Annotated in this window: 58 protein-coding genes and 1 tRNA gene (2 of these 59 only partly in view); 53 read left to right on the top strand and 6 right to left on the bottom strand. The window is 63.5% G+C overall.

Annotation, left to right across the window (positions count from 1 at the left end; genetic code table 11):
• The 8 genes from OWC48_RS17545 to OWC48_RS17510 all read left to right on the top strand — a co-directional run.
• Positions 1–1,300, top strand: partial view of a sorbosone dehydrogenase family protein gene (locus OWC48_RS17545; RefSeq protein ID WP_282521088.1) — the 3' portion only. The gene continues 35 nt to the left of window position 1, outside the view; only the last 1,300 of its 1,335 coding nucleotides appear in the window; the start codon falls outside the window, past its left edge; its stop codon occupies positions 1,298–1,300.
• Between the two features lie 18 nt (positions 1,301–1,318).
• On the top strand, positions 1,319–1,522 hold the full coding sequence (locus OWC48_RS17540) for a hypothetical protein (protein ID WP_282521087.1): 204 nt from the start codon (positions 1,319–1,321) through the stop codon (positions 1,520–1,522).
• Positions 1,523–1,878: 356 nt separating this feature from the next.
• Entirely contained in the window at positions 1,879–3,267 is a 1,389-nt protein-coding gene (locus OWC48_RS17535) for an MFS transporter (RefSeq protein WP_282521086.1), read from the top strand.
• A 120-nt stretch (positions 3,268–3,387) separates the two neighbouring features.
• Positions 3,388–4,215, top strand: a complete 828-nt coding sequence (locus OWC48_RS17530) for a 3-keto-5-aminohexanoate cleavage protein (protein ID WP_282521085.1) — start codon at positions 3,388–3,390, stop codon at positions 4,213–4,215.
• A gap of 134 nt (positions 4,216–4,349) precedes the next feature.
• Positions 4,350–5,555: an MFS transporter gene (locus OWC48_RS17525; RefSeq protein WP_282521084.1), complete on the top strand. Its 1,206-nt coding sequence runs from the start codon at positions 4,350–4,352 to the stop codon at positions 5,553–5,555.
• Positions 5,556–5,724: 169 nt separating this feature from the next.
• Positions 5,725–6,954: a CaiB/BaiF CoA-transferase family protein gene (locus OWC48_RS17520; RefSeq protein ID WP_282521083.1), complete on the top strand. Its 1,230-nt coding sequence runs from the start codon at positions 5,725–5,727 to the stop codon at positions 6,952–6,954.
• A gap of 243 nt (positions 6,955–7,197) precedes the next feature.
• A complete protein-coding gene (locus OWC48_RS17515) occupies positions 7,198–7,413 on the top strand; it encodes a hypothetical protein (protein ID WP_282521082.1) in 216 nt (71 codons plus the stop codon).
• 206 nt (positions 7,414–7,619) lie between these two features.
• Positions 7,620–8,012, top strand: a complete 393-nt coding sequence (locus OWC48_RS17510; RefSeq protein ID WP_028154863.1) for a RidA family protein — start codon at positions 7,620–7,622, stop codon at positions 8,010–8,012.
• Positions 8,013–8,015: 3 nt separating this feature from the next.
• Here the strand turns inward: OWC48_RS17510 and OWC48_RS17505 are convergent, their stop codons facing one another.
• The gene (locus OWC48_RS17505) at positions 8,016–8,678 is read right to left on the bottom strand and encodes a TetR/AcrR family transcriptional regulator (RefSeq protein WP_282521081.1); all 663 of its coding nucleotides are present in this window, start codon (positions 8,676–8,678) and stop codon (positions 8,016–8,018) included.
• A gap of 210 nt (positions 8,679–8,888) precedes the next feature.
• Between OWC48_RS17505 and OWC48_RS17500 the strand changes: the two genes are divergently transcribed.
• From OWC48_RS17500 to OWC48_RS17490, 3 genes are all read left to right on the top strand, one after another.
• Positions 8,889–10,124 carry an acyl-CoA dehydrogenase family protein gene (locus OWC48_RS17500; protein ID WP_282521080.1) on the top strand — a complete coding sequence of 412 codons (1,236 nt, stop codon included), beginning with the start codon at positions 8,889–8,891 and terminating at the stop codon, positions 10,122–10,124.
• Between the two features lie 131 nt (positions 10,125–10,255).
• Complete coding sequence (locus OWC48_RS17495; protein WP_282521079.1) at positions 10,256–11,314, top strand: phosphotransferase family protein; 1,059 nt, start codon at positions 10,256–10,258, stop codon at positions 11,312–11,314.
• A 211-nt stretch (positions 11,315–11,525) separates the two neighbouring features.
• Entirely contained in the window at positions 11,526–12,152 is a 627-nt protein-coding gene (locus tag OWC48_RS17490; protein WP_282521078.1) for a LysE family translocator, read from the top strand.
• A gap of 202 nt (positions 12,153–12,354) precedes the next feature.
• Here OWC48_RS17490 and argE read toward each other — a convergent pair whose 3' ends face one another.
• Entirely contained in the window at positions 12,355–13,542 is a 1,188-nt protein-coding gene (gene argE / locus OWC48_RS17485) for an acetylornithine deacetylase (RefSeq protein ID WP_282521077.1), read from the bottom strand.
• Positions 13,543–13,647: 105 nt separating this feature from the next.
• On the bottom strand, positions 13,648–14,298 hold the full coding sequence (locus OWC48_RS17480) for a TetR/AcrR family transcriptional regulator (RefSeq protein ID WP_282521076.1): 651 nt from the start codon (positions 14,296–14,298) through the stop codon (positions 13,648–13,650).
• A gap of 94 nt (positions 14,299–14,392) precedes the next feature.
• Between OWC48_RS17480 and OWC48_RS17475 the strand changes: the two genes are divergently transcribed.
• Positions 14,393–14,875: a DUF1772 domain-containing protein gene (locus OWC48_RS17475; RefSeq protein ID WP_282521075.1), complete on the top strand. Its 483-nt coding sequence runs from the start codon at positions 14,393–14,395 to the stop codon at positions 14,873–14,875.
• 884 nt (positions 14,876–15,759) lie between these two features.
• Here OWC48_RS17475 and OWC48_RS17470 read toward each other — a convergent pair.
• The gene (locus OWC48_RS17470) at positions 15,760–16,545 is read right to left on the bottom strand and encodes an SDR family NAD(P)-dependent oxidoreductase (protein WP_282521074.1); all 786 of its coding nucleotides are present in this window, start codon (positions 16,543–16,545) and stop codon (positions 15,760–15,762) included.
• 134 nt (positions 16,546–16,679) lie between these two features.
• Here OWC48_RS17470 and OWC48_RS17465 point away from each other — a divergent pair, with 134 nt between their 5' ends.
• On the top strand, positions 16,680–17,378 hold the full coding sequence (locus OWC48_RS17465; RefSeq protein WP_282521073.1) for a histidine phosphatase family protein: 699 nt from the start codon (positions 16,680–16,682) through the stop codon (positions 17,376–17,378).
• A gap of 69 nt (positions 17,379–17,447) precedes the next feature.
• Entirely contained in the window at positions 17,448–18,215 is a 768-nt protein-coding gene (locus OWC48_RS17460; protein WP_282521072.1) for an SDR family NAD(P)-dependent oxidoreductase, read from the top strand.
• A gap of 206 nt (positions 18,216–18,421) precedes the next feature.
• On the opposite strand, the gene OWC48_RS17455 is transcribed toward OWC48_RS17460, so the two are convergent.
• Positions 18,422–19,645 carry a serine hydrolase gene (locus tag OWC48_RS17455; protein WP_282521071.1) on the bottom strand — a complete coding sequence of 408 codons (1,224 nt, stop codon included), beginning with the start codon at positions 19,643–19,645 and terminating at the stop codon, positions 18,422–18,424.
• A gap of 162 nt (positions 19,646–19,807) precedes the next feature.
• Here OWC48_RS17455 and OWC48_RS17450 point away from each other — a divergent pair.
• From OWC48_RS17450 to OWC48_RS17395, 12 genes are all read left to right on the top strand, one after another.
• Positions 19,808–19,883: transfer RNA gene (locus OWC48_RS17450), tRNA-Trp, on the top strand.
• Positions 19,884–20,227: 344 nt separating this feature from the next.
• Complete coding sequence (gene secE / locus OWC48_RS17445) at positions 20,228–20,419, top strand: preprotein translocase subunit SecE (protein ID WP_007611620.1); 192 nt, start codon at positions 20,228–20,230, stop codon at positions 20,417–20,419.
• Entirely contained in the window at positions 20,419–20,976 is a 558-nt protein-coding gene (gene nusG, locus OWC48_RS17440; RefSeq protein ID WP_063982569.1) for a transcription termination/antitermination protein NusG, read from the top strand. The genes secE and nusG overlap by 1 nt, the downstream gene beginning before the upstream one ends.
• A gap of 131 nt (positions 20,977–21,107) precedes the next feature.
• Positions 21,108–21,536, top strand: a complete 429-nt coding sequence (gene rplK, locus OWC48_RS17435; protein WP_006611824.1) for a 50S ribosomal protein L11 — start codon at positions 21,108–21,110, stop codon at positions 21,534–21,536.
• A gap of 6 nt (positions 21,537–21,542) precedes the next feature.
• Complete coding sequence (rplA, locus tag OWC48_RS17430; RefSeq protein WP_014494487.1) at positions 21,543–22,235, top strand: 50S ribosomal protein L1; 693 nt, start codon at positions 21,543–21,545, stop codon at positions 22,233–22,235.
• A gap of 118 nt (positions 22,236–22,353) precedes the next feature.
• Complete coding sequence (locus OWC48_RS17425; RefSeq protein WP_282521070.1) at positions 22,354–23,307, top strand: 2-hydroxyacid dehydrogenase; 954 nt, start codon at positions 22,354–22,356, stop codon at positions 23,305–23,307.
• A gap of 584 nt (positions 23,308–23,891) precedes the next feature.
• Positions 23,892–24,410, top strand: coding sequence for a 50S ribosomal protein L10 (gene rplJ / locus OWC48_RS17420; protein WP_247967835.1), 519 nt, complete (start codon positions 23,892–23,894; stop codon positions 24,408–24,410).
• A 54-nt stretch (positions 24,411–24,464) separates the two neighbouring features.
• Complete coding sequence (gene rplL / locus OWC48_RS17415; protein WP_063982571.1) at positions 24,465–24,842, top strand: 50S ribosomal protein L7/L12; 378 nt, start codon at positions 24,465–24,467, stop codon at positions 24,840–24,842.
• 482 nt (positions 24,843–25,324) lie between these two features.
• On the top strand, positions 25,325–29,443 hold the full coding sequence (gene rpoB, locus OWC48_RS17410; RefSeq protein WP_028152884.1) for a DNA-directed RNA polymerase subunit beta: 4,119 nt from the start codon (positions 25,325–25,327) through the stop codon (positions 29,441–29,443).
• 129 nt (positions 29,444–29,572) lie between these two features.
• Positions 29,573–33,769 carry a DNA-directed RNA polymerase subunit beta' gene (gene rpoC / locus OWC48_RS17405; protein ID WP_282521069.1) on the top strand — a complete coding sequence of 1,399 codons (4,197 nt, stop codon included), beginning with the start codon at positions 29,573–29,575 and terminating at the stop codon, positions 33,767–33,769.
• Positions 33,770–33,961: 192 nt separating this feature from the next.
• On the top strand, positions 33,962–36,025 hold the full coding sequence (locus tag OWC48_RS17400; RefSeq protein WP_282521068.1) for an FAD-dependent oxidoreductase: 2,064 nt from the start codon (positions 33,962–33,964) through the stop codon (positions 36,023–36,025).
• A 132-nt stretch (positions 36,026–36,157) separates the two neighbouring features.
• Positions 36,158–38,191, top strand: a complete 2,034-nt coding sequence (locus OWC48_RS17395) for an ABC transporter ATP-binding protein (protein ID WP_282521067.1) — start codon at positions 36,158–36,160, stop codon at positions 38,189–38,191.
• Here OWC48_RS17395 and OWC48_RS17390 read toward each other — a convergent pair.
• Positions 38,104–39,357 (bottom strand): NAD(P)/FAD-dependent oxidoreductase, encoded by a 1,254-nt coding sequence (locus OWC48_RS17390; protein WP_282521066.1) that lies wholly within the window; start codon positions 39,355–39,357, stop codon positions 38,104–38,106. The two genes, OWC48_RS17395 and OWC48_RS17390, sit on opposite strands and share 88 nt — an antisense overlap.
• Positions 39,358–40,055: 698 nt before the next feature.
• Between OWC48_RS17390 and rpsL the strand changes: the two genes are divergently transcribed.
• The 27 genes from rpsL to OWC48_RS17255 all read left to right on the top strand — a co-directional run.
• The gene (gene rpsL / locus OWC48_RS17385; RefSeq protein ID WP_007603006.1) at positions 40,056–40,427 is read left to right on the top strand and encodes a 30S ribosomal protein S12; all 372 of its coding nucleotides are present in this window, start codon (positions 40,056–40,058) and stop codon (positions 40,425–40,427) included.
• Positions 40,428–40,442: 15 nt separating this feature from the next.
• Positions 40,443–40,913 carry a 30S ribosomal protein S7 gene (rpsG, locus tag OWC48_RS17380; protein WP_028152987.1) on the top strand — a complete coding sequence of 157 codons (471 nt, stop codon included), beginning with the start codon at positions 40,443–40,445 and terminating at the stop codon, positions 40,911–40,913.
• Positions 40,914–40,943: 30 nt separating this feature from the next.
• Entirely contained in the window at positions 40,944–43,016 is a 2,073-nt protein-coding gene (gene fusA, locus OWC48_RS17375; protein ID WP_282521065.1) for an elongation factor G, read from the top strand.
• A gap of 40 nt (positions 43,017–43,056) precedes the next feature.
• Complete coding sequence (tuf, locus tag OWC48_RS17370) at positions 43,057–44,247, top strand: elongation factor Tu (RefSeq protein WP_014494497.1); 1,191 nt, start codon at positions 43,057–43,059, stop codon at positions 44,245–44,247.
• A gap of 83 nt (positions 44,248–44,330) precedes the next feature.
• A complete protein-coding gene (rpsJ, locus tag OWC48_RS17365) occupies positions 44,331–44,639 on the top strand; it encodes a 30S ribosomal protein S10 (protein ID WP_002712302.1) in 309 nt (102 codons plus the stop codon).
• Positions 44,640–44,692: 53 nt separating this feature from the next.
• Positions 44,693–45,406 (top strand): 50S ribosomal protein L3, encoded by a 714-nt coding sequence (gene rplC, locus OWC48_RS17360; RefSeq protein WP_282521064.1) that lies wholly within the window; start codon positions 44,693–44,695, stop codon positions 45,404–45,406.
• A gap of 1 nt (position 45,407) precedes the next feature.
• Entirely contained in the window at positions 45,408–46,028 is a 621-nt protein-coding gene (rplD, locus tag OWC48_RS17355) for a 50S ribosomal protein L4 (RefSeq protein ID WP_011088150.1), read from the top strand.
• Positions 46,025–46,327, top strand: coding sequence for a 50S ribosomal protein L23 (locus OWC48_RS17350; RefSeq protein WP_007603019.1), 303 nt, complete (start codon positions 46,025–46,027; stop codon positions 46,325–46,327). Before rplD ends, OWC48_RS17350 begins: the two co-directional genes overlap by 4 nt.
• A gap of 12 nt (positions 46,328–46,339) precedes the next feature.
• On the top strand, positions 46,340–47,173 hold the full coding sequence (rplB, locus tag OWC48_RS17345; RefSeq protein ID WP_028152985.1) for a 50S ribosomal protein L2: 834 nt from the start codon (positions 46,340–46,342) through the stop codon (positions 47,171–47,173).
• Between the two features lie 12 nt (positions 47,174–47,185).
• Complete coding sequence (rpsS, locus tag OWC48_RS17340) at positions 47,186–47,464, top strand: 30S ribosomal protein S19 (protein ID WP_008136357.1); 279 nt, start codon at positions 47,186–47,188, stop codon at positions 47,462–47,464.
• A 10-nt stretch (positions 47,465–47,474) separates the two neighbouring features.
• Entirely contained in the window at positions 47,475–47,864 is a 390-nt protein-coding gene (rplV, locus tag OWC48_RS17335; RefSeq protein WP_011088147.1) for a 50S ribosomal protein L22, read from the top strand.
• An 18-nt stretch (positions 47,865–47,882) separates the two neighbouring features.
• Positions 47,883–48,608: a 30S ribosomal protein S3 gene (rpsC, locus tag OWC48_RS17330; RefSeq protein WP_129268065.1), complete on the top strand. Its 726-nt coding sequence runs from the start codon at positions 47,883–47,885 to the stop codon at positions 48,606–48,608.
• A 32-nt stretch (positions 48,609–48,640) separates the two neighbouring features.
• Entirely contained in the window at positions 48,641–49,054 is a 414-nt protein-coding gene (gene rplP / locus OWC48_RS17325; RefSeq protein ID WP_063982581.1) for a 50S ribosomal protein L16, read from the top strand.
• 5 nt (positions 49,055–49,059) lie between these two features.
• Entirely contained in the window at positions 49,060–49,266 is a 207-nt protein-coding gene (rpmC, locus tag OWC48_RS17320) for a 50S ribosomal protein L29 (protein ID WP_140982250.1), read from the top strand.
• Positions 49,267–49,279: 13 nt separating this feature from the next.
• Complete coding sequence (gene rpsQ / locus OWC48_RS17315; protein ID WP_007603028.1) at positions 49,280–49,528, top strand: 30S ribosomal protein S17; 249 nt, start codon at positions 49,280–49,282, stop codon at positions 49,526–49,528.
• Positions 49,529–49,611: 83 nt separating this feature from the next.
• Positions 49,612–49,980, top strand: a complete 369-nt coding sequence (gene rplN, locus OWC48_RS17310) for a 50S ribosomal protein L14 (RefSeq protein WP_007603030.1) — start codon at positions 49,612–49,614, stop codon at positions 49,978–49,980.
• Positions 49,980–50,294 carry a 50S ribosomal protein L24 gene (gene rplX, locus OWC48_RS17305; protein WP_014494502.1) on the top strand — a complete coding sequence of 105 codons (315 nt, stop codon included), beginning with the start codon at positions 49,980–49,982 and terminating at the stop codon, positions 50,292–50,294. Before rplN ends, rplX begins: the two co-directional genes overlap by 1 nt.
• Positions 50,287–50,844 (top strand): 50S ribosomal protein L5, encoded by a 558-nt coding sequence (gene rplE, locus OWC48_RS17300; protein WP_008136341.1) that lies wholly within the window; start codon positions 50,287–50,289, stop codon positions 50,842–50,844. The genes rplX and rplE overlap by 8 nt, the downstream gene beginning before the upstream one ends.
• Before the next feature lie 46 nt (positions 50,845–50,890).
• The gene (rpsN, locus tag OWC48_RS17295; RefSeq protein WP_057745473.1) at positions 50,891–51,196 is read left to right on the top strand and encodes a 30S ribosomal protein S14; all 306 of its coding nucleotides are present in this window, start codon (positions 50,891–50,893) and stop codon (positions 51,194–51,196) included.
• 14 nt (positions 51,197–51,210) lie between these two features.
• Complete coding sequence (rpsH, locus tag OWC48_RS17290; RefSeq protein WP_008136338.1) at positions 51,211–51,609, top strand: 30S ribosomal protein S8; 399 nt, start codon at positions 51,211–51,213, stop codon at positions 51,607–51,609.
• A 16-nt stretch (positions 51,610–51,625) separates the two neighbouring features.
• Positions 51,626–52,159 carry a 50S ribosomal protein L6 gene (rplF, locus tag OWC48_RS17285; RefSeq protein WP_063982587.1) on the top strand — a complete coding sequence of 178 codons (534 nt, stop codon included), beginning with the start codon at positions 51,626–51,628 and terminating at the stop codon, positions 52,157–52,159.
• A gap of 11 nt (positions 52,160–52,170) precedes the next feature.
• The gene (rplR, locus tag OWC48_RS17280) at positions 52,171–52,533 is read left to right on the top strand and encodes a 50S ribosomal protein L18 (protein WP_007603036.1); all 363 of its coding nucleotides are present in this window, start codon (positions 52,171–52,173) and stop codon (positions 52,531–52,533) included.
• A 44-nt stretch (positions 52,534–52,577) separates the two neighbouring features.
• Positions 52,578–53,168, top strand: coding sequence for a 30S ribosomal protein S5 (gene rpsE / locus OWC48_RS17275; RefSeq protein ID WP_028152981.1), 591 nt, complete (start codon positions 52,578–52,580; stop codon positions 53,166–53,168).
• A 25-nt stretch (positions 53,169–53,193) separates the two neighbouring features.
• A complete protein-coding gene (gene rpmD, locus OWC48_RS17270) occupies positions 53,194–53,388 on the top strand; it encodes a 50S ribosomal protein L30 (RefSeq protein ID WP_011088137.1) in 195 nt (64 codons plus the stop codon).
• A 75-nt stretch (positions 53,389–53,463) separates the two neighbouring features.
• Positions 53,464–53,949: a 50S ribosomal protein L15 gene (gene rplO / locus OWC48_RS17265; protein ID WP_014494508.1), complete on the top strand. Its 486-nt coding sequence runs from the start codon at positions 53,464–53,466 to the stop codon at positions 53,947–53,949.
• A gap of 148 nt (positions 53,950–54,097) precedes the next feature.
• A complete protein-coding gene (gene secY, locus OWC48_RS17260) occupies positions 54,098–55,429 on the top strand; it encodes a preprotein translocase subunit SecY (RefSeq protein ID WP_282521063.1) in 1,332 nt (443 codons plus the stop codon).
• Between the two features lie 276 nt (positions 55,430–55,705).
• Positions 55,706–55,715: the beginning of an adenylate kinase gene (locus tag OWC48_RS17255; protein ID WP_282521062.1), read on the top strand. It continues 872 nt past the right edge of the window; only the first 10 of its 882 coding nucleotides appear in the window; its start codon is at positions 55,706–55,708; its stop codon lies off the right edge, out of view.

Genomic DNA, 55,715 nt, shown 5'->3' with positions numbered 1-55,715 from the left:
CTCGCTTCTGTGTCTCGCCGGTTGCGATGACGGCAGCGGTGATCCCAAAGCGCAGATCGGCGCCAATCCAAAGCTACCTGAAATTCAGCAATATCTGCTGCCGCCGATGCACATCGCGCGCATCGTCGGCTGGAAGAAGGACGAGACGCCGACGGTTGCGCAGGGGTTGCAGGCCAAGGCCTTTGCGACGGGCCTGCAGCATCCGCGCTTCCTCTACGTCCTCCCCAACGGCGATGTGCTGGTCGTGGAATCCAAGGCGCCGAAGGGCGCCGCGATCAAGCGACCCAAGGAGATCGTGATGGGCTATGTCGAGTCCTGGGCGACCTCCGGCGGCGATACGGGCCCGAGCAACCGCATCACGTTGCTGCGCGACACCAACGGCGATGGCGTGCCGGACACGCAAAGCGTCTTCCTCGACCATCTCAACTCGCCGTTCGGCGTCGCGCTGGTCGGCAACGACCTCTATGTCGCCAACACCGACGCGATCGTCAAATATCCCTACACGGAGGGCGATACGAAAATCACCGCGCCGGGCACCGTGCTGACGCCGCTACCAGGCGGCCCGATCGACCATCACTGGACCAAGAGCCTGGTCGCGAGCCCCGATGGCTCGAAACTCTTTGTCGGCGTCGGCTCCAACAGCAACATCACCGAGAACGGCATGGAGGCCGAGCACAATCGCGCCAACATTCTCGAAGTCGATCGCGCCAGCGGCCGCTGGCGCATCTTTGCGAGCGGCCTGCGCAATCCGAACGGCCTGAGCTTCGAGCCGCAGACCGGCGCGTTGTGGACGGTGGTGAACGAGCGTGACGAACTCGGTCCCGATCTCGTCCCCGATTACATGACGTCGGTGAAGGACGGCGGCTTCTACGGCTGGCCCTACAGCTATTACGGCCAGCACCTCGATCCCCGCGTCAAGCCGCAGCGGCCCGACCTCGTCGCCAAGGCCATCGTGCCGGACTACGCGCTGAGTTCGCATGTCGCGCCGCTCGGGATGGCTTTCAACACCAGCACGAATCTGCCGGCCACTTACCGCGGCGGCGCCTTCCTCGGCGAGCACGGCAGCTGGAACCGGCAGGTGTTGAACGGCTACAAGGTCGTGTTCGTGCCGTTTGCGGACGGCAAGCCGAGTGGCCCTGCGCAGGACGTCGTCACCGGCTTCCTCAACAATGACAATCAGGCACGCGGCCGTCCCGTCGGTGTCGCCATCGACAAGACCGGCGCACTGCTGGTCGCCGACGACAGCGGCAACACCGTGTGGCGGGTGACGGCAGCCCATCCGCAGCTCACGCAACGCTAGATATCGAGGAGTTGCACCATGGGCCTTGCTCAATACGCGATCGTGCCGGTCGAGGACGAATGGGGCGTGCTGCACGACGGCGACGTCAAAAGCAAATACGCGACCAAGGAAGCCGCGTTCGAATCTGCGGTGGCCGCGGCCTCGCTGGCGCTTCGCCAGGGACATGAGGTTCACGTCAGCGTCCCCGGGCGCGAGCCAGGAGAGACCGCGCTGGGAAGCTAACTTCGGCCAACTTCGTCACTCAGCCGCCTGCGCCCGCGGGCGATCGACGACACGCGCTATTTGCGCGACCCTTCAATCCGCGTGGTTGATTTCCCGTGACGGCATGTCGACCAGGTCCGCGCGCGTGACTGCCGGGCGGAGGCGAGCGCCCGGCGCGAAAATAACATCATGTTAGGTTTATCGCATAACTGGGTAATTGTGTTAGCCCGGCGAAAGCCTATTGTCGCGACCAATCGGATACCCATCGGCAGTGACAAGCGCTCGCGGAAGTCGGCAGAGCGCCCGGAGAATGCTGCCCAATTTCCAGCGAAGCCCGACAACGGGACGTCAAAAAAACCCAGTGGAGGAATTTTGAAATGACCGCGATCCATCACATGAGTCAGTCCAGGAAGGCTGCTGCGAGCGGCTGGATCGGTTCGGCTCTCGAATATTATGACTTCTTCATCTACGCGACCGCCGCGTCGCTGATCTTCCCGCAAATCTTCTTCCCGTCGGAAAATCCCACCGTCGCCATCGTCGCATCGCTGGCGACCTATGGCGTGGGATATGTGGCCCGGCCGATCGGTGCCTTCGTCCTCGGACATTGGGGCGACACCCATGGCCGCAAGACCGTTCTCATCGTCTGCATGTTCCTGATGGGCATCTCGACGATGGCGGTGGGTATCCTGCCGACCTATCAGCAGGTCGGCATCCTGGCGCCGATCCTGCTCGTCATCCTGCGCCTCGTGCAGGGATTTGCCGTCGCCGGTGAAATCTCCGGCGCGAGCTCGATGATCCTGGAGCATGCGCCGTTCGGCCGGCGCGGCTTCTATGCGAGCTTCGCCCTTCAGGGCGTGCAGGCCGGACAGATCCTCGCGGCAGCCGTCTTCCTGCCGCTGGCGGCCTATATGCCGACCGACGCATTCAACAGCTGGGGATGGCGGATTCCATTCCTGCTCAGCTTCTTCGTCATCGTAGCAGGCTACATCATTCGTCGCGAAGTCGACGAGACCCCTGCGTTCGCCCGCGAGGGCGAGCGGGGAGAGACGCCGCGGGCGCCAATCGTCCAGGCCATCAAGCTGAGCTGGCGCGACATGCTCAGGGTCATCTGCATGGCCCTGATGAACGTCATTCCGGTTGTTGCGACCATCTTCGGTGCGGCCTACGCGGTCCAGCCGGCCTATGGCATCGGTTTTGCCAAGGACGTCTATCTGTGGATCCCGGTGCTTGGAAACATGCTGGCCGTGTTCGTCATTCCCTTCGTCGGCAATCTCTCCGACAAGGTCGGCCGCAGGCCTCCGATCATCGTGGGCGCGCTTCTCTCCGGCTTGCTCGCCTTCGGCTATCTCTATGCCATCAGCATCAGGAATGTGCCGCTCGCGATCCTGCTGTCGCTCCTGATGTGGGGTGTGGTCTACCAGGGCTACAACGCCATCTTCCCGAGCTTCTACCCGGAGCTGTTTCCGACCCGCACCCGGGTGTCGGCGATGGCGATCTCGCAGAACATCGGAACGACCATCACCGCGTTGCTTCCGGCCCTGTTTGCGACCGTGGCGCCTCCCGGCTCGGACAATATCCCCTTGACGGTGGGGGCGATCGCCTTCGGTATCACTGTCATCGCGGCGCTGGCAGCCGTCACGGCCCGGGAGACCTATCGGGTCAGTATCGACGATCTCGGCAATCCCAAGGCCGTTCCGATGCCGCGGGCCGACTATGAGCGGCAGCGTGCGGAGGCGGCGAGCGGTGCGGCCGCAATTCCGACCTGAAGGGCACGCAAGGAGCCTGCCGCTGCGATCGATGATGTTTGCAGCGGCAGGGCTTGATGCGTTACGAGATTGCCGATTCGAATTTTGTGCGCGCGAGCGCGATCATCATGAGGTTGCAGGATGAACCCCGTTGTTGTTGCTGTCGCCATCACCGGCTCCGTTCCGCGCAAGAAGGACAATCCCGCGGTGCCGATCTTGCCGTCCGAGCAGATCGAGTCGACGCAGGAGGCCTTCGAGGCCGGCGCCACGCTTGCCCATATCCATGTTCGAAACGATGACGAGACGCCGTCTTCCGACCCCGCGCGTTTCGCGCAGGTGCAGGAGGGGATCAAAAAGCATTGTCCGGGGATGATCGTTCAGTTCTCGACCGGCGGGCGGGGCCGCGATCCGTCGGCGCGGGGATCATCGCTTTATCTGAAGCCGGACATGGCCTCGCTGTCGACAGGGTCGGTGAACTTTCCGACCATCGTCTACGAGAACAGCGCCGCCCTGGTCGACACCCTCGCCACCGGCATGAAGGCGGGTGGCATCCGGCCGGAAATCGAGATCTTCGATCTGTCGCATCTGCATGGCGCCCGTCGCCTGATCGAGGCGGGGCTGATCGACGCGCGCCCGCACGTGCAATTCGTCATGGGCGTCAAGAATGCGATGCCGGCCGACGAGCATGTCCTCGACATCCTCCTCGGAGAGCTGAAGCGGCTGATCCCGACAGCGACGTGGACGGCGGCCGGGATCGGACGGCATCAGGCCGAGGTCATGGGCTGGGCGCTTGCGCGCGGCGCCGACGCGGTTCGTACCGGGCTCGAGGACAATATCAGGATCGACAAGGCGCGCCTCGCCGCCAGCAATGCAGAGCTCGTGACCGTCGCCTGCGAGGCCGTCGCACGCCACGGCCGGCGCGTCGCGACCGCGGCGGAGGCGCGATCCTTGCTCGGGCTCGCGGGGTAGGGGCTACTGCCTCCTGCTGACATGCTCCCGGCCGCCTTCTGCCATTCGGCGGCCGGCGTTCCGCTGCGCTGAGTCTCCGGGTAAGACGGGTGTCACAGGCGTGATCGGCGCCTGCCGGGCAGGCGACGAGTGGAATGCGGTTCTTGAAATCTGACAGCAGGCTCGTTGGGGTCCTGCTGGTGCTTGCAATCACCCAGCTCGTTGGATGGGGCACGATCGGTCTTCCGGCCGTCATCGGCCGCGACCTTGCGGCCGATCTCGGCATGAGCCTGTCGGCGGTGTTCGCGGGCAGCTCGGTCCTTTACGTCACCATGGGGCTGTGCGCGCCCTGGCTCGCCAGGGCGTTTGCACGGCACGGTGCGCGCAAGGTGATGATGGTGGGCACGGTCGTGACCCTGCCGGGCTTCGTCGTCATGTCCTTTGCCCACGAGCCGATGCTCTATTTTATCGGTTGGGTCATTCTCGGCATGGGCGGCAGCGCCACGCTCTCGACCGGCGCCTATATCATGCTCAACGAAGTGGCCGGGCGGGGCGCCAAGAATGCCATCGGCGGGCTCATGCTGGTGACGGGCCTCTCCAGCAGCATCTTCTGGCCGACCACGTCGTTCCTGAGCGGGCATTTCGGCTGGCGCGGGACCTGTCTCGTCTACGCGGCGATGATGCTCCTCATCAACCTTCCGCTCTACGCGTTCCTGGCTCCGCGCCGGAAAATTGCGACTGACGACGGCGGTGGCCCGATCAAGGCCGCGACGCCGCCTGCGATTCCGAGAAGCACCTTCGGTCTCGTCGTCTGCGTGATCACGATGAACGCCTTCGTCAATTTCGGCATCGGCGCCATCATGATCGAATTGCTGCGGGCGGAAGGGCTGGCGCCCGCGCAGGCGCTCGCATTCGGTTCGATGCTGGGCGTGATCCAGGTCAGCGCCCGCGGGCTGGATTTCCTCGGCGGCGGGCGATGGGACGGGATCACGACCGGGCTCGTTGCGGGCACGGCGTTGCCGGTGGCAATGCTGCTGCTGATGACGAGCGAGGGCGCGACCTGGGCGGTTGCGGTCTTCATCCTGCTCTATGGCGCCGGCAGCGGTGCGATGGCGGTGGCGCGGGCGACGATCCCGCTGGTGTTCTACGACCAGGCCGAGTTCGCCAAGGCGATGTCGATGATCGCGCTGCCGCTCAATCTGGCATCCGCGATCTCGCCGCCGCTCCTTGTCGGCCTGCTCACCCAGTTCGGCAGCCGCGGTGCGCTCGGTCTCACCTTTGTCTTCTCCTGCGCCACAGTGCTGATCCTGGTCCTGCTTGGCCGTCGGCGGCCGCAGGCGGCCGCGGTTGCCACGACCTGACAAATATTCGCAGAACGGAAATTCGCCGCCGCGGGCTGCCTCAGCTGCGGGGCAGGGGATGGCCGTATGCCCAGCGTGCAGTGCTCAGCGCCCGAAAATAGTGTATCCGCAGGAAGCGCAGGCCCGCTTCGAGCGCCGCGCCAAGATCCAGTTCCCGGAGGAAATCGACATGTCGGCTCTGCCGCTCTCAGGCATCAAGATCCTTGACCTCACCCGCGTGCTGGCCGGGCCCCTGTCGGCCCAGATGCTGGGCGATCTCGGCGCGGAGGTGATCAAGATCGAGCGGCCGGGCACGGGCGACGACGCGCGCGCCTTCGGCCCGCCTTACCTGACCGATCCCGAGGGCAAGGCCAACAACAACAACTCGTTCTACCTCTGCGCCAACCGCAACAAGAAGTCGGTCACGGTCAACATCGCCAAACCCGAGGGGCAGGCGATCATCCGCGCGCTCGCCAAGGATGTCGACGTCTTCATGGAGAACTACAAGGTCGGCGATCTCAAGCGCTACGGCCTCGACTACGAGACGATCAAGGCGATCAACCCCGGCATCATCTATTGCTCGGTGACCGGCTTCGGCCAGACCGGCCCGTACGCGCCGCGCGCCGGCTATGACGCGATCCTGCAGGCGATGGGCGGCCTGATGAGCGTGACCGGCCATATCGACGGCGAGCCCGGCGAGGGTCCGATGAAGGTCGGCCCGTCGATCGTCGACTACATGACCGGCATGAACACCTCGATCGGGATTCTCTCGGCGCTCTACCATCGCGACGCCAATGACGGGCAGGGACAGCATATCGACGTCTGCCTGTTCGACACCGTCATCGCATCGCTGTCGCACTGGCTCCAGATCTACCTCGTCAACGGCAAGATGCCGCCGCGCCGCGGCACCTGGGGCAATGGCGGCATGCCGGCCGGCGTGTTCCGCTGCACCGACGGCGAGCTGATGCTGGTGGTCGGCAATGACGGCCAGTTCCAGCGCACCTGCGCCGTGCTCGGCGAGCCCGAGCTTGCGAACGACAAGCGCTTCATCAAGAACAACGACCGCGTCGTGCACGGCAAGGAGATCATGGCGATCTTCGCCGGCTTGTTCCTGAAGCAGCCGGTGGCCTATTGGCTCGAAAAGCTGGAGGAGGCCGGCGTGCCGTCGGGGCCGATCAACAATTTCGAGCAGGTGTTTTCCGATCCGCACGTCCAGTCGCGCGGCATGCGGGTGAAGGTCGATCATCCCTTCCAGCCCGATCTCGCGCTGATCCGCAACGCGCTGACCCTCTCGGAGACGCCGATCGAGAATTACCGCGCCCCGCCGCTGCTGGGCGAGCACACCCAGGAGGTGCTCGGCGGCACGCTCGGCTATGATGCCGGCAAGATCGAACAGCTGAAGCAGCAGGGGATCATCTAGCTTCGCTTCCTGATCCTCCCGGCGTGGGCAAGATAGGCTTGCGCACCACTGGTCGCGCATGCGGCAGGGAGCCTGACGGATCTCGGCGCGACCGTTGCGAGCGCCGCCGATGCGCGCGCCATGCTCGGCCTTGCCCGAGGCTTGCGCGCAATCCCCAGATAAACCCGGTCCGTACTCGCACAGGCTTCCGCTTTGCGCCCGACTCTGGTGCGATGCTCCCGACGCAAATCCGGGAGGGAACGAATGTCCTACACGATCGGGTTTCAGGCTAAGGACCAGAAGGCAATTCTGGCGACCGAGGCAGCAACGGCCAATCAGGCCGTCGCCATCATTGCCGCGCTGCGGCAAAGCGCCGACGAGATCAAGTTCATCCGCTCGCCCCAGGAAGGCGAGATGGGTATCGAGATGCTGCTGCTGCTCGCCAAGGAAGAGGCCGAGGAGATCCCGCAGCGGGTGTAGAGCACGATCCGGAAAACTGCGCAGCGGTTTTCCCTCGCGACAAACGCGGAACGCGTTTGCGCGGAGATCATGCTCAAACAAAAAACTAAAGCGCGATCGCATCGCGCTTTAGGCCCCACGGCCACACTTCGAGCTTTAGCGAAGCATGCCGGCTGCAGAATGATGTAGCAAGGCGCCAGTCTCGCTCGAACCGAAGGTGGCCGCCGATGAAACGCGAAGCGCTCCGCGTCGAACCGATTTCGACATTCCTCGACCGCTGGAAGGCGCCGACCTCGCCGGTGACGCGCGCCGGCAACATGATCTTCGTTGCCGGCCTGCCGCCATTCGACCCCGAGACGGGCGAGATCGCGGAAGTACCGATCGAGCGCCAGAGCGAACTCATCATGGAGCAGATGAAGCTCTGCCTTCAGACGGCCGGCGCCTCCCTCGACAACGTCATGAAGTGCAACGTCTACTGCACCTCGACAAAACACTTCGCCGCCTTCAACGCGGTCTATGCGCGCTATTTCCCGATTGATCCGCCGGCGCGCATCTTCGTCTGCACCCCGGAATGGTTCGGCCCCTTCGACGTCGAGATCGACTGCATCGCGATGATGTGAGCGCTAACGCGCTACAACCCGTGACGGCGCCTTCGTCTCGGTCCGCCCCGCCGTCAGCGCCGTCGTCGCGACGCTGACGACGCGCGCGACGACGTCCTCGACGTCGTCGAGATCGCATTTGCCTTCCGACAGCTTCGTCAACCGCTCGCTCTCGCGGATGGTGTGGTGCGCCATGGCCAGCGCGAAGTTCAGGCCCCAATAGATATCGACGTCGCTGCGGTCGGGCAGGGACCGTCGCATGGCGCCGGCGAATTTCCGCAAATGGTCGATCTCGCGGTTCTTGATGCGGCGGATCGGCGGCACGGATTCGATCGAGGCGCGGATCATGAAGCGCGCGGCGGTGGAGCGCTGGTTTTCCGGACCCAGGCAGCCGCGCAAGGTCGGGCCGACGAGGGCGCGCAAGATCACCTCGATTGGCGCGCGACCACCGCCTTGCTCTTCCGCGGCCTTCAATTCGCGCAGGCGTTCGCGGTTGGTGGCGATCGAGCGCGAGACGAACAGCTCTGCGATCAATTCGTCCTTCGAGCCGAAATGATAATTCACCGCCGCGAGGTTGACGTTGGCCTCCGCGACGATGTCGCGCAGCGTCACGTCGCCAAAGCCGCGATCGGCATAGAGCCGTTCGGCGGCGGCGAGAATGGCAGACCTCGTATGATCGCTGGCCATGGATGCCCCTCAGGGAGGGAGTTGCAATTCAAACACTTGTATGAAACTATCGTTTGAAGGCCGGAGAAAGTCAATCCGCAAATCGAGACTCGTTCGCAGCACGCGAACCGGTTCCGAGGCGTCCGCAGGCATTCGTGCTTGCGGGCAGCGTGCGGCGGGAGGACAGTCCGGCGCAAAACAGCTTTGCAAAGAGAGACCTAGGAGCGTCCCATGGATTTCGATCTGTCCCCCAAGCAGAAGGAATGGCTCGACCGCGTGCAGTCGTTCATGACCAAGCACGTGCGTCCGGCGGTGCCGATCTATAACGAGCAGGATCACAGCGGCGAGCGCTGGAAGGTCATCCCGGTTCTGGAGGACCTCAAGAAGAAGGCGAAGGCCGAAGGCCTCTGGAACATGTTCATGCCGCCGAACGAGCATGAGGACGACGAATTCCGTGGCGCGGGATTGACCAATCTCGAATACGCGCTGCTGTCGGAGCAGATGGGCCACATCTCCTGGGCTTCGGAAGTGTTCAATTGCTCGGCGCCCGACACCGGCAACATGGAAGTGTTCATGCGCTACGGCTCCAAGGAGCAGAAGCGTAAATGGCTGCGTCCGCTGATGGACGGCGAGATCCGCTCGGCGTTCCTGATGACGGAACCGGCGGTCGCTTCGTCCGACGCCACCAACATCGAGACCCGCATCGAGAAGGATGGCGATCACTACGTCATCAACGGCCGCAAATGGTGGTCGTCCGGCGTCGGCGATCCCCGCTGCAAGATCGCGATCCTGATGGGCAAGACCGATTTCAAGGCGGCCAAGCACCAGCAGCAGTCGCAGATCCTGGTTCCGCTCGACACATCAGGCATCAAGGTCGAGAAGATGCTGCCGGTGTTCGGCTTCGACGATGCGCCGCACGGCCACGCCCAGGTGCTGCTCGAGAACGTGCGCGTGCCCAAGGAGAACATCCTGCTGGGCGAAGGCCGCGGCTTCGAGATCGCGCAGGGCCGCCTCGGTCCCGGCCGTATCCACCACTGCATGCGCACCATCGGCAAGGCCGAGGAGGCGCTGGAGAAGATGGTGAAGCGTCTGATGTCGCGCACCGCCTTCGGCAAGAAGATCGTCGAGCACAGCGTGTGGGAGCAGCGCATTGGCGAAGCCCGCACCAACATCGAGATGACGCGTCTGCTCTGCCTCAAGGCCGCCGACATGATGGACAAGGTCGGCAACAAGACCGCGCAGGCCGAGATCGCCATGATCAAGGTTGCAGCACCCAACATGGCGCTGAAGATCATCGACGAGGCGATCCAGGCCTTTGGTGGCGCAGGCGTTTCGGACGAAGCGGGTCTTGCCAAGGACTACGCCGGCATCCGCACGCTGCGGCTCGCCGACGGTCCGGACGAGGTGCACAATCGCGCCATTGCCAGGCTCGAAGTTCGGAAGTATGCCAACTCTCCCAAGCATTAAGAGGGAGAGCCCTGCGGCGCTCCCGACTTGAAAAAGACGACAGGGCTGATCCGCATTCGGTGACCGCTTGACGCAAGTGCGTCAGCGGTTACCGATTAGGATCATGTTCGGACTGAAGAGGGAGCGTCATCGTGGCTGACGGCGTCAGGAAAGACGAAGAGTTCTCGGGCACCAAGCCGGTCGAGGAGCGTCATCGCTTCGACGAGATGCGGCTCGAGGCCTGGATGCGCGACAACGTCGAAGGCTATGAAGGCCCGCTGGTCGTCCTCCAGTTCAAGGGCGGCCAGTCCAATCCGACCTACCGGCTCAACACGCCGAACCGCTCTTACGTGATGCGTCGCAAGCCGTTCGGCAAATTGCTGCCGTCGGCGCACGCGGTCGATCGCGAATATCGCGTCATCGCAGCCCTCGGAAAGCAGGGTTTTCCGGTCGCGCGGGCTTATGCGCTGTGCCAGGACGACAGCATCATCGGCGCCGCCTTCTACATCATGTCGATGGAGGACGGCCGGGTGTTCTGGGATCCGACGCTGCCGAGCCAGACGCCGGAAGATCGCCGAAAAATCTTCACCAGCAAAATCGAAACGCTGGCAAAACTCCACATGTTCGATCCCGTCGCGATCGGCCTCGGCGAGTTCGGCAAGCCCGGCAATTATTTCGCGCGTCAGATCGACCGCTGGACCAAGCAGTATCGGGCGTCCGAGACCCAGCACATTCCGGAGTTCGAGAAGGTCGCCGAATGGCTGCCCAAAACCGTGCCGGAGCAGGCGCGCGTCTCGATCGTCCACGGCGACTATCGCCTCGACAACATGATTTTCCACGCGACGGAACCACGCGTGCAGGCCGTGCTCGATTGGGAGCTGTCGACGCTCGGCGATCCCATGGCCGACTTCACCTATCTCCTGATGCAGTGGATCATGCCGGGCCTGGAGGGCGCCGACCTCGAGGCGCTCAACATCCCGAGCGTCGACGAGGCCGCGCAGATCTATTGCAACGTCACCAAGATGACGGTGCCCGATCTCAACTGGTATTTTGCCTACAACCTGTTCCGCCTCGCCGGCATCACCCAAGGCATCGCCGGCCGCGTCCGCGACGGCACCGCCGCCAATGCCAAGGCGCTGGAGTCAGCCAAGCGCACCGTGCCGCTGTCGAAGGCGTCATGGGAATACGCGCAGAAGGCGGGCGCGGTTTAGGGACGACGAAGGCGCGGCCGATGGCCGCGCCCTTTTTCGTTGTGGTCCTCGCTGCTCGCACACACTCCGCGTCATTGCCCGCGAAAGCGGGCAATCCAGTATTCCAGAGGCAGTGCGATGATACGGAGAAGCCGCGGCGTACTGGATGCCCCGCCTTCGCGGGGCATGACAGCGATGTTGGACTGACCCTAGCGCGAAAAGAGCCCGCCACATGATCGATCACGCCACCCTCATCGCCTATATCCTCATCGTGCTCGGTTTTGTCTTCATTCCGGGCCCCGCGACGCTGCTCACCATGGCACGGGCCGTCAGCTCGGGAACGAAGGTCGGCATCGCGACCGGCGCTGGGATTGCGGCCGGTGACTTGATCCACACTTCGATGGCGATCGTTGGCCTCTCGGCGATCATCGCGACCTCTGCGCTGCTGTTCAGCATCGTCAAATATGCGGGTGCAGCGTTCCTGATCTATCTCGGCATTCGCGCGATGCTCGACAAGGCGCCGATCGAGCTGAACGGCGGCGCGCCCGCGATCGGCGCGGGTCGCGCTTTCCGGCAGGCCGTATTGACCGAAGTGCTCAATCCCAAGACCGCGCTGTTCTTTCTCGCCTTCCTGCCGCAATTCGTGAGGCCGGAGCACGGTTCGATCGCACTTCAGCTTGCGATCCTCGGCATCGTCTTCGTGCTGCTTGGCCTGCTCAGCACCGTGGTATTCGCCGTCGGGGCCGGTCGCCTCGGCACCCTGCTGCGCCGCCATCCAGCCGTCGTGAAGTGGCAGGGCAAAGTGGTCGGGACCATCTATTGCGCCGTTGGTGTGCGGCTGGCCTTGCAGGAGCGATGAGGCGCGGTGAGCTCCCGTAGCCCGGATGAGCGAAGCGATATCCGGGGCAGGTGGTCCCGCCAGTCGCTTCGCTCATGCGGGTTACGCACTGCTCCCACGCACTCCCGTCATTGCGAGGAGCTCTTGCGACGAAGCAATCCAGACCGCCCCGGCGGAACGATTCTGGATTGCTTCGCTTCGCTCGCAACGACGAGGAGAAGCCTTACCCCTTCGCGCAATGCGCGATCAGCCTTTCGACAAACCCCGCGCACTTCTCCAGCTCCGCCATCTCCACGAACTCATCCGGCGTGTGTGCCTGCGCGATCGCGCCGGGCCCGATCACGACCGAGGGGATGTCGGCCATGCTGGCGAAAAGGCTCGCCTCGGTGCCGAAAGCGACCTTGGCGTGGTCGTTGCGACCCGCAAGGCTCTTGGCGAGCGTGACGATCGCGGCATCGGCGTCGGTGTCGAGCGCGGGATAATCGAGGATCTCCTCGAAATCGATGCCGCACTCCGGGTGCCTCGCCTTCATCGCGGGCTCGATCTCGGCCTTGGCCCAGGCGACGATCGCATCGGTCACCTCCCTGGACTCGGTGATGCCGATGCCGCGACATTCGAAATCCACCGTGCAGGTGTCAGGCACGATGTTCAGCGCGGCGCCGCCATGCACGATGCTGGTGAGCAGCGTCGAATGCGGAACGTCGTAGAGGCTGTCGCTTGATCGCGCGGCCGCAAGCTTCACGGCACGGCGGCGGATTTCGGTGATCAGCTCGGCCGCGTATTCGATCGCGTTGACGCCGTCGGGCGCGATCGAGGAGTGGCGGGCGAGCCCCCTGAACGTCGCGCGCACGCCGTGCTTGCCCTTATGGCCGATGATGACCTTCATCTCGGTCGGCTCGCCGATGAAGGCGCCGAGCGGTTTTATCCGTTTCTTCGCGACCTCGCGCAACATCGGCCGCACGCCGACGCAGCCGATCTCCTCGTCATAGGAGATGGCGAGATGGATCGGCGTCGTCAGCTTCGCCTCCAGCATCTCCGGCACCATGGCGAGGCACACCGCGACAAAACCCTTCATATCGGTGGTGCCGCGGCCGTAGAGCTTGCCGTCGCGCTCGACCAGCTTGAACGGGTCGTGGCTCCAGTCCTGGCCCACGACTGGCACGACGTCGGTGTGTCCCGATAGCACGAGGCCTGGCCGGTCCTCCGGTCCGATCGTGACCCAGAGCGAGGCCTTCTGCCCGGTCTCGTCGGTGATGCGCTCACCCTTGACGCCGAGGAAAGCGAGATAGCTCTCGATATGGGCGATCAAGGGCAGATTGGTGCGGTCGCTGACGGTATCGAAGCCGACGAGGTCGGCGAGGAGGTTGCGAATGCGATCGGGTCGTGAACTCGGGAAAATCGGGTTGGGCATTGTCTCGTTCATGAGATGGAGGATGGCTTCGTCGCTTGCACGAAACATACCAACGGAGTGGCGGTTCGGGCAAATCGCGATCGCCAAGGGTGCTTTCGCCGAACCTCAGCCGAGCGCGGAGAGATCTTTCGGCAGCATTCGCTTGAACAGGTCGAGCGTACGCCGCGCCTCCGCCGGCGGCAAGGCGATGACGTGACGAACCGCGGCTGCGATCTGGATCATCGCCAGTTGCGAAAAGGAGGTGAGGGCGGCCGCGGGCTGTTTCGGCGCGACACGCTTGAGTGCCTCGCGCAGGAGGCCGGCGAGAAAGGCCACATCCTCCTCGTCGATCTTCTGCAGGCTTCGGTCGGCCTGCGTGGCTTGCCAGATGTGATGCATCACGGGATGCTCGCGGAACATCTGGTCATAGCCGTCGGTGATGCGGCACAGCGCAGCATGCAGGTCGGATAGCTTCTTCATCTCGGCGAGGTCGCGCTGGACGCATTCGCGGCCGATGACATTGCAGCGCTCGGCGAGCGTCCCGATCACCGTGCTCTTGTCCGGAAAATATTGATAGAGCGAGCCGAAGGCGATGCCGGTGCGCTCGACGATGTCGCTCATCCGGAACGCGTCGCTGCCTTTCTCGGTGAGGATCTCGGCCGCGGCCGTCAGGATGCGGTCGAAGCGTTCCCGGCTTCGCTCCTGCGTCGGCACCAGCGGCGTGCGTCGCGCGGCCGCGTGCGTCGTCTTGTCCGTCCTGTTTTTCCGTTCCGGCATCCCGATTCCCGCCATCCGCGCTTGACGTTATAAATAAGAGAGTTTATCGCATTTATCAAATGCGAGAGGTTATCGTATTTGAGGGAGCTGCGGCATGCGGCAGGGTTTCACGACCGGACTGCTCTGGTTTTCGGCGATCGGCTGCGGCCTCATGGCCGGAATCTATTTCACCTTCTCGACCTTCATCATGGCCGCGCTCGGCCGGCTCGACCAGGCGGCCGGCATCGCCGTGATGAACGCGATCAATGTCGACATCGTGCGCTCGCTGTTCATGCCGCTGTTTCTCGGCACGACGGTAGCAGGTGCGGCGCTGGTGGTGATGGGGACGTTGCGCGTCAGCGAGCCGGGGGCAGTGAGCATGATCGCCGGCGGCGGCCTCTACGTCATCGGCATGTTCGTGGTGACGATGGTGTTCAACGTCCCGATGAACAACGCGCTCGCCGCGTTGCAGCCGTCTGCGCCGGAGGCAGGCGCGGTGTGGGCGGCGTATCTGAAGGACTGGACGTTCTGGAACCACGTGCGGACGGTTGCGTCGGTGGTGGGGTGTGCGCTCTTTGTTGCTGCGCTTGCTTCGTAGGCCAAATCGGCTTCGTAGCCCGGATGGAGCGAAGCGAAATCCGGGGCCGCTGTGTCCGGGGGCGCAAACCCCGGATTACGCTTCGCTCCATCCGGGCTACAAGATCTCTGGGCTACAACACCTTGCGTTGCCCGTCGGGCAAAACACCCAAAACTATCGGTCAATCGGCACCCGCAAAAATATTCTACTTTACCGAAATTCGGAGTTGGCGGATATTGCGCGCAACCCGGCCCAAGGAAGAGGGGCGTATCGCGATCGTCACGAACGCGGGCCGGGCGGCGGTGGACGTGGGCCACATCGGTGCGAAGGTGATTGCAGGGCGGAGAGCCGTGAGCGATGACGTCGCACGCACGACCGGTGTAGCTCGCGTACGGCCAAATCGTGTCGTCCTGACGTCCGGGGTCTGTGCGTCAAGTCTTGCGGTGATGTGGGCTGCCCGACCGGGCGCGCACATCAGTCATCCGCGAGGCGACGGGGGCAATAGTGCATCGCTCCCCGGGGAGAGCGCGACATAAGCCGTTCCAACCACTGCGCAGGGAAGGCCGGGATGCTCCGGTTGCCCTGTTACCCGCTGTGCATTGTAGCGCAATCTGCTCTTGGCATGGCGGTCCATGGGAGCCAACCGTCTCCCGGTCTTCCCTGCGCCCTCTTTCATGAGGGGGTGAGGCGACGAAGCAAAGCTCGGGCGAAACGCGCCGCGAGGATGCAAGCCCATGTCAGCCATTCAACAACGGTCTCGTGCCCCGGACGCATCGCAGCACGAAGTGATGCGCTGCAGAGCCGGGGCCCATGTATCAGCGAGTGCGCGGTCTGCTGGGTCCCGGCGCTGCGCAGCAACGCCAAGAGGCATTGCAGCGCGTCCGGGACGCGAGAGAGCGCGGATGTCAGACCGGCTTGCCCGTATACGGCATCGACGCCGTCAAACCACCGTCCACCGGGAACGCCTGGCCGTTCACATACGACGCCTCGTCGCTGGCCAGGAACAGCCCCATCGCCGCGAGCTCGTGCGGCTGGCCGGGGCGCTTCAGCGGATTGAGCTGGCCGATCTTGTCCTGGGTGCCGCGCTCCTTGGCGCGGTCGAAGATCGGTTTGGTCATGCCGGTCTCGATCAGGCCCGGACACACCGCGTTGATGCGCACGCCGGTGCCGGTCAGCGAATACGCCGTGGTCTGGACCAGGCTGATCACGCCGGCCTTGCTCGCCGCATAAGGATGTCCGCTGGCGCCGGCCTTGAGGCCCGCGACGGACGCCGTGAGCACGATCGCGCCGGACTGCTGCTTCACCATGTGCGGCATCGCATGTTTCACCGCGAGGAACGGGCCGATCAGGTTGATGCGCAAGACCTCCTGCCACTGTTCCACGGTCTGCTCGCCGAGCGGCACGAGCCCGCCGGAGACACCGGCGTTGGCCCAGATCACGTCGAGCCGGCCGTGCGTCTTCACCGCCTTGTCGATGACGGCCATGACGTCCTTTTCGGAGCCCGCGTCCGCGATCATAGCTTCCGCGACACCGCCGGCCTTCTTCACCTCCTCGACGGTCTCCTTCACCGCCTCGGTGCGGTCGACCGCTATCAGCTTGGCGCCTTCCCTGGTGAAGAGGAGTGCGGCGGCGCGGCCGATGCCGCTGCCGGCGCCGGTGATGATGACGGATTTGCCTTGCAGACGGCCCATGCGTTTCTCCCTTTGGTATGCTGCGCGACGCTTGCCGCGCGACGGAATTTCAAACAGAATTTGAAACAGTAAAGTGTCTTGAGACACGTTCACACCTGACGTACAGCGACATCAAACGGGATGGAAGGGTTTCGATGGCAGCCGCAGAAAAGCCCAATGTGGTCACGACACGGTGGTGGTGGGTCCGTCACGCGCCGGTGCGCAACGATGGCGGCAACATTTACGGCCAGAGCGATCTCGCCTGCGACACCAGCGACACCTACGTCTTCAATGCTGTTGCCAAGGTGCTGCCACGCAAGGCGGTCTGGTATTCGAGCAATCTGATGCGCACCCACCAGACCGCGGAAGCGATCTGGGCGGCCGGTTACCCGAAGCCTGCGTCGATGAAATGGGAAGCGGATCTCGCCGAACAGAATCTCGGTCGCTGGCAGGGCATGAACCGCGCCCAGTTCGTCGCGAGCCGCCCCGTCGGATCGAGCTGGTTCGCCGACATCAACGAGCCCGCGCCCGGCGGCGAAAGTTTTATGGATCTCTACAACCGCACGCGCCGTACCGTTGAGCGGATCAACAACGAGGCGGCCGGGCAGGACGTGATCGCGGTCGCGCATGGCGGCACCATCAAGGCGGCGATCGGCCTCGCGCTCGACGGCCAGGTGGAGCGGGCGCTGTCGTTCGACATCGACAATGTGTCGATCACGCGGCTCGATTATTTCTCGAGCCCGGAGCGCTCGGTCTGGCGTTTGCCGATGGTCAACCAGCAGCCGTGGATCGCGGATGACGCGCACGCCGAGATGCATCAGTTGGCGGGGCCGGAAGTCAAGAAGCTCGCCTGACGCCATTGTCCGCTCGTGCGGTCGCGGCGTAAGCTTCAAGCCAATCAAAACGCACTCTGGGAGAGAAACATGACCTTGTTCGACATGAAGGGGAAAGTCGCCGTCATCACGGGATCGACGCGCGGCATCGGGCTTGCGATCGCCGAGCGCATGGCCGAGCACGGCGCCAAGGTCGTGATCTCCTCGCGCAAGGCCGACGTCTGCGATGAGGTTGCGAAGGGCATCAACGACAAGTTCGGCAAGGGCACGGCGGTTGCGATCGCCGCCAACATCTCGTCGAAGGAAAATCTGCAAAACCTCATCGACGAGAGCAACCGCGCCTTCGGCAAGATCGACGTGCTGGTCTGCAACGCCGCGTCGAACCCGTATTACGGTCCGCTCGCCGGCATCTCCGACGATCAGTTCAGGAAGATTCTCGACAACAACATCGTCGCCAACAACTGGCTGATCTCGATGGTGGTGCCGCAGATGATCGAGCGCAAGGACGGCTCGATCATCATCGTCTCCTCGATCGGCGGCCTCAAAGGCTCGACCATCCTCGGCGCCTACGCGATTTCCAAGGCCGCCGACATGCAGCTCGCGCGCAACCTCGCCTGCGAGTACGGCAAGCACAACATCCGCGTGAACTGCATCGCGCCCGGCCTGATCAAGACCGATTTTGCCAAGGCACTGTGGGACAATCCAGAGAATTTGAAGGCCTCGACCTCGCGCTCGCCGCTGCTCCGCATCGGCATCCCCGACGAGATCGCCGGCGCCGCCGTGTTCCTGGGATCGAAGGCCGGCGACTTCATGACCGGCCAGACCATGGTGATCGACGGCGGCGCGACGATCAGTTGATGCGCTTGCAGGAAGGGGCAAGCAGCCCACCCCAACATTGGTGTCATCGCCCGCGAAGGCGGGCGATCCAGTATTCCAGAGACCGGCAATAGAGTGCTCGCTCTCGCAACATCCGCCGCGGCGTACTGGATGCCCCGGTCAAGCCGGGGCATGACAGCGATTGTGGAGTTGCGGCGTCGCGACTAACTAGCTTAACCGCCGCTACCTCAATCCACCGCCGCGTAAACCAGATCCCGCACCAGCGTCCGCGTGTGGTCGCGCTGCCCCGGGCCCTGCGACATAAACACGACGAACAAATCCTCCTTCGGGTCGATCCAGAAGAACGTCCCGGCAATGCCGCTCCAGAAATACTGGCCGACGCTGCCGGGGAACGGCGCGATGCCGGCCTCGCGGCGCACGGCGAAGCCGAGGCCGAAGCCGTGGCCCGGCGACAGCAATGTGCCGTTGGTCACGACGTGCGGCCCGAGGTGATCGGATGCCATCAGCTCCAGCGTCTTGCGACCGATGATCCTGTTGCCGTCGAGCGTGCCGCCGTTGCGCAGCATCAGCGCGAAGCGGGCATAGTCTGTCGTGGTCGAGACCAGGCCGCCGCCGCCGGACTCCATCACCGGCTGCTCGAGCATGTTGAACAGCGCGACCTTGTCGCCGGTCCAGGGATCGGCTTCGAACGGCTGAGCGAGCCTGTTGGCATTGGCTTCGCTGGTGGAGAAGGCGGTTTCAGTCATCTGCAACGGCGCGAGGATGCGCCCGGTGAGGAACGCGCCGAGCGATTTGCCGCTGACGACCTCAATGATACGGCCGAGGATGTCAGTGGAGCGGCTGTAGTTGAACTCGTCGCCGGGGTGGCAGAGAAGCGGGAAGCTCGCCACCAGCGCGGCATGCTCGGCATTGGTGATCTTGCGGCTGCGGACGCGGGACTCCTGGTAGAGCTTGTGCACGGGGCTGTCGCCCTGGTGCTCATAAGTTAGACCAGAGGTGTGGCGGAGCAGGTCCTGCACCGTCATCGGCCGCTTCGGCGGAACCAGTTCCAGCTTGTCGCCGCTGACGACGCCGACCTTCTGGTCCGCGAACTCCGGAATGAACTTGGCGACGGGGTCGGCGAGCAGCAAATGGCCATCCTCGACCAGCGCCATGATGCCGACCGACACGATCGGCTTGGTCATCGAGAAGATCCGGAAGATCGAATCAAGCGCCATCGGCGCAGGTCCGGCCGGGCTCTGCTTGCCGAGCGCCTCGAACCAGCCGACCTGGCCGCGCCGGGCCACCAGCACGGTCACCCCGGGAATGGTTCCCTTGTCGATCTCGCGCTTGAAGGCATCCGACATCGCCTGGAGGCGAGGGCGCGACAGACCCAGCGTTTCCGGCCTTGCCTCGGGCAAAGGCGGGGTTTTCGGCGCGGTGGCGGCTTGGGCGGCGGCTGTGGCAGTCATGGGCACTCCCGGTTGCTCTTTATTATCGGGAGTGAACTGTTGCCCAGATGGCGCGGCTTAAACAAGCGAGGCCAGCGCGCTTCACCCTTGCAATCCGTCCTTGCAATCCGGCCGTCCCCTGTGCTTGAAAGCGGCCCTGATCCGCGGCGACGCAGGGTCCGTAGGAGTGTAGCTCAATTGGTAGAGCACCGGTCTCCAAAACCGGGGGTCGCAGGTTCGAGCCCTGCCACTCCTGCCAGCTAATCCCAGACAATCAGGATCGACAGGCAGGACGGCGTCGGGCCGACAAGCTCGGACCGTGGATCATGCGGGCCGGGTAAGCCCTTGATCCGGATCGGGTCCGCTGGCCTCGGCCGCGCGTGTCCCGGGCAGCCCACACCTTGACCTTTGGCCCCATCCGCAGTATCTACCCCGCACTCGCAGCCGGCCCGTTAAACGCGGATTTCCGGCGCGGCTTTAAATCCCCGAACAATCGAGCCCGGTTTCCCGGCTCATCCTTCGAGACAGAGGGCTGGGCCAACGGCGGCTGTTCGGATCCCTGAAATTCATTCGCGTCTGTCGACGGACGTTGGACATCAAACGATGGCAGTCAGCCCGTTCAAGTTCTTGCAGGAAGTGCGCTCGGAGACCGCCAAGGTCACCTGGCCGACCCGTCGTGAGACCACGATCACCACCATCATGGTGTTCGTGATGGTCGCCGTGGCCTCGATCTTCTTCTTCGCCGCCGACCAGATCATCCGTTACCTCATCACCTTCCTTTTGGGCATTCACTGATGGCAACAGCCGCTGCAACCCAATCGACCGACAAGCGCTGGTACATCGTCCACGCCTACTCGAACTTCGAGAAGAAGGTCGCCGAATCGATCCGCGAGCAGGCCAAGCAGCGCGGGCTCGAGGAGCTGTTCGAGCTGGTGCTGGTTCCGACCGAGAAGGTCACGGAAGTGCGCCGCGGCCGCAAGATCGACGCCGAGCGCAAGTTCTTCCCGGGCTACGTGCTGGTGAAGATGAAGCTGACCGACGAGGCGTTTCATCTGATCAAGAACACCCCGAAGGTCACGGGCTTCCTCGGCGCCGAGAACAAGCCGATGCCGATCTCGGAAGCCGAGGCCATGCGCATCCTGCACCAGGTGCAGGAGGGCGTGGAACGGCCGAAGGCGTCGGTGTCGTTCGAGATCGGCGAGAACGTGCGCGTGGCCGATGGTCCGTTCGCCTCGTTCTCGGGTGTGGTCGAGGAAATCGACGAGGCGCGCTCGCGCGTGAAGGTCGCGGTGTCGATCTTCGGCCGCGCCACGCCGGTCGAACTGGAATTCGGTCAGGTCGAGAAGGTCTGATCGGACGAGGCGTGAGGCTTCGGTTTCACGCTAGCAAGAGGCCGTGGGAGGGAGAGGGCGGTTGCCAGCCGCATCCGACCCAGACCACGAACCTGAAACCGCCGGCCCTGCCGGCACAACAGGAGTGATACATGGCAAAGAAAGTGACCGGATACCTGAAGCTTCAGGTCCCGGCCGGTGCGGCGAATCCTTCGCCCCCGATCGGTCCCGCGCTTGGTCAGCGCGGTCTCAACATCATGGAGTTCTGCAAGGCGTTCAACGCCCAGACCCAGAAGGAAGAGAAGAACACCCCGATTCCCGTCGTGATCACGATCTACGCCGATCGTTCGTTCACGTTCGAGATGAAGACGCCCCCGATGTCCTTCTTCCTGAAGCAGGCCGCCAAGATCCAGTCCGGCTCGAAGGCGCCGGGACGTGACAAGGCCGGCAAGGTGACCAAAGCGCAGGTGCGCGAGATCGCCGAGAAGAAGATGAAGGATCTCAATTGCGATTCCATCGAGTCGGCCATGAAGATGGTCGAGGGCTCTGCCCGTTCGATGGGTCTGGAAGTGGCGGGGTAAGCGGTCATGGCAATCGGAAAGCGTTTGAACAAAGCCCGCGAAGGTGTTGACCGCGAAAAGCTTTACCCGCTCGCGGACGCCATCAAGATGGTCAAGGAACGCGCCAAGGCGAAGTTCGACGAGACCATTGAGGTCGCGATCAATCTCGGCGTCGATCCGCGTCACGCCGACCAGATGGTCCGCGGCGTCGTGACCCTGCCGAACGGCACTGGCCGTACGCTCCGCGTCGGCGTGTTCGCCCGCGGCGCCAAGGCCGATGAGGCCAAGGCTGCGGGCGCCGACGTCGTCGGTGCCGAAGACCTGGTCGAGAAGGTGCAGAACGGCTCGATCGATTTCGACCGCTGCATCGCCACCCCCGACATGATGCCGCTGGTCGGCCGTCTCGGTAAGGTGCTCGGCCCGCGCGGCCTGATGCCGAACCCGAAGATCGGCACCGTGACCATGGACGTCACCGGTGCGGTGAAGGGTGCCAAGGGCGGCTCGGTCGAGTTCCGCGTCGAGAAGGCCGGCATTTTGCAGGCCGGCGTCGGCAAGGCCTCGTTCTCCGAGGAGAAGCTGGTCGAGAACATCAAGGCTCTGGCCGATGCTGTCTCGAAGGCGAAGCCGGCTGGCTCCAAGGGCACCTACATCCAGCGCGTTGCGGTGTCCTCGACGATGGGCCCGGGCGTGAAGGTCGAGCCGGGCACGATTCTCGGCTAAGGCTTGCCTCGGCTGAGGTTTGGAAATTGCATGAGGCGAGGGGCGGAATTGGGCAACCGATTCCGCCCCTCGTCGTTTGTGGCGTTCATCGGAAACAAGAACCGGGAAACAAGAAAAAATGGCTGACAAGGTCCTGATCTACTCGCGCTTCCCGAAGACGATGATGGCGCGTTTCGCGGAGCGGTTCGAACTGCTCGACACCGGCGGCAAGCCGGCGCTTGAGGTGTTTTCGGCCGATGAGCTCGGCGGCATCCGCGCGATGCTCACCGCCGGCGGCTCGCCGCTTGGGGCGGACACGATGGACCTGTTCCCAAAACTGGGCGCCATCGTCTGCTACGGCACCGGTTATGACGGCGTCGACCTGACGGCGGCCGCCGCGCGCAACATCGCGGTCGGCCACAGCCCCGGCGCCAATGCGGCCTCGGTTGCCGATATCGCGATGACCCTGATGCTGGCGACGACGCGGCGGATCCTGGTCGCCGACCAATATGTCCGCAGCGGCGATTGGGCGGGCTCGAAGCAGTCGCCGATGATGCGCCCGCAAGCGGGCATGCCCGGCCGCCGCATCGGCGTCTACGGCATGGGCGAGATCGGCCGCAAGATCGCGGCGCGCTGCGCCGCCTTCGAGAGCGAGGTCGGCTATTTCAGCCGCAGCAAATACGATCTGCCCTATCAATATTTCCCGACGCTGGAGGCGCTCGCCGACTGGTGCAGCGTGCTGATGATCGCGGTCCGGGCAGGGGCCGAGACCCAGCACGTCGTCAACGCCGATATCCTCGGGCGACTCGGGGAGCACGGCTACGTCGTCAATATCTCCCGCGGCTCTGTCATCGACGAGAGGGCGCTGGTCGCGGCGCTCTCCGACAAGACCATCGCCGGCGCCGGCCTCGACGTCTACGAGAGGGAACCGCACGCCCCCGACGCGCTGACGGAGCTCCCAAATGTCGTGTTCGCCCCGCATATCGGCGGCCACACCCTCGAATCGCACGTCGCCATGCAGAACTGCGTGCTGGCGAACCTGACGGCATTCTTCGCGGGCGAGCCGCTGCCATACCGGGTCAAATCGGCCTGAATCGGCCCTTGTCGGGGCGTCTCAAGCCCCGCCGCCAGTGGATTGGAACTGGTGTGAATTTTGCTCTTGGCAAGCGGGCTCCGAGCGGTTAAAGAACCGCTTCCGGACGTGCCGGCCTCGGCTGGCGCGTTCGTGCACGCATTCCGAAAACCCGACAAGACAGGAGATCATTCCTTTTCAGGACGTCCGTGAGGATTTGCCCGAAAAGGAAGGAAAACCCGTCGGTTGGTGGAGTGCGGGCAGGGGTCGGGCGGTTCGCCGGCTGACCTTGTCCTGTCCAAGACTGCAGGCGCCCGCGGGAAATTTCGATTTCTCAACGGCTTAATCGCATGGCCTGCATAGACGGGTGAAGACCGGATTTCACTTCGCACCCAGCTTTAACGGCTGGTTCGCGAAACGGGTCTGGTTCGGACCTCGACACGCCGTGGGCCTTAAGGGCTCCCGGAGGGCAGGCTTTGAATTGTCGTCTCGCCCGGCGCGTGTCCCAGGGGTTTTGGCCCCGAGGTTCAGGTTTTGGGTGGGACGATGGGTGCAACCCGGCGGTCCCGCTTCTCGCGATGACCGCCAACCGGAAAGAGCTTGCTGTGGAACGAGCGGCAAAAAAGGAAGCGGTCGAACAGCTCAATGGGGTCTTCAAGACCACGAGCGTCGCGGTCGTTGCTCAATATTCCGGCCTGACCGTTGCCCAGATGCAGAAGCTGCGTATGCAGATGAAGCAGGCTGGCGCCTCGGTGAAGGTCTCGAAGAACCGTCTCGCCAAAATTGCTCTTGAAGGCACTGACGTCGTTGCCATCGGCCCCATGCTGAAGGGACCGACCGTGATCGCCACTTCGAACGATCCGGTAGCGGCGCCAAAGGTCGCCGTCGAATTCGCCAAGGCGAACGAAAAGTTCGTCATCATTGGCGGCTCGATGGGGAAGACCGTCCTGAATGTCGACAGCGTGAAGGCGCTTGCCTCGCTGCCGTCGCTTGATGAACTGCGCGCCAAGATCGTCGGCCTGCTTGTGGCCCCGGCGACCAAGATCGCTCAGCTCGCCAATGCGCCCGCGGGCAAGCTCGCGCGCGTCATCCAGGCTCATGCCTCAAAGGGCGAAGCGGCCTGACGCCCTTCGCAAAACTCAAACCCGAACCAGACATACACTCAAGGAAACTGAACAATGGCTGACTTGCAGAAGATCGTTGACGACCTCTCGAGCCTCACCGTGCTCGAAGCTGCCGAACTCGCGAAGCTCCTCGAAGAGAAGTGGGGCGTTTCGGCTGCCGCGGCTGTCGCCGTGGCCGGCCCGGCTGGTGGTGGCGCTGCCGCCGCTCCGGCCGAAGAGAAGACCGAGTTCACGGTCGTTCTCGCCGCCGCCGGCGAGAAGAAGATCGAGGTCATCAAGGAAGTCCGCGCCATCACCGGCCTGGGCCTGAAGGAAGCAAAGGACCTCGTCGAGGGCGCGCCGAAGCCTGTCAAGGAAGGCGTGAACAAGGACGAGGCCGAGAAGCTCAAGGTCCAGCTCGAGAAGGCTGGCGCGAAGGTCGAGCTCAAGTAAGCAACGCTTACTGGCGCAAGACCCCGGGCGAACATCAGCGAGACCGGGGTCTCGGTCCACCCATCACGGGGTGGGCAACATGCAAAAGGCGTGCGATGGAACATCCCGACGCAGGCCGAACACGAAAAAGTGTGGGGATTTGAGGGTCAACCCCTCGAATCTCCACTACTGTCGCCCCATATCGGTTCGGCAGCACGAAAGCGCGGTGGGCAGGGATGCCGGATTTCCCTGTAAGCCGTTGGGAGAGCAGGCTATTTCGGGCTTTTGCAGTCCGTGAAGACAATCGTTGTGACGGGCGGGCGTGCCTATGCGCCCCGCGCGTCGTTTTGCGTTTTGAAGGTCTGAAGAACAGATTCAGGACATGACGGCCTGAAACTGGATTTTTAGTCCCCGAAACGGGTTCGAAAAATTCAACCCGGGGAGCGGCGGCAGCCGCGTCCTGGACGGCGCGCCCAGAGCGGGCGACGAAATGAGAGGCCACGATGGCGCAGCAGACATTCACCGGTCGCAAACGCGTTCGCAAGTTCTTCGGACACATCAAGGAAGTCGCCGAGATGCCGAACCTCATCGAGGTTCAGAAGGCGTCCTATGACCAGTTCCTGATGGTCGACGAACCCGCGGGCGGGCGTCTCGACGAGGGCCTGCAGGCGGTGTTCCGCTCGGTGTTCCCGATCTCCGACTTCTCGGGCACCTCGATGCTGGAATTCGTCCGCTACGAGTTCGAGCAGCCGAAATACGACGTTGACGAGTGCCGCCAGCGCGGCATGACCTTCGCGGCCCCCCTCAAGGTGACGCTGCGCCTCATCGTGTTCGACATCGACGAGGAAACCGGCGCGAAGTCGGTGAAGGACATCAAGGAGCAGGACGTCTACATGGGCGACATTCCGCTCATGACGATGAACGGCACCTTCATCGTCAACGGCACCGAGCGCGTCATCGTCTCGCAGATGCACCGTTCGCCCGGCGTGTTCTTCGACCACGACAAGGGCAAGACCCATTCCTCGGGCAAGCTGCTGTTTGCCGCCCGCGTCATTCCGTATCGCGGCTCCTGGCTCGACATCGAGTTCGACGCCAAGGACATCGTCTATGCGCGTATCGACCGTCGCCGCAAGATTCCGGTGACGTCGCTGATGTTCGCGCTCGGCCTCGACGGCGAGGCGATCCTGTCCACGTTCTACAAGAAGATTCTCTACAAGCGGACCAAGGAAGGCTGGCGCGTTCCGTTCGACGCCAACCGTTTCCGCGGCTACTCGACCATCAACGACCTGATCGACGCCGACACCGGCAAGGTCGTGCTCGAGGCCGGCAAGAAGCTCACCGTGCGCGGTGCGCGTCAGATGCAGGAGAAGGGCCTGAAGGCGCTGCGGCTGTCCGATGAGGAGCTCGTCGGCAACTATCTCGCCGAGGACCTCGTCAACCCGAAGACCGGCGAGATCCACGCGGAAGCCGGTGAAGAGATCACCGACAAGTCGATGAAGGCCCTCAACGAGCAGGGCTACAAGGAACTGCCGCTGCTCGACATCGACCACGTCAATGTCGGCGCCTACATCCGCAACACGCTCTCGGCCGACAAGAACATGACGCGCGAGGACGCGCTGTTCGACATCTACCGCGTGATGCGTCCGGGCGAGCCGCCGACGCTGGATTCGGCGCAGGCGATGTTCCAGTCGCTGTTCTTCGACGCCGAGCGCTACGACCTGTCCGCGGTCGGCCGCGTCAAGATGAACATGCGCCTCGACCTCGATGCGCCCGACACGCAACGTACGCTGCGCAAGGAAGACATCCTCTCCGTCATCAAGACGCTGGTGGATTTGCGCGACGGCAAGGGCGAGATCGACGACATCGACCATCTCGGCAACCGCCGTGTGCGCTCGGTCGGCGAGCTCATGGAGAACCAGTACCGCATCGGTCTGCTTCGCATGGAGCGCGCGATCAAGGAGCGCATGTCCTCGGTCGACATCGACACGGTCATGCCGCAGGACCTGATCAACGCGAAGCCGGCGGCTGCCGCCGTGCGCGAGTTCTTCGGCTCCTCGCAGCTCTCGCAGTTCATGGACCAGACCAACCCGCTGTCGGAGATCACACACAAGCGCCGCCTCTCGGCGCTTGGACCGGGCGGTCTGACCCGCGAGCGCGCCGGCTTCGAGGTGCGCGACGTGCATCCGACGCATTACGGCCGCATCTGCCCGATCGAGACGCCGGAAGGTCCGAACATCGGCCTGATCAACTCGCTCGCGACCTTCGCGCGCGTGAACAAGTACGGCTTCGTCGAGACGCCGTACCGCAAGGTCAAGGACGGCCGCGTCACCGACGAGGTCGTGTACCTCTCGGCGATGGAAGAGGGCCGCTACACGGTCGCGCAGGCCAACGTGCCGCTCGACCCGAAGGGCCGCTTCACCGAAGATCTCGTGGTCTGCCGTCACGCCGGCGAAGTCTTGCCGGTGACGCCGGACAAGGTCGACTACATGGACGTGTCGCCGAAGCAGCTCGTTTCGGTCGCCGCGGCGCTGATCCCGTTCCTCGAGAACGACGACGCCAACCGCGCGCTGATGGGCTCGAACATGCAGCGCCAGGCGGTGCCGCTGGTTCGCGCCGAGGCGCCGTTCGTCGGCACCGGCATGGAAGGCGTGGTTGCGCGTGACTCGGGTGCCGCGATCGCGGCACGCCGTTCGGGCGTGATCGACCAGATCGACGCGACCCGCGTCGTCATCCGCGCCACGGAAGATCTCGATCCGACCAAGTCGGGCGTCGATATCTACCGTCTGATGAAGTACCAGCGCTCCAACCAGTCGACCTGCATCAACCAGCGTCCGCTGGTGAAGGTCGGCGACATCGTCAAGAAGGGCGACATCATCGCCGACGGTCCGTCGACCGATCTCGGTGAGCTCGCGCTCGGCCGCAACGTGCTGGTCGCGTTCATGCCGTGGAACGGCTACAACTTCGAAGACTCGATCCTGCTCTCCGAGCGGATCGTGAAGGAAGACGTCTTCACCTCGATCCACATCGAGGAGTTCGAGGTGATGGCCCGCGACACCAAGCTCGGCCCCGAGGAAATCACCCGCGACATTCCGAACGTCTCGGAAGAAGCGCTGAAGAACCTCGACGAAGCCGGCATCGTCTACATCGGCGCGGAAGTGCGCGCCGGCGACATCCTGGTCGGCAAGATCACGCCGAAGGGCGAAAGCCCGATGACGCCGGAAGAAAAGCTTCTGCGCGCCATCTTCGGCGAAAAGGCCTCCGACGTTCGTGACACCTCGCTGCGCGTGCCTCCGGGCGTGCAGGGCACGATCGTGGAAGTGCGCGTGTTCAACCGTCACGGCGTCGACAAGGACGAGCGTGCGCTGGCGATCGAGCGGGAAGAGATCGAGCGTCTGGCCAAGGACCGCGACGACGAGCAGGCGATCCTGGACCGCAACGTCTACAACCGTCTTGCCGAGCTCCTCGAGGGACGGCAGGGCATTGCGGGCCCGAAGGGCTTCAAGAAGGACACCAAGATCACCCGTGCGGTGCTCGAGGAGTACCCGAAGTCGCAGTGGTGGCTGTTCGCTTCGCCGAACGACAAGCTGATGGCCGAGATCGAGGCCATGCGGAAGCAGTACGACGAGTCGAAGAAGGGGCTGGAACAGCGCTTCCTCGACAAGGTCGAGAAGCTTCAGCGCGGTGACGAATTGCCGCCCGGCGTGATGAAGATGGTCAAGGTCTTCGTCGCGGTGAAGCGCAAGATCCAGCCCGGCGACAAGATGGCCGGCCGCCACGGCAACAAGGGCGTGGTGTCGAAGATCGTGCCGATCGAGGACATGCCGTTCCTCGAAGACGGTACGCATGCCGACATCGTGCTCAATCCGCTCGGCGTGCCCTCGCGCATGAACGTCGGACAGATCCTCGAGACCCATCTCGGCTGGGCTTGCGCCGGCCTCGGCAAGCGTATCGGCCAGACGGTCGATGCCTATCTGTCGAAGCAGGACATCAAGCCGCTGAAGGAAACCTTGAAGAAGGTCTACGGCGAGGACGAGACGATCAAGTCGCTCAACGACAACGAGTTGATCGAGCTTGGTCACAATCTGAGCCGCGGCGTGCCGATCGCGACGCCGGTGTTCGACGGCGCCAAGGAAGCCGACATCGAGGAGATGCTGAAGCTTGCCGGTCTCGACGCTTCGGGTCAGTCGACCGTCTATGACGGCCGTACCGGCGATGCCTTCGATCGCAAGGTGACGGTGGGCTACATCTACATGCTCAAGCTGCACCATCTCGTGGACGACAAGATCCACGCGCGTTCGATCGGTCCGTACTCGCTCGTCACCCAGCAGCCGCTGGGCGGCAAGGCGCAGTTCGGCGGTCAGCGCTTCGGCGAAATGGAGGTGTGGGCGCTCGAGGCTTACGGCGCGGCGTACACGCTCCAGGAGATGCTGACGGTGAAATCGGACGACGTCGCCGGCCGTACCAAGGTGTACGAGGCGATCGTCCGCGGCGACGACACGTTCGAGGCCGGTATTCCGGAATCGTTCAACGTGCTGGTCAAGGAAATGCGCTCGCTCGGCCTCAACGTCGACCTGCACAACTCCAAGGTGGGACCGGCGCCGACGTCGGAAGCAGCCGAGTAATACGACCTTTCATGCCCGGCCTTCACGGCCGGGCATCGGCGCCCCTCCCGAGGCCTTGAGGGCAGGGCGCCCCGATTGAGTGATTTTCGAATTTGCGGCCGTAGGCGACCGGCACGCGAGGAGAAGACGATGAACCAAGAAATTATGAATCTCTTCAACCCGACGACTCCGGCTCAGGTCTTCGACCAGATCCGGATTTCGATCGCGTCTCCTGAGAAGATTCTGTCCTGGTCCTACGGCGAGATCAAGAAGCCGGAGACCATCAACTACCGTACCTTCAAGCCCGAGCGCGACGGCCTGTTCTGCGCCCGCATCTTCGGGCCGATCAAGGACTACGAGTGCTTGTGCGGCAAGTACAAGCGCATGAAGTACAAGGGCATCATCTGCGAGAAGTGCTCGGTCGAGGTCACGCTGTCGCGCGTCCGGCGCGAGCGCATGGGCCATATCGAGCTCGCGGCCCCCGTCGCCCACATCTGGTTCCTGAAGTCGCTGCCCTCGCGCATCGGCCTTCTGCTGGACATGACGCTGAAGGATCTCGAGCGGATCCTCTACTTTGAATATTACGTCGTGCTCGAGCCGGGCCTCACCGCGCTCAAGGACCGTCAACTGCTGTCGGAAGACGAGTATCTGAAGGCGCAGGACGAGTACGGCCAGGATTCCTTCACCGCCATGATCGGCGCGGAAGCGATCCGCGAGCTGCTCAAGGGCATGGACCTCGAGAAGCTCGAAGCCACCTTGCGCCTCGAGATGCAGGAGACCGACTCCGACATCAAGCACAAGAAGCTCGCCAAGCGCCTGAAGATCGTGGAAGCGTTCCGCCACTCCGGCAACAAGCCGGAATGGATGATCATGACCGTGGTTCCGGTGATCCCGCCGGACCTGCGTCCGCTGGTGCCGCTGGACGGCGGCCGCTTCGCGACCTCGGACCTCAACGACCTCTACCGCCGCGTCATCAACCGCAACAACCGCTTGAAGCGGCTGATGGAGCTGCGCGCGCCGGACATCATCATCCGCAACGAGAAGCGCATGCTTCAGGAAGCGGTCGATGCGCTGTTCGACAACGGCCGCCGCGGCCGCGTCATCACGGGTGCCAACAAGCGCCCGCTGAAGTCGCTCGCCGACATGCTCAAGGGCAAGCAGGGCCGCTTCCGTCAGAACCTGCTCGGCAAGCGCGTCGACTATTCGGGCCGTTCGGTGATCGTGGTCGGTCCCGAGCTGCGCCTGCATCAGTGCGGCCTGCCGAAGAAGATGGCGCTCGAGCTGTTCAAGCCGTTCATCTACTCGCGGCTTGACGCCAAGGGCCTGTCCACCACCGTGAAGCAGGCGAAGAAGCTGGTCGAGAAGGAGCGGCCCGAGGTCTGGGACATCCTGGACGAGGTCATCCGCGAGCATCCGGTGCTGCTCAACCGCGCACCGACGCTGCATCGTCTCGGCATCCAGGCGTTCGAGCCCGTGCTGATCGAGGGCAAGGCGATCCAGCTGCATCCGCTGGTTTGCGCCGCGTTCAACGCCGACTTCGACGGCGACCAGATGGCCGTGCACGTTCCGCTGTCGCTCGAGGCGCAGCTGGAAGCGCGCGTGCTGATGATGTCGACCAACAACATCCTGCATCCGGCGAACGGCCAGCCGATCATCGTGCCGTCGCAGGACATCGTGCTCGGTCTCTACTACGTCTCGATCATGCGCGAAGGCCTGCCCGGCGAGGGCAAGATCTTCGGCGACATGGCCGAGCTCGAGCACGCACTGCACGCGAAGGTCATCCACCTCCACACCAAGATCAAGTATCGGTGGCAGGGCATGGACGAGACCGGCAAGGTCTCGACGCGCTGGATCGAGACCACCGCGGGTCGCGTCATGCTCGGCAATCTGCTGCCGAAGAACCCGCGGATTTCGTACGAGATCATCAACAAGCTGATGACCAAGCGCGAAATCTCGGGCGTGATCGACCAAGTCTACCGTCACTGCGGCCAGAAGGAGACTGTGATCTTCTGCGACCGCATCATGGCGCTCGGCTTCTACAACGCGTTCAAGGCCGGCATCTCGTTCGGCAAGGACGACATGGTCGTGCCGAACTCCAAGTGGAAGATCGTCGACACCACCCGTACCCTGGCGAAGGATTTCGAGCAGCAGTACAACGACGGTCTGATCACCCATGGCGAGAAGTACAACAAGGTCGTCGACGCCTGGTCGAAGGCCACGGAAGAAATCGCCAAGGCGATGATGAAGGAGATCTCCTCGACCAAGAAGACGGCGAGCGGGGCGGATGCCGACATCAACTCGATCTACATGATGGCTCACTCCGGTGCCCGTGGTTCGCCGGCCCAGATGCGCCAGCTCGCCGGCATGCGCGGCCTGATGGCCAAGCCGTCGGGTGAGATCATCGAGACGCCGATCATCTCGAACTTCAAGGAAGGCCTCTCGGTGCTCGAGTACTTCAACTCGACCCACGGCGCCCGTAAGGGCCTCGCGGACACCGCGTTGAAGACCGCGAACTCGGGCTACCTGACCCGTCGTCTCGTCGACGTGGCGCAGGACTGCATCATCACGCAGAATGACTGCGGCACCAAGCTCGGCATCAAGATGCGCGCCATCGTCGATGCCGGCACCGTGGTTGCCTCGCTCGGCTCGCGCATCCTGGGACGTACGGCCTGCGAAGACGTGCGTGACAGCTCGGGCAAGGTGATCATCAAGCGCGGTACGCTGATGGAAGAGAGCCATCTGGACGCCATCCACCAGGGTGGCGTGCAAGAGGTGAAGATCCGCTCGGCACTGACCTGCGAGCTCGTCAACGGCATCTGCGGCATGTGCTACGGCCGCGACCTCGCCCGCGGCACGCCTGTCAACCACGGTGAAGCCGTCGGCGTCATCGCGGCGCAGTCGATCGGCGAGCCCGGCACCCAGCTGACCATGCGCACCTTCCACATCGGTGGTGCGGCGCAGCTCAACGAGCAGTCGTTCGTCGAATCCAACTTCGACGGCAAGATCGTGATCCGGAACAAGGCCATCGCCCGCAACAGCGAAGGTCACCTGGTCGCGATGGTCCGCAACATGGTGATCGCGATCGTCGATGCCGACGGCACCGAGCGTGCAACGCACCGTATCCAGTACGGTTCGCGCCTGCATGTCGACGAGGGCGACACCGTCAAGCGCGGCCAGCGTATCGTCGAGTGGGATCCCTACACCCGTCCGCTGCTCACCGAAGTCGAAGGTACCATCGGCTTCGAGGATCTGGTCGAGGGGCAGTCGATCTCGGAAACGCTCGACGAGGCCACCGGTATTGCCAAGCGCGTGGTCATCGACTGGCGCTCGACCCGCGGCGGCGCGGACCTGCGTCCGGCCATCGTGGTCAAGGGCAAGGACGGCAAGGTGCTCAAGCTCGCCCGTGGCGGCGATGCCCGCTACATGCTGTCGGTCGATGCCATTCTCTCGGTCGACGTCGGAGCCAAGGTCAATACGGGCGACATCCTCGCCCGTGTCTCGACCGAAAGCGCCAAGACGCGTGACATCACCGGCGGTCTGCCGCGGGTGGCGGAACTGTTCGAGGCACGGCGTCCGAAGGATGCGGCGATCATCGCCGAAATCGCGGGCACCATCCGGTTCGGGCGCGACTACAAGAACAAGCGTCGCATCTCGATCGAGCCGATGGACAAGACCGACGAGGCACGCGAGTACCTGATCCCGAAGGGCAAGCACATCCACCTTCAGGACGGCGACGTCGTTGAAAAGGGCGACTTCATCGTGGAAGGCAACCCGGCGCCGCACGACATCCTGGCGGTCAAGGGCATCGAGGAGCTCGCGGCCTATCTGGTCAACGAGATCCAGGAGGTCTACCGGCTCCAGGGCGTGCTCATCAACGACAAGCACATCGAGGTGATTGTCCGTCAGATGCTCCAGAAGGTGGAAGTCACCGACCAGGGCGACACGGACATGATCTCCGGCGAGCAGGTCGACAAGATCGAGTTCGACGCGCTCAACGAGAAGGCGAAGGAAGAGGGCAAGAAGATCGCTACGGGAACGCCGGTTCTGCTCGGCATCACCAAGGCGAGCCTTCAGACCCGCTCCTTCTTCTCGGCGGCCTCGTTCCAGGAGACCACCCGCGTCCTCACGGAAGCGGCGGTCAACGGCAAGGTCGATCCGCTCGAAGGCCTCAAGGAGAACGTCATCGTCGGCCGACTGATTCCGGCGGGCACCGGCGCCTCCATGGCCAAGATCCGCGAAGTCGCGATGAAGCGCGACAAGCTGATCCTGGACGAGCGCGAGAAGCAGGCGGCCGTCGTGTCGCCGGCGCCGGAAGCGGAGCTTCCTGCGCTGCCGCCTGCGGAATAATCGCTCATCCGTAGGAATACCGAGGACAATGAAAAGGCCGGCGCAAGCCGGCCTTTTTGCTGCTTTGTTTGCCTGTTGCGGTGCAGGATCAACCTTTGTTCATCTTTCCTTCAGGCGCAAAAGCGCTTCTGCTAAGGGAAGTTAGACCGGTGGTCCCGTGACGGGGGCAGGGCCGGAGACCACGGAACGCATATGCTTGATCTCGCAATCGTAGGCGGCGGCCCCGGCGGGCTGATGAGCGCCTGGTACCTGAAGCGTAAGCTCGGCGACCTCTGCCGCATCACCATCTACGAGGCCTCCGACCGGCTCGGCGGCAAGATCGTCACGCGCAAATTCGATTCCGCGCCGGCGATGTACGAGGCCGGCGTTGCCGAGATCTACGACTACTCGATGACCGGTCCCGATCCGCTGCGCGAGCTGATCCAGCATTTCGGACTTCAGACCATTCCGATGGACGCCGAGCAGGTGCAGTTCGGCGGCGAGCTCCTCAACGACGTCGCAGGCATGCGCCGCAAATACGGCGCCAAGACCGCGGCGGCGATCGAGGCGTTCCGCAAGCGCTGCGCCGAGGCGATGACGCCGATCGAATATTACGAGGGCGTCGGCGCGCACGACAACGAGAATCCCTGGGCCTACAAGACCGCCGAGCAGGTGCTCGACGAGGAGGTCGAGGACGAAACCGCAAAGCGTTTCTTCAAGGTGATGGCGCGCTCCGACATCGCGACCGAAAGCCACAACACCAACGGGCTCAACGCGCTCAAGAACTATCTGATGGATGTCGACGGCTATATCGGCCTCTACTCCATCCAGAACGGCAACGAGCAGCTGATCGAGTGCCTGCAGTCGGAGGTCAACGCCGACATCCAGCTCAATCACCGCGTGCTCACCGTCGGCAAGGCGCCGACCGGCCGCTACCAGCTCAAGATGATGAACGGCAAGGGGCCGGAGACGCGCGACTTCGACCTCGTGCTGGTCTGCCTGCCGCATTCGTGGCTCGCGACCATGGGCTGGGAAGGCGAGCAGCTCCGCAAGTCGATGGTCAAGCACGTCTCGTATTTCGATCGTCCCGCGCACTATCTGCGCGTCTCGATCCTGTTCGACGCGCCGTTCTGGGGCGAGAAGATTTCCGGCGCCTGGTTCATGTCGGAAGCCTTCGGCGGCTGCTGCGTCTACAACGAGGGCGCGCGCCACGACGTCGGCAAGCACGGCGTGCTGAACTGGCTGATTCCCGGCTCCGACGCGCTGGCCTTCGCCAATCTGTCGGATCAGGAGCTGATCGACGCTGCACTGAAATCGCTGCCCGCCTCGCTCGGCGATGCGCGTTCGCATTTCGTGGAAGGCAAGATCCACCGCTGGCTGTCGTCGGTGAACGCCATCCCCGGCGGCCTGCCCGTGCGCGATGTCATGACCAATCACCGGCCGGAGCCGAAGGAGCATCCCGGCATCGTGGTGGTCGGCGATTATCTGTTCGACTCCACGCTGAACGGTCTGCTCGACTCCTCGGACGCGGCGACCGACATCATCCTGACCGAGATGATGCGCCTGCGCCGCGAGCGCGCACAGGAGGAGGGCGAGCCGGTCTCGGACAAGATCGACCGCGACTATTTCGAGAATTATCGCGGCCTCGGTCCCTACAGCGAAGCCTGGCGCCACTTCACCGATCCCGATTATCTCACCAAGCTGATCGGCATCGTCTGGGGCAAGGCCAAGGGCGCCAAGCTGCTGGTCGCGGGCTCGGCCAGCGGCGAACTGGTGGGTGCGCTACGCGATCGCGGCATCGACGCCTTCGGCGTCGAGAACAACCGCGCCATCCACGCCAGGACGCCGAAGGCGCTGAAGAAGTACAACAAGCTCGGCTCGATCACCGACATGCCGTTCAAGGACGGCGCCTTCGACTTCGTGTTCGAGACCAGCCTCTGCCATGTTTCCCCGAAGCAGGTGGTCCGCGCGATCCGCGAACTGAACCGCGTGGTCAAGACCGGCCTCGTGTTCGGCTCGATCACCTCGGACATGGCTTCGGTGGTGATCGACCGCTACGACCTGCTGCGCGGCGTCAAGAAGCTCGGCACCTGGTGGGAATGGTCCGAGCTGTTCTTCGGTAACGGCTTCGACCTGTCGATGCATCGCAAGGACTGCACCGATGCGCTCTGGGAGGCGACGCTTTCCGCCAACAAGGGCCCGGGCCAGTGGTACGCCGACGCCGATAGCCTGCGTTATTCCTTCTTCGACAAGGTCGAGGACGAGGACGACGACTAGAGACAGGATCGGACCGGCCTAGCCAATTGCTTTGCCGAATTCGTCATGATCGCATAGAATCGGTGCGATAGCGGTTGCCGCTATTTCCTGCTTTCTCCGCGGTCATGCCGGCCGTCAGCATCGGTTGGTTTCATGGCGTCCAAGCCCCTCCCGCCCGACAAACAGAAACTCGCCACGGAAGAGGCGGCCGAGCTCGACGACAAGCTTGTCCCCGTCAAGCCGGACCTCGAAGACGACGAGGACGACGAAGACGAGGAGGATGACGAGCTGGAGCTCGACGACGACGATGAGGACGAGGAGCTCGTCGTCTTTACCGCGCGCGAGGCCGCTGGCGCGCTCGCGACCATCCTGGGTTTCGTCAAGCCGTTCCTGTCCAACTACAAGCGGATGCTGTCATTCGTGGCGTTCGGCGTCTGCGTCGAGACGCTGTTCAACGTCATCATGCCGCTCAGCCTGAAGTACCTGATCGACGACGCGCTCGGCGAGGAGGATTTCCAGGCGCTCTACAAGATCCTCGGCGTGCTCGCGGTCGCCGGCATCTTCACCTCGATCGTGGCGGTCTGGTACGAGCGCTGGGACGCCAGGCTGGCTGCCTGCATCATCTCCGACGTCCGCAAGCGCCTGTTCGAGCATGTCCAGGACCTGCCGGCGGCCTATTTCGGCCGCACCAAGCGCGGCGAGATCCTGTCGCGCTTTTCCGTCGACCTTTCGGCTTTCGAGGGCTCGGTCAAGACCTTCGCCAACAGTGCGGCGTTGCCGTTCCTGGAATTGATCGCCGGCATCATCCTGATGGTGTTCCTGAACTGGCAGCTCGCCGCGGTGGCGCTGCTGGTGTTCCCGATCACGCTGATCGGGCCGCGCATCCTCACCCCCAAGGCGGTGCAGGCCAATTACGAGCAGAAGCAGAACGAGAGCGCGCTGCTCGGCATGGTGCAGGAGAACGTGGCCGCGCAGGCCGTGATCAAGGCGTTCAGCCTGCAGCGCAAGATGTTCGGCTTCTTCACCTTCCGCAACGACGAGACTCGCCGCAAGATCGCTTCGGCTGCGTTCCTGTCGACCATGGTGGAGCGGACGGTCACCATTTCGGTGCTGCTGCTGCACCTCGTCGTGCTCGCGATCGGCGCGTATCTGGCGACCAAGGGCCAGATCACCATCGGTACCTTCGTCACCTTCGAGAGCGCGTTCTGGGAGGTCTCCTACAACATCGCCCACGTGATGCACTTCATCCCGGTGTCGATCTCTTCGGCCGCCGCGATCCGCCACATGCAGGAGCTGCTGGACGAGCCGACGCGCGGCGCCGATCGTCCGGGCGCGCCCGATCTGCCGCGCATCACCAACGACATCACCTTCGACCACGTGACGTTCCAGTACGGAGGCAGCCAGACGCCGGTGCTGGACAATCTCAGCCTCAAGCTCAACGCCGGCAAGCGCATCGCCATCGTCGGCCCCTCGGGCTCCGGCAAGAGCACGCTGCTCAATTTGATCCTGCGGCTGTACGTGCCCAACGAGGGGCGCGTCGCCATCGACGGCGTCGACGTCCGCAAGGTGACGCTCGATTCGCTGCGCCGGAGCATGGCGGTGGTGTTCCAGGAGAACATGCTGTTCAACATGTCGATTCGCGAGAACATCCGGCTCGGCAAGGAAGGCGCGACCGACGAGGAGGTGGAGGACGCCGCCAAGAAGGCCGAGATCCACCGCTACATCATGAGCCTGCCACAGCGCTACGACACGCCGGTCGGCGAGCGCGGCGATACGCTGTCGGGCGGTCAGCGCCAGCGCATCGCGATCGCGCGCGCGGTCATCCGCAACCCTTCCGTGCTGCTGCTGGACGAAGCCACCTCGGCGCTCGACCAGACCACCGAGGCCGCGATCAACCGTACGCTGCTGAAGCTCGCGAAGGGGCGCACCATGATCTGGTCGACTCATCGCCTGACTTCCGTGGTCGAGATGGACGAGATCATCGTGATCTCAGGGGGCAGGGCGATCGAGCGCGGCTCGCATGCCGAACTGCTCGCCAAGAACGGCACCTATCGCAAGCTGTGGAACGACCAGATCCACCAGCCGCATGGCGCCGTGGCTCAGGCCGATGACGACAGCGAAGATGACGACGAGGATGAAGACGACCTCGACGAGGATGATGAGGACGAAGATGACGAGGAGGCGTGACCGAGGAAGTTCGGCTCCAGATGGACGGCTCCTCCGAGCGGGCGCAGCAGCCCCTGAACCGACCAGGCGATAAAGCGCGCCCAGCGCTGCGCAGCCCAATAGGGGCTCATGCTGATTGAAACCTCGCGGAAGTCGAACGCCTTCGCCGCCGACCATTCGTCGCAATCGCGCTTGACCGGATCGGCGTAGAAGGTGGCGATCTTGTCCGCATCCATCCCGTCGGAGGCGAGCCATCGCGGGATATGTATGCTGCAGAGCCGCTCGACGTCGGTGAAGACCTTGTCGCAGCCGGTGCCGGCGGCGGGGCAGGAGGTCGCGAACGCATCGCCCACCAGCACGAGGCCGGGCTGGCCGCTTGCGTCGTTCACATAGAGGTCGACCGGACGGATCTTGATCTCGCCGGCGATGTCGAAGGCGCCGGTGATGCGCTTGAGCCGGGGTAGGGCAGCGTTCAGCGTCTCGGCTGGCGCGCGGCGCAGCTCGCGCAGCCATGGGTCGTCGAAGCCGCGATAGACGAACAGATTGGCGCGCATCCGCGGACCGGTCGGAAACAGCGTGATGTAGGGGATTCGGTCGCTCGGCCGTTCCGAGAAATAGGTCAGCGCCGGGAAGTCGAACGAATTCCGTCCCGCCGGCACTACGTCGAACCCGATCGAGATCGAATGGCAGGCGCTGATGACTTTTCGTGCGATGCCGAGCTGGTGGCGCAGGCCGACGTTCAAGCCGTTGGCGAGCACGACCAGCCGGGCCGAGATCGTCTCCTCATTGGAGAGCGTGATCTTTTGTCGCTCCGGGCTCGTCGAGAGCGAGACCGCCTTGGCACAGATGCGCTCGACGCCGGCAGGAATCTCGTCGCGGACGGCGTTGACGAGGGAATCGTAGAGGATGTTGAACTGCCGACTCGGCGCCTTGTCGAGCAAACGGCCGAATCGGGCGACCCAGTTTTCGCCGGCAAAGGTCGCTCGGCGCAGTACCGATTCTCCGATTCCGGTCTTCAGGAATCGCTCGACTTGGACGTGGCCACTCAGTTTTTCGACTCGAAAGTCCGCCGGATAGCTCCCATGCGGGTCGATCAATACCGTCGAAATGCCGGCGCGGCCGAGCATTGCGGCGGCGGTCGAGCCGGACAATCCCCCGCCGATAATGGCAATGTCGGTGTACCGCATGGTGCAAATCTCTGCCGCAGGCGGCAGATTGACGCATCAACAGGAAAAAAAGCCTTAGCAAGGGTTATAAAAGTACATTTTGCCCGGATATAAATTGGTTTTGGGCTGGCGGAACAGACGTCTGGTCCCCATATCCGGCAGGCGCGGTGAATGCGGGCAAACAGCGATTTCGTCAGGTGGCAGAAGCGTTTTCTGACTGTCGTTTCACCTTGACTTGGCCGACTCTCACTTATAGAAAGCGCCTCACTTAACGACAGGCGGTGAGCATCGCCAGCGTCGGAACGGGCCACCCGTTGATCCCCAGGGATTAGATCTCCAGGGATCGGATCCTCAGGGATCGCTAAGACGGGCACCAACCTCGACGAATGCCGCTCAAACGCTGTCGATCATAGCTAGGCAATGCCAGTGCGATTCTAGGTCTCTTGAGCTCGTTCTCTTGAGATCGAATTCGGATGCATGACCTCAGTGTGCGGGCCGCAGCTTTATGCTGATTGGCCCGAAACTGTGGTCCTCTGTGGCGTCGTAACGCTTTCCGCTCGGTGATGGAGCGGTTGGCGCGATTTCGCTTTGTGCGGTTTGTTCCGTGCGAGGCGACCTCGTCGGGCGGGTGGCCCGAAAAGAATTGCGGTTCCGGCAACGGGCCGCGCCAAGACAGCGGACCCGGAAGGGACCGCGGCAGAACAAAGGGTAAGGCCAGGATGCCGACGATCAACCAGCTGATCGCTCAACCGCGTGAAGTGCAGAAGTCGCGCAAGAAGGTGCCGGCGCTGCAGCAGTCGCCGCAGAAGCGTGGTGTTTGCACCCGCGTCTACACCACGACCCCGAAGAAGCCGAACTCGGCGCTTCGTAAGGTCGCCAAGGTGCGCCTGACCAACGGCTTCGAGGTGATCGGCTACATCCCCGGCGAAGGTCATAACCTCCAGGAGCACTCGGTGGTCATGATCCGCGGCGGCCGCGTCAAGGACTTGCCCGGCGTGCGCTACCACATCCTTCGCGGCGTTCTGGATACCCAGGGCGTCAAGAACCGTAAGCAGCGCCGTTCGAAGTACGGCGCGAAGCGTCCGAAGTAAGCGGGAACCAGCTCAATGTCTCGTCGCCACTCAGCGGAAAAGCGCGAAGTTCTCCCGGATCCGAAGTTCGGGAACATCATCGTGACGAAGTTCATGAACTCGGTGATGTACGCCGGCAAGAAGTCGGTTGCAGAAGGCATCGTCTACGGTGCGTTCGGTATCATCGAAGCCAAGACCAAGCAGAGCCCCCTCGGCGTGTTCGAGCAGGCACTCGAGAACGTCATGCCGACGATCGAAGTGCGCTCCCGCCGCGTCGGCGGCGCGACCTACCAGGTTCCGGTCGAGGTTCGTTCGACCCGCCGTCAGGCTCTGGGTATCCGTTGGCTGATTTCGGCAGCGCGCGAGCGCAACGAGAAGACGATGACCGAGCGGCTCTCGGCTGAGCTGCTCGACGCCTCGAACAACCGCGGCAACGCCGTCAAGAAGCGCGAAGATGTGCACCGGATGGCGGAAGCCAACCGCGCCTTCTCGCACTATCGCTGGTAACGGCGAAACACGGAATCTAAGGAACAGCCCATGCCTCGCGTTCATGCCATAGAGAACTACCGCAATTTCGGTATCATGGCGCATATCGATGCCGGCAAGACCACGACCACCGAGCGCATCCTTTATTACACCGGCAAGAGCCACAAGATCGGCGAAGTGCACGAAGGTGCCGCGACGATGGACTGGATGGAGCAGGAGCAGGAGCGTGGCATCACGATCACCTCGGCTGCCACCACCGCGTTCTGGGCCGGCAAGCGCCTGAACATCATCGACACCCCCGGCCACGTCGACTTCACCATCGAAGTCGAGCGTTCGCTGCGCGTGCTCGACGGCGCCGTCTGCGTGCTCGACTCGAACCAGGGCGTCGAGCCCCAGACCGAGACCGTCTGGCGCCAGGGCGACAAGTACAAGGTTCCGCGCATCGTCTTCGCCAACAAGATGGACAAGACCGGTGCCGACTTCTTCAAGTGCCTGGCCGACATCGTTGACCGCCTCGGCGCCAAGCCGATCGCGATCCAGCTTCCGATTGGTGCCGAGAACAACTTCAAGGGTCTCGTCGACCTCGTGAAGATGCAGGGCATCATCTGGAACGATGAATCGCTCGGCGCGAAGTTCGACTATGTCGACATCCCGGAAGATATGGTCGAGCAGGCCAAGGAATACCGCGAGAAGATGGTGGAAGCCGCCGTCGAGCTCGACGACGACGCATTGGCTGCCTTCCTCGACGGCAAGGAGCCGGACGAAGAGACGCTGAAGCGGTTGATCCGCAAGGCGGTGCTGACCGGCGCGTTCTATCCCGTGCTGTGCGGCTCGGCCTTCAAGAACAAGGGTGTGCAGCCGCTGCTCGACGCCGTCGTCGACTATCTGCCGTCGCCGATCGACGTGCCCGCGATCAAGGGCACCGATGACCGCGGCAACGAGGTCGTGCGCAAGGCGGACGACAAGGAGCCGCTCGCGCTGCTCGCGTTCAAGATCATGGACGACCCGTTCGTCGGCACCATCACCTTCTGCCGCATCTACTCCGGCGTCCTGCAGAGCGGCACCGGCGTCGTGAACTCGACGCGCGAGAAGAAGGAGCGCATCGGGCGCATGCTGCTGATGCATGCGAACAACCGCGAGGACATCAAGGAAGCCTATGCCGGCGACATCGTCGCGCTGGCTGGCCTGAAGGAAGCGCGCACCGGTGACACGCTGTGCGATCCCGACAAGCAGGTGATCCTGGAGAAGATGGAATTCCCCGAGCCGGTCATCGAGATCGCGATCGAGCCGAAGTCCAAGGCCGACCAGGAAAAGCTGGGTGTGGCGCTGGCGAAGCTCGCCGCGGAGGATCCGTCCTTCCGCGTGTCGACCGACCAGGAGTCCGGCCAGACCATCCTCAAGGGCATGGGCGAACTCCATCTCGACATCAAGGTCGACATCCTCAAGCGTACCTACAAGGTCGACGCCAACATCGGCGCGCCGCAGGTTGCGTTCCGTGAGCGCGTCACCAAGAAGGCCGAGGTCAAGTACACCCACAAGAAGCAGACCGGCGGTACCGGTCAGTTCGCGGAAGTGTCGATCGTGGTCGAGCCGAACGAGCCCGGCAAGGGCTACGAGTTCGAGTCCAAGATCGTCGGCGGTGCGGTTCCGAAGGAATACATCCCCGGCGTCGAAAAGGGCCTCAACAGCGTGATGAGCTCTGGTGTCGTCGCGGGCTTTCCCGTGGTCGACGTCAAGGTTCAGCTCGTCGACGGCAAGTACCACGACGTCGACTCGTCGGCGCTCGCCTTCGAAATCGCATCGCGCGCGGCATTCCGTGAAGCGCTGCAGAAGGGCAAGTCCGTCCTGCTCGAGCCGATCATGAAGGTCGAAGTGGTGACCCCGGAAGACTACACCGGCTCGGTCATCGGCGACCTGAATTCCCGGCGCGGTCAGATCCAGGGTCAGGACATGCGCGGCAACGCCAACGTCATCAACGCGATGGTGCCGCTCATGAACATGTTCGGGTACGTGAACAACCTGCGCTCGATGAGCCAGGGTCGCGCGACCTTCACCATGCAGTTCGACCACTACGCAGAAGCGCCGGCCAACGTGTCGGCAGAAGTCCAGAAGAAGTTTGCCTGATTGTCGTCGGTCCAGAGCTGACGATTGAACGGAGAGTCAAATGGCCAAAGCAAAGTTTGAACGTAACAAGCCGCACTGCAACATCGGCACCATCGGTCACGTCGACCATGGCAAGACGTCGCTGACCGCGGCGATCACCAAGATCCTCGCCGAGACCGGCGGTGCGACGTTCACCGCGTACGACCAGATCGACAAGGCGCCGGAAGAGAAGGCGCGCGGCATCACCATCTCGACCGCGCACGTCGAGTATGAGACGCAGAACCGCCACTACGCCCACGTCGACTGCCCCGGCCACGCCGACTACGTGAAGAACATGATCACCGGCGCCGCCCAGATGGACGGTGCGATCCTGGTCGTGTCGGCCGCTGACGGCCCGATGCCGCAGACCCGCGAGCACATCCTGCTCGCCCGCCAGGTCGGCGTGCCCGCGCTCGTCGTGTTCCTCAACAAGTGCGACATGGTCGACGATCCGGAGCTCCTCGAGCTCGTCGAGCTCGAAGTCCGCGAGCTGCTCTCGAAGTACGACTTCCCGGGCGACAAGATCCCGATCATCAAGGGTTCGGCGCTCGCCGCTCTCGAAGATTCGGACAAGAAGCTCGGCCACGAGGCCATTCTCGAGCTGATGAAGAACGTCGACTCCTACATCCCGCAGCCGGAGCGTCCGGTCGACCAGCCGTTCCTGATGCCGGTTGAAGACGTGTTCTCGATCTCGGGCCGCGGCACCGTCGTGACCGGCCGTGTCGAGCGCGGCATCGTCAAGGTCGGCGAGGAAATCGAGATCGTCGGTCTGCGCGCCACGCAGAAGACCACGGTCACGGGCGTCGAAATGTTCCGCAAGCTGCTCGATCAGGGCCAGGCCGGCGACAACATCGGCGCGCTGCTCCGCGGCACCAAGCGCGAGGACGTCGAGCGCGGCCAGGTGCTGTGCAAGCCGGGTTCGGTCAAGCCGCACACCAAGTTCAAGGCTGAGGCCTACATCCTCACCAAGGAAGAGGGCGGCCGCCACACCCCGTTCTTCACCAACTACCGTCCGCAGTTCTACTTCCGCACCACCGACGTGACCGGTGTCGTGCACCTGCCGGAAGGCACCGAGATGGTGATGCCGGGCGACAACATCGCGATGGAAGTGCACCTGATCGTGCCGATCGCGATGGAAGAGAAGCTGCGCTTCGCGATCCGCGAAGGCGGCCGCACCGTCGGCGCCGGCGTCGTCGCCTCGATCATCGAGTAACAAGCGAATAGGGAATGGTGAGTGGCGAATAGGGAATTCTATTCGCTACTCGCTACTCGCCACTCACTAGAGAAAGCACGGCAATGAACGGCCAAAACATTCGTATCCGTCTCAAGGCGTTCGACCATCGTATCCTCGATACGTCGACCCGCGAGATCGTGAACACGGCGAAGCGCACCGGCGCGCAGGTCCGCGGACCCATTCCGCTGCCCACCCGCATCGAGAAGTTCACCGTCAACCGTTCGCCGCACGTCGACAAGAAGAGCCGCGAGCAGTTCGAGATGCGCACCCACAAGCGCCTGCTCGATATCGTCGATCCGACCCCGCAGACCGTCGATGCTTTGATGAAGCTCGACCTGGCCGCCGGTGTCGACGTCGAGATCAAGCTCTAAGATTTTTGGATCACGTTCGCGACTAGCGGACAGAAAGAACAGGAAGCACGCCGATGCGCTCCGGAGTGATCGCACAAAAGGTCGGGATGACGCGGGTCTTTACAGAGGCCGGCGAACATATCCCCGTGACCGTGTTGAAGCTCGGCAATTGCCAGGTCGTAGGCCACCGCACTGAAGAGAAGAACGGTTACGTCGCGCTCCAGCTTGGTTCTGGCAGCCGCAAGACCGTGTACATGCCCAAGGCGGAGCGCGGCCAGTTCGCGGTCGCCAAGGTCGAGCCGAAGCGGCAGGTCGAGGAATTCCGCGTCTCCCAGGACGCCATGATCCCCGTCGGCGCCGAGATCCTCGCGGATCACTTCGTCGTCGGCCAGTTCGTCGACGTCACCGGCACCTCGGTCGGTAAGGGCTTCGCCGGCGGTATGAAGCGCTGGAACTTCGGCGGTCTGCGCGCCACCCACGGCGTGTCGGTCTCGCATCGTTCGATCGGTTCGACCGGTGGCCGTCAGGACCCCGGCAAGACCTGGAAGAACAAGAAGATGCCCGGCCACATGGGTGTCGACCGCATCACCACGCTCAACCTTCGAGTCGTTCAGCTCGATGTCGAGCGCGGCCTGATCCTCGTCGAAGGCGCCGTTCCCGGCTCCAAGGGCGGCTGGATCCGCGTGCGCGACGCTGTCAAGAAGCCGCTGCCGAAGGAAGCTCCGAAGCCCGGCAAGTTCAAGGTTGCTGGCGAAGCGGACGCCGCTCCGGCTGCGCAGGAGGCGTGAGATGGAATTGAAGGTCACGACCCTCGAAGGTAAGGAAGCCGGCTCGGTCCAGCTTTCCGACGCCATTTTCGGCCTTGAGCCGCGCCAGGACATCATTGCGCGTTGCGTGCAGTGGCAGCTCAACAAGCGTCAGGCTGGCACGCACAAGGCCAAGGGCCGCGCCGAGATCTGGCGCACCGGCAAGAAGATGTACAAGCAGAAGGGCACCGGCGGTGCTCGACACGGCTCGGCCCGCGTGCCGCAGTTCCGCGGCGGTGGCCGTGCCTTCGGTCCGGTGGTGCGTTCGCACGCCACCGACCTGCCGAAGAAGGTCCGCGCGCTTGCCCTCAAGCATGCGCTGTCGGCGAAGGCCAAGGACGGCGATCTGCTGGTGATCGACAAGGCCGCGCTGGAAGCCGCCAAGACCAAGGCGCTGCTCGGCCATTTCTCGGGCCTCGGCTTGACCAACGCGCTGATCATCGACGGCGCCGAGCTCAACAACGGCTTTGCCGCTGCGGCCCGCAACATCCCGAACATGGACGTGCTGCCGATCCAGGGCATCAATGTCTATGACATCCTGCGCCGTCAGAAGCTCGTTCTGACCAAGGCCGCCATCGATGCGCTGGAGGCGCGCTTCAAATGACGAAGAACATCGAGCCTCGCCACTACGACGTGATCTTGTCGCCGGTCGTGACCGAAAAGGCGACGATCGCCTCGGAGCACAACAAGGTCCTGTTCAAGGTGGCCGCGAAGGCGACCAAGCCGCAGATCAAGGAAGCGATCGAGAAGCTGTTCGACGTCAAGGTCAAGAGCGTCAACACGCTGGTCCGCAAGGGCAAGACCAAGATCTTCCGCGGCAATCTCGGCTCGCAGTCGAACAGCAAGCGCGCGATCGTGACCCTCGAAGAGGGCCACCGGATCGACGTGACCACCGGTCTGTAAGGTCGTACGACGATGGCACTGAAAAAGTTCAATCCCACGACGCCGGGCCAGCGCCAGCTGGTCATGGTCGATCGTTCGGCCCTCTACAAGGGCAAGCCGGTCAAGGCGCTCACCGAAGGCAAGCACTCCTCGGGCGGTCGCAACAACACCGGTCGCATCACCGTGCGCTTCCGCGGCGGCGGTCACAAACAGACGCTGCGCATTGTCGACTTCAAGCGCGACAAGGTCGATGCGCCCGCGACGGTCGAGCGGCTGGAATACGATCCGAACCGCACTGCGTTCATCGCGCTGGTCAAGTACGAAGACGGCACCCAGGCCTATATCCTGGCGCCGCAGCGCCTTGCCGTCGGTGATTCCGTGGTTGCCGGCAACTATGTCGACGTGAAGCCGGGCAACGTCATGCCGCTCGGCAACATGCCGGTCGGCACGATCATCCACAACATCGAGGTCAAGATCGGGAAGGGCGGCCAGCTCGCTCGTTCCGCCGGCACCTACGCCCAGCTCGTCGGCCGCGACCACGACTACGTGATCATCCGCCTGAACTCGGGCGAGCAGCGCCTGGTGCACGGCCGTTGCCGCGGCACGATCGGCGCGGTGTCGAACCCGGATCACATGAACACCTCGATCGGCAAGGCCGGCCGCAACCGTTGGCTGGGCCGTAAGCCGCATAACCGCGGTGTTTCGATGAACCCGATCGACCATCCGCACGGCGGTGGTGAAGGTCGTACCTCGGGCGGTCGCCACCCGGTCACCCCGTGGGGCAAGCCGACCAAGGGCAAGAAGACCCGCAGCAACAAGTCGACCAACAAATTCATTCTCCTAAGCCGCCACAAGCGGAAGAAGTAAGGAACGCCGGACATGGTTCGTTCAGTCTGGAAAGGCCCGTTCGTCGAGGGTTCTCTGCTCAAGAAGGCAGATGCTGCCCGCGCGTCCGGCCGTCACGACGTCATCAAGATCTGGAGCCGTCGCTCGACGATCCTGCCGCAGTTCGTCGGCCTGACCTTCGGCGTCTACAACGGTCAGAAGCACGTACCGGTTGCCGTCAACGAGGAAATGGTCGGTCACAAGTTCGGCGAGTTCTCGCCGACCCGGACCTTCCATGGCCACTCCGGCGACAAGAAAGCCAAGAAGGCTTGAGGATTAAACGATGAGCAAACCTAAGCGCGAACGGAGCCTCGCCGAGAACGAGGCCAAGGCGGTCGCCCGGATGCTGCGGGTGAGCCCTCAGAAGCTCAACCTGGTCGCCCAGCTCATTCGCGGCCGGAAGGCGGCTGCTGCGCTCGCCGATCTGCAGTTTTCGCGCAAGCGGATCGCGGTCGACGTGAAGAAGTGCCTGGAATCGGCTATCGCCAATGCCGAGAACAACCACGACCTCGACGTCGACGATCTCGTCGTGGCGCAGGCCTTCGTCGGCAATGGTCTCGTGATGAAGCGCTTTGCCGCCCGCGGCCGCGGCCGCTCGGGCCGTGTCTACAAACCATTTTCGCAGCTGACGATCATTGTTCGTCAGGTCGAAGCCGAAGCAGCAGCGGCTTAAGGGTCGCAGGAGAAAACGATGGGTCAAAAGATCAATCCGATCGGTCTGCGTCTCGGCATCAACCGGACCTGGGATTCCCGCTGGTTCGCCGGCAAGCAGGAATACGGCAAGCTGCTGCACGAGGACGTCAAGATCCGCGAGATCCTGCACAAGGAGCTCAAGCAGGCGGCCGTCGCCCGCATCGTGATCGAGCGTCCGCACAAGAAGTGCCGCGTCACCATCCACTCGGCTCGTCCGGGCGTGGTGATCGGCAAGAAGGGTGCCGACATCGACAAGCTGCGCAAGAAGGTCGCGGACATCACTTCGTCCGACGTCGTCATCAACATCGTCGAAATCCGCAAGCCGGAGCTCGATGCGACGCTGGTGGCCGAGTCGATCGCGCAGCAGCTGGAGCGCCGCGTGGCGTTCCGCCGTGCCATGAAGCGCGCCGTGCAGTCGGCGATGCGTCTCGGCGCGGAAGGCATCCGCATCAACTGCTCGGGTCGTCTGGGCGGCGCGGAAATCGCGCGCATGGAGTGGTACCGCGAAGGTCGCGTGCCGCTGCACACGCTGCGCGCCGACATCGACTACGGCGTTGCGACCGCGTTCACGACCTTCGGCACCTGCGGTGTCAAGGTCTGGATCTTCAAGGGCGAGATCCTCGAGCACGATCCGATGGCCCAGGACAAGAGAATGGCCGAAGGCGAGACCAGCGGCGGTGGTGATCGCGGTGGCCGTGGACGCCGTGACAACGCTGCGGCCTGAGGCCAGCACAGAGAATTTGAGGGCTTGAAGCCATGATGCAACCTAAGAAAACGAAGTTCCGGAAGGCGCATAAGGGCCGTATCCACGGCGTTGCGTCTTCGGGTGCGACGTTGGCCTTCGGCCAGTTCGGCCTGAAGGCGACCGAGCCTGAGCGCGTCACCGCGCGCCAGATCGAAGCCGCTCGCCGCGCGCTGACCCGCCATATGAAGCGTGCCGGCCGCGTCTGGATCCGCGTGTTCCCCGACGTTCCGGTGTCGAAGAAGCCGGCCGAAGTCCGCATGGGCTCCGGCAAGGGCGCGCCGGAATTGTGGGTCGCTCGCGTCAAGCCAGGCCGGGTGCTGTTCGAGATCGACGGCGTCAACACCCAGACGGCACGTGAGGCGCTGACCCTGGCGGCCGCCAAGCTGCCGATCAAGACGCGCTTCGTCGAGCGCATTGCGGAGTAATGGCCATGGCACAGATGAAGATCGAAGACATCCGCGCGATGAGCCCCGATCAGCAGGATGATGCCATCCTGAACCTGAAGAAGGAGCGCTTCAACCTGCGCTTCCAGCGCGCCACCGGGCAGCTCGAGAATACCTCGCGCCTGCGCGAGGCTCGCCGTGACATCGCCCGGATCAAGACCGTCGCCGCGCAAAAGCGCGCGAAGAAGAAGTAAGAGGCTTACGAAGATGCCGAAACGTACTTTGCAGGGCGTGGTCGTCAGCGACAAGCAAGCCAAGACCATCGTGGTGCGCGTTGATCGCCGCTTCACGCACCCGATCTACAAGAAGACGATCCGCCGTTCGAAGAACTACCACGCGCACGACGAGAGCAACGAGTTCAAGCCGGGCGACATGGTGTGGATCGAGGAATCGAAGCCGATTTCGAAGTTGAAGCGCTGGGTCGTGATCCGGGGCGAGCACAAGAAAAGCGCCTGATCTGTTGGCTTTAGCCGACTGACTTCAGGGAAATGTTGAGCGCCGGCTGGGCTGGCGCAAAGAGAAGAGGACGAGGTGCATCAATGATTCAGATGCAGACCAACCTCGACGTGGCCGATAATTCTGGCGCACGCCGTGTCATGTGTATCAAGGTGCTCGGGGGCTCCAAGCGCCGCTACGCCACGATCGGCGACATCATCGTCGTCTCGATCAAGGAAGCGATTCCGCGTGGCAAGGTGAAGAAGGGCGACGTGATGAAGGCCGTCGTGGTGCGCGTCCGCAAGGACATCCGCCGCGCCGACGGTTCGGTCATCCGCTTCGACCGCAACGCCGCCGTCCTGATCAACAACCAGTCCGAGCCGGTCGGCACCCGTATCTTCGGGCCCGTGCCGCGCGAGCTGCGCGCCAAGAACCACATGAAGATCATCTCGCTCGCGCCGGAGGTGCTGTGATGGCTGCGAAGATCCGCAAGGGCGACAAGGTCGTCGTGCTGACCGGTCGCGACAAGGGCCGCACCGGCGAAGTGTTCGAAGTGCGCCCCGCCGCCGGCACGGCGCTCGTGCGCGGCATCAACATGGTCAAGCGTCACCAGAAGCAGACGCAGGCCCAGGAGGGCGGCATCATCTCGAAGGAGTCGCCGATCCAACTGTCCAACATCGCGTATGTCGGCAAGGACGGAAAGCCGACCCGCGTCGGATTCAAGATTCTGGCGGACGGCAAGAAGGTCCGCATCGCCAAGAGCTCGGGAGCTGAGATCGATGGCTGAGGCCGCTTACACGCCGCGCCTGCGCGCGGAATACGACGCGAAGATCCGCACCTCCATGACCGAGAAGTTCGGTTATGAGAACGTCATGCAGGTTCCGCGCCTGGACAAGGTCGTGCTGAACATGGGCGTTGGCGATTCCGTCAACGACCGCAAGAAGGCCGAGACCGCCGCTGCCGAGCTGACCCAGATCGCCGGCCAGAAGGCGATCGTGACCTATTCGCGTATCGCGATCGCGACCTTCAAGCTGCGTGAAAACCAGCCGATCGGCTGCAAGGTCACGCTGCGCAAGGCCCGCATGTACGAGTTCATCGATCGCCTGGTGACGGTCGCGCTGCCGCGCGTCCGCGACTTCCGCGGCCTGAACCCGAAGAGCTTTGACGGCCGCGGCAACTACTCGCTCGGCATCAAGGAGCACATCATTTTCCCCGAGATCGACTTCGACAAGGTCACGGAAGCCCGCGGTATGGACATCACCGTCTGCACCACGGCCAAGACCGACGAAGAGGCGAGGGCCTTGTTGACCGCTTTCAATTTCCCGTTCCGGCAGTGAGACGCTGACCTAAAGCCTCTCAAACGCGGATACCCAGGAGCCAAGCATGGCAAAGAAGAGTTCAGTCGAGAAGAACAACCGGCGCAAGCGGATGGTGAAGAACGCCGCCCCGAAGCGCGAGCGGTTGAAGGCGATCATCGCCGACAAGACGCTGCCGATGGAGGAGCGGTTCGCCGCGACCCTGAAGCTTGCGGAAATGCCGCGCAATTCGTCGGCGACCCGCATCCGTCTGCGTTGCGAGCTGTCGGGCCGCCCGCGCTCGAACTACCGCAAGAACAAGCTGTCCCGTATCGCGCTGCGCGACCTTGGCTCCAAGGGCATGGTCCCGGGCCTCGTGAAGTCCAGCTGGTAAGGAGGGTCGTTTAGATGTCTACGCACGATCCAATCAGCGATCTGATCACCCGTATCCGCAACGCGCAGATGCGTTCCAAGAGCAAGGTCTCCACGCCTGGTTCGAAGATGCGCGAGAACGTGCTCGAGGTCCTGAAGACCGAGGGCTACATCCGTGGTTACGCCACGCTCGAGCACTCCTCGGGCCGCAGCGAGATCGAGATCGAGCTGAAGTATTTCGACGGCGAGCCCGTCATCCGCGAGATCGAACGAGTCTCCAAGCCCGGGCGTCGTGTTTACGCCTCGGTGAAGGCTCTGCCGCGGGTCAACAACGGGCTCGGCATTTCGGTGTTGTCGACGCCGAAGGGGATCATGGCCGACCACAGCGCGCGCGAAGCGAATGTGGGCGGTGAAGTTCTCTTCACGGTGTTCTGAGAAGGATTGTTGATCCATGTCACGTGTTGGCAAAAGGCCTGTGGCGGTTCCGTCGGGTGTGACCGCGACCGTCGATGGGCAGACCGTCAAGATGAAGGGGCCCAAGGGCCAGCTTCAGTTCGTCGTCCATAACGACGTCGAGGTGAAGCTCGAGAACGGCCAGGTCAAGGTGAACCCGCGGGTCGAGACCAATCGCGCGCGGGCGCTGTACGGTACCGCTCGCGCCCAGGTCGCGAATCTGGTCGAAGGCGTCACCAAGGGCTTCGAGAAGAAGCTCGAAATCACCGGCGTCGGTTACCGCGCCGCGATGCAGGGCAAGAACCTGCAGCTCGCGCTCGGTTACAGCCACGACGTGGTCTACGCGATCCCGGAAGGGATCACGATCACCGTGCCGAAGCCGACTGAGATCACGGTGACCGGCAGCGACATCCAGCGTGTCGGCCAGGTCGCCGCCGAGATTCGCTCCTATCGTCCGCCGGAGCCCTACAAGGGCAAGGGCGTGAAGTATGTTGGCGAATTCATCTTCCGCAAGGAAGGCAAGAAGAAGTAACGGAGCCGGTCATGTCCAAAGCCAAGGTTACCAATGCCCGGCGCAAGCGGAGTGTGCGGCTGAAGCTGCGCCGCTCCGGTGGCGGTCGTCCGCGTCTGTCGGTGTTCCGCTCGTCCAAGCACATCTACGCCCAGGTCATCGACGACCTGAAGGGCGAGACGCTGGCCTCTGCCTCGTCGCTCGAGAAGTCGATGCGCGACGGCGGCAAGACCGGCGCCGACATCGATGCGGCGAAGGCGGTCGGCAAGCTGCTGGCCGAGCGCGCCGCCGAGAAGGGCGTCAAGGAAGTCGTGTTCGATCGCGGCAGCTACCTCTACCACGGGCGCGTCAAGGCACTGGCCGACGCTGCGCGTGAGAGCGGGCTGAGCTTCTAACAGAATTTGAGGATTGAGGCGCAAGCCTCTGAAGGATTGGAAAAATGGCAGAACGCGAACAACGTGGTGGACGCGATCAACGCGGCGGCGGCGGACGTGAACGCCGGGAGGAGCGCGACAGCGAGTTCGTCGACAAGCTCGTCCACATCAATCGCGTGGCAAAGGTCGTCAAGGGCGGCAAGCGCTTCGGTTTCGCAGCGCTGGTCGTGATCGGCGACCAGAAGGGCCGCGCCGGCTTCGGTCACGGCAAGGCGCGCGAAGTGCCCGAGGCGATCCGCAAGGCAACTGAGTCCGCCAAGCGCAACCTGACCCGCGTCTCGCTGCGCGAGGGCCGCACGCTTCATCACGACATCGCCGGCCGTCATGGCGCGGGCCGTGTCTACCTGCGTGCAGCCCCGGCCGGTACCGGCATCATCGCCGGCGGTCCGATGCGCGCCGTGTTCGAGACGCTCGGCGTCCAGGACGTGGTCGCGAAGTCGATCGGCTCGTCGAACCCCTACAACATGGTTCGCGCAACCTTCGACGCGCTGAAGCATCAGGATTCGCCGCGTTCGGTCGCAGCCCGCCGCAATATCAAGGTGTCCACCCTCCAGTCCCGCCGTATCGGCGGTGATGCCGAGGCGGCTGCCGACTAACGGAAGCTTTTCGGAGTAGACTCCCATGGCCAAGGCCGCAAAGACGATCAAGCTCGAGCAGACCGGCAGCGCGATCCGCCGCCATCACTCGCAGCGTTCGACGCTGATCGGGCTCAAGCTCAACAAGATCGGCCGCACCAGCGAACTGCCGGATACCCCGGCGGTTCGTGGCATGATCGAGAAGGTTCACCATCTCGTTCGCATCGTCGACGAGAAGTAAGCAAAGGCGCAGGATCCCGAACAGCGGGCACCCGTTTTCGGTGAAGATCATGCGCAAGAAACAAGGAGCAGGGCGATGAAGCTCAGCGATATCGCCGACAACGCCGGCTCGCGCAAGAAGCGTATGCGCGTCGGCCGTGGCATTGGTTCGGGCAAGGGCAAGCAGTCCGGCCGCGGCGGCAAGGGCCAGACCGCGCGTTCGGGCGTGCGCATCAAGGGTTTCGAAGGCGGCCAGATGCCGATGCATCGCCGTCTGCCGAAGCGCGGCTTCAACAACATCTTCCGCGTCGAGTTCGCCGAGATCAATCTCGACCGGCTCCAGGAAGCGGTCGATGCCAAGAAGATCGACGCCGGCAGCGTCGTGAACGTCGAGGCCCTGGTGAAGGGCGGCGTGCTGCGCCGCGCCAAGGCCGGCGTGCGGCTGCTCGGCCGCGGCGAGCTCAAGTCCAAGCTCAACATCGAAGTGCACGGCGCCACGAAGACCGCGATTGCGGCGGTCGAGAAGGCCGGCGGCTCGGTGAAGATCCTCGCCCCTGCCAAGGAAGAAGGCGAGGCGGCGTAACAACTGCGTCATTGGCCCGCGGCTCGCGGGCCTTTACGCGTGTGGGACGTGGACTTATCGAAGCCGAGCCCCAGATAATGTCCGGCGTCCGCTAGAGTAGCCCGGCCGCGGGCATGACGGCGCAATAGGCGGCGGGAGAAAGTCCAAGATGGCCTCTGCAGCGGAACAACTGGCAGCCAATCTCAATTTCGGTGCGTTTGCCAAGGCTGACGAACTGAAGAAGCGCATCTGGTTCACCCTGGGTGCGCTGCTCGTTTATCGGCTCGGGACCTATATCCCGTTGCCCGGCATCGATCCCAACATCTGGGAACAGGTGTTCCGCTCCCAGGCGGGCGGCATCCTCGGCATGTTCAACATGTTCGCCGGCGGCGGTATCCACCGCATGGCGATCTTCGCGCTGAACATCATGCCGTATATCTCGGCCTCGATCATCATCCAGCTCCTCACCACCGTCTCGCCGCAGCTCGAGGCGCTGAAGAAGGAAGGTGAGTCCGGCCGCAAGCTGCTGAACCAGTACACCCGCTATCTCACCGTGATCCTGGCCGCGTTCCAGTCCTACGGCATCGCGGTGGGCCTCGAAGGCGCCGGCAACGTCGTCAGCGACCCCGGCATGTTCTTCCGTCTGTCCACGGCGATCACGCTGACCGGCGGCACCATGTTCCTGATGTGGCTGGGTGAGCAGATCACCTCGCGCGGCATCGGCAACGGCATCTCGCTGATCATTCTCTCCGGTATCGTCGCCGAGCTGCCCGCGGCGCTCGCCAACATGCTCGAGCTCGGCCGTCAGGGCGCCATGTCGACCGGCCTGATCCTGGTCGTCATCATCATGGCGGTCGCCGTGATCGCCTTCATCGTGTTCATGGAGCGCGCCCAGCGCCGGCTGCTGATCCAGTATCCGAAGCGCCAGGTCGGCAACAAGATGTTCGAGGGCCAGTCCTCGCATCTGCCGCTCAAGCTCAACACCTCGGGCGTGATCCCGCCGATCTTCGCGTCCTCGCTGCTGCTGCTGCCGACCACGGTTGCCAACTTCAACGCGGGCAGCGGGCCGGAATGGTTCCAGTGGATCACGACGCAGCTCGGCCACGGCCGTCCGCTGTTCCTGATCATGTATCTCGCGCTGATCGTGTTCTTCGCGTTCTTCTACACCGCGATTGTGTTCAACCCGACCGAGACCGCGGACAATCTGAAGAAGCACGGCGGCTTCATTCCGGGCATCCGTCCGGGCGAGCGCACCGCGGAATATATCGACTATGTGCTGTCGCGCATCACCGTGCTCGGCGCTGTTTATCTGGCGATCGTCTGCTTGATCCCGGAAATCCTGATCTCCTACGCCTCGGTGCCGTTCTACTTCGGCGGCACCTCGCTGTTGATCGTCGTCAGCGTCACCATGGACACGGTGGCGCAGGTGCAGGGCTATCTGCTGGCGCATCAGTATGAAGGCCTGATCCGGAAGTCGAAGCTGCGCGGCCGCCGCCGCTAAGCGCGGGGCTCTCTAAAGGCGGCGCGACAGCGCCGCCGATTCGCCGCGCGAGCAACGCGCGGCGCCCGCCGAGGCGACCAGTCAGCCATTCCAAGACATCGGCAGAGCTGCTCTCCCTGCGACGCAATCACTGATTTCAAAGGCCTTCTTGGCGTCCTGGCATTTGCTCCCCTATGATATGGGTAGCGGTGCGGCGCCGATTATGATTTGCACTGTCATCACACTTCAAACACAGGTGCGCGACGTATCGCTCACCAATCCGGGGGGCGTACGCCGATGAGAATTA

This window comes from Bradyrhizobium sp. Arg816, from assembly GCF_029989365.1.
In the GTDB taxonomy this organism is placed as follows: domain Bacteria; phylum Pseudomonadota; class Alphaproteobacteria; order Rhizobiales; family Xanthobacteraceae; genus Bradyrhizobium.
This window is presented reverse-complemented; position numbering and strand designations above follow the sequence as displayed.

Bases quoted from the DNA above. Each gene is read 5' to 3' on its own strand.
- OWC48_RS17540 (WP_282521087.1), top strand. From the start codon at position 1,319: ATGGGCCTTGCTCAATACGCGATCGTGCCGGTCGAGGACGAATGGGGC.
- OWC48_RS17535 (WP_282521086.1), top strand. From the start codon at position 1,879: ATGACCGCGATCCATCACATGAGTCAGTCCAGGAAGGCTGCTGCGAGC.
- OWC48_RS17530 (WP_282521085.1), top strand. From the start codon at position 3,388: ATGAACCCCGTTGTTGTTGCTGTCGCCATCACCGGCTCCGTTCCGCGC.
- OWC48_RS17525 (WP_282521084.1), top strand. From the start codon at position 4,350: ATGCGGTTCTTGAAATCTGACAGCAGGCTCGTTGGGGTCCTGCTGGTG.
- OWC48_RS17520 (WP_282521083.1), top strand. From the start codon at position 5,725: ATGTCGGCTCTGCCGCTCTCAGGCATCAAGATCCTTGACCTCACCCGC.
- OWC48_RS17515 (WP_282521082.1), top strand. From the start codon at position 7,198: ATGTCCTACACGATCGGGTTTCAGGCTAAGGACCAGAAGGCAATTCTG.
- OWC48_RS17510 (WP_028154863.1), top strand. From the start codon at position 7,620: ATGAAACGCGAAGCGCTCCGCGTCGAACCGATTTCGACATTCCTCGAC.
- OWC48_RS17505 (WP_282521081.1), bottom strand. From the start codon at position 8,678: ATGGCCAGCGATCATACGAGGTCTGCCATTCTCGCCGCCGCCGAACGG.
- OWC48_RS17500 (WP_282521080.1), top strand. From the start codon at position 8,889: ATGGATTTCGATCTGTCCCCCAAGCAGAAGGAATGGCTCGACCGCGTG.
- OWC48_RS17490 (WP_282521078.1), top strand. From the start codon at position 11,526: ATGATCGATCACGCCACCCTCATCGCCTATATCCTCATCGTGCTCGGT.
- argE (WP_282521077.1), bottom strand. From the start codon at position 13,542: ATGCCCAACCCGATTTTCCCGAGTTCACGACCCGATCGCATTCGCAAC.
- OWC48_RS17480 (WP_282521076.1), bottom strand. From the start codon at position 14,298: ATGCCGGAACGGAAAAACAGGACGGACAAGACGACGCACGCGGCCGCG.
- OWC48_RS17475 (WP_282521075.1), top strand. From the start codon at position 14,393: ATGCGGCAGGGTTTCACGACCGGACTGCTCTGGTTTTCGGCGATCGGC.
- OWC48_RS17470 (WP_282521074.1), bottom strand. From the start codon at position 16,545: ATGGGCCGTCTGCAAGGCAAATCCGTCATCATCACCGGCGCCGGCAGC.
- OWC48_RS17465 (WP_282521073.1), top strand. From the start codon at position 16,680: ATGGCAGCCGCAGAAAAGCCCAATGTGGTCACGACACGGTGGTGGTGG.
- OWC48_RS17460 (WP_282521072.1), top strand. From the start codon at position 17,448: ATGACCTTGTTCGACATGAAGGGGAAAGTCGCCGTCATCACGGGATCG.
- OWC48_RS17455 (WP_282521071.1), bottom strand. From the start codon at position 19,645: ATGACTGCCACAGCCGCCGCCCAAGCCGCCACCGCGCCGAAAACCCCG.
- secE (WP_007611620.1), top strand. From the start codon at position 20,228: ATGGCAGTCAGCCCGTTCAAGTTCTTGCAGGAAGTGCGCTCGGAGACC.
- nusG (WP_063982569.1), top strand. From the start codon at position 20,419: ATGGCAACAGCCGCTGCAACCCAATCGACCGACAAGCGCTGGTACATC.
- rplK (WP_006611824.1), top strand. From the start codon at position 21,108: ATGGCAAAGAAAGTGACCGGATACCTGAAGCTTCAGGTCCCGGCCGGT.
- rplA (WP_014494487.1), top strand. From the start codon at position 21,543: ATGGCAATCGGAAAGCGTTTGAACAAAGCCCGCGAAGGTGTTGACCGC.
- OWC48_RS17425 (WP_282521070.1), top strand. From the start codon at position 22,354: ATGGCTGACAAGGTCCTGATCTACTCGCGCTTCCCGAAGACGATGATG.
- rplL (WP_063982571.1), top strand. From the start codon at position 24,465: ATGGCTGACTTGCAGAAGATCGTTGACGACCTCTCGAGCCTCACCGTG.
- rpoB (WP_028152884.1), top strand. From the start codon at position 25,325: ATGGCGCAGCAGACATTCACCGGTCGCAAACGCGTTCGCAAGTTCTTC.
- rpoC (WP_282521069.1), top strand. From the start codon at position 29,573: ATGAACCAAGAAATTATGAATCTCTTCAACCCGACGACTCCGGCTCAG.
- OWC48_RS17400 (WP_282521068.1), top strand. From the start codon at position 33,962: ATGCTTGATCTCGCAATCGTAGGCGGCGGCCCCGGCGGGCTGATGAGC.
- OWC48_RS17395 (WP_282521067.1), top strand. From the start codon at position 36,158: ATGGCGTCCAAGCCCCTCCCGCCCGACAAACAGAAACTCGCCACGGAA.
- OWC48_RS17390 (WP_282521066.1), bottom strand. From the start codon at position 39,357: ATGCGGTACACCGACATTGCCATTATCGGCGGGGGATTGTCCGGCTCG.
- rpsL (WP_007603006.1), top strand. From the start codon at position 40,056: ATGCCGACGATCAACCAGCTGATCGCTCAACCGCGTGAAGTGCAGAAG.
- rpsG (WP_028152987.1), top strand. From the start codon at position 40,443: ATGTCTCGTCGCCACTCAGCGGAAAAGCGCGAAGTTCTCCCGGATCCG.
- fusA (WP_282521065.1), top strand. From the start codon at position 40,944: ATGCCTCGCGTTCATGCCATAGAGAACTACCGCAATTTCGGTATCATG.
- tuf (WP_014494497.1), top strand. From the start codon at position 43,057: ATGGCCAAAGCAAAGTTTGAACGTAACAAGCCGCACTGCAACATCGGC.
- rpsJ (WP_002712302.1), top strand. From the start codon at position 44,331: ATGAACGGCCAAAACATTCGTATCCGTCTCAAGGCGTTCGACCATCGT.
- rplC (WP_282521064.1), top strand. From the start codon at position 44,693: ATGCGCTCCGGAGTGATCGCACAAAAGGTCGGGATGACGCGGGTCTTT.
- rplD (WP_011088150.1), top strand. From the start codon at position 45,408: ATGGAATTGAAGGTCACGACCCTCGAAGGTAAGGAAGCCGGCTCGGTC.
- OWC48_RS17350 (WP_007603019.1), top strand. From the start codon at position 46,025: ATGACGAAGAACATCGAGCCTCGCCACTACGACGTGATCTTGTCGCCG.
- rplB (WP_028152985.1), top strand. From the start codon at position 46,340: ATGGCACTGAAAAAGTTCAATCCCACGACGCCGGGCCAGCGCCAGCTG.
- rpsS (WP_008136357.1), top strand. From the start codon at position 47,186: ATGGTTCGTTCAGTCTGGAAAGGCCCGTTCGTCGAGGGTTCTCTGCTC.
- rplV (WP_011088147.1), top strand. From the start codon at position 47,475: ATGAGCAAACCTAAGCGCGAACGGAGCCTCGCCGAGAACGAGGCCAAG.
- rpsC (WP_129268065.1), top strand. From the start codon at position 47,883: ATGGGTCAAAAGATCAATCCGATCGGTCTGCGTCTCGGCATCAACCGG.
- rplP (WP_063982581.1), top strand. From the start codon at position 48,641: ATGATGCAACCTAAGAAAACGAAGTTCCGGAAGGCGCATAAGGGCCGT.
- rpmC (WP_140982250.1), top strand. From the start codon at position 49,060: ATGGCACAGATGAAGATCGAAGACATCCGCGCGATGAGCCCCGATCAG.
- rpsQ (WP_007603028.1), top strand. From the start codon at position 49,280: ATGCCGAAACGTACTTTGCAGGGCGTGGTCGTCAGCGACAAGCAAGCC.
- rplN (WP_007603030.1), top strand. From the start codon at position 49,612: ATGATTCAGATGCAGACCAACCTCGACGTGGCCGATAATTCTGGCGCA.
- rplX (WP_014494502.1), top strand. From the start codon at position 49,980: ATGGCTGCGAAGATCCGCAAGGGCGACAAGGTCGTCGTGCTGACCGGT.
- rplE (WP_008136341.1), top strand. From the start codon at position 50,287: ATGGCTGAGGCCGCTTACACGCCGCGCCTGCGCGCGGAATACGACGCG.
- rpsN (WP_057745473.1), top strand. From the start codon at position 50,891: ATGGCAAAGAAGAGTTCAGTCGAGAAGAACAACCGGCGCAAGCGGATG.
- rpsH (WP_008136338.1), top strand. From the start codon at position 51,211: ATGTCTACGCACGATCCAATCAGCGATCTGATCACCCGTATCCGCAAC.
- rplF (WP_063982587.1), top strand. From the start codon at position 51,626: ATGTCACGTGTTGGCAAAAGGCCTGTGGCGGTTCCGTCGGGTGTGACC.
- rplR (WP_007603036.1), top strand. From the start codon at position 52,171: ATGTCCAAAGCCAAGGTTACCAATGCCCGGCGCAAGCGGAGTGTGCGG.
- rpsE (WP_028152981.1), top strand. From the start codon at position 52,578: ATGGCAGAACGCGAACAACGTGGTGGACGCGATCAACGCGGCGGCGGC.
- rpmD (WP_011088137.1), top strand. From the start codon at position 53,194: ATGGCCAAGGCCGCAAAGACGATCAAGCTCGAGCAGACCGGCAGCGCG.
- rplO (WP_014494508.1), top strand. From the start codon at position 53,464: ATGAAGCTCAGCGATATCGCCGACAACGCCGGCTCGCGCAAGAAGCGT.
- secY (WP_282521063.1), top strand. From the start codon at position 54,098: ATGGCCTCTGCAGCGGAACAACTGGCAGCCAATCTCAATTTCGGTGCG.